Here is a 57,671-nt window from a genome sequence, read left to right as displayed (position 1 = left end):
TTTTCGATCGTATACCCATCATTATTCAGAACAAAAATGACCGGCTTACAGCCATAATACAGCATCGAGCTAATCTCCTGGGCTGTAAGCTGCAGAGAACCATCCCCTGTAAAAAGCAGCACCCTCCGCGCTGGAGCCGCAATACAGGCACCATATGCCGATGGTGTCGCATAGCCGATGGACTGCCAACCACCTTCGGCAATATATGTCACAGCATGTGGAAGTTTAACCTGTGCCATTCCGTAAAAAAAGGTACCCGTCTCCGCTACAACGACATCCCCTTCTTTCAGCATCCGCTGAAAACGCGGATAATAGGATACGGCTGAGAGTGGATCATCAGGATTACCTGCCATCATGTCGTATGGGTACTGCCCCTTCGCAACTGTATCTTGCTGCTTATATCCTGTATTCTGTAATGCCAGCAGTATATCTTCCGCAAGCACATTCGGGTACTCCGCCTCCCCAACCTTAACCTTGTCCGGCTGAATATTAACCATCTGAAGTGGATTCAGTTTCGCCGTAAAGTTAGTCGTATTGGTATCCGCCCATACTAATCCTACAGCAATAACACAATCCGCTTTTTCTACCGTTTCACGCACCTCAGGGCTGCCGAAAGCGCCGCCGTACATTCCTATAAATAACGGATGGCTTTCATCAAACGCCCCTTTTCCGAACATGGTGGATGCTACCGGCACATTCATCGATTCAGCAAGCTTGCGTACATATTCCTCCAGATGGAAACGCTGCGTTTTGACATCAGCCAATATCACCGTTTTTTGAGCCGAGTGTAACATCTGTTTAAAATGATCCAGAGCAGCCTGCTGCGTACCCGGATTTGTTTTTGGTTTTGGCATAGCGGCTTCATGATGAGCCATGACCTGCTTCGTGACCAGATCGTCCGCAACGACAAGATAGACTGGTTTCTTCTTCTGCTTTGCGATTTGGATGGCATTTGGAATTTCGATCGCTGCATTCTCTGGTGTAATGACCGCTGTATAGGCCGTGATCGGTTCGTAGACTTTGCGGAACGCATCATAATTTCCATCCATTAACGTATGATGCATTAGCTTACGCTCTTTCTGAGCCATATCCGGCGGAGAGCCCACAATGTGAATGATGGGCACATGTTCGCTATTGGCTCCAGCAATCGCATTACAAGCACTCATTTCTCCGACGCCAAACGTTGTAATCAATGCCGATATTCCTTTTATTCTAGCGTAGGCATCGGCAGCATATCCCGAATTCAGCTCATTCCGGCCATTGATAAAACGTATGCCTGCAGATCTCTCAAGCGCATCAAGCAACGTGAAATTATAATCGCCGGGCACGCCAAAAATCTCCGTGATTCCCACCTGCTTCAGACAATCGAAAAGGTAATCTCCTACCGTCTTCTGTATCGTTGACCCTGCTAGATTCTTATTTTTTGTATTTTCCATGTTGAAAGCCTCCCTTATCCGGTTCGCGAGTCATATTCTGTATAACATTACCCTTTCTTGGAAAGATTATTCGATTGGCCAACATACGTCTTGTGCTAGTGGTTCCGCGGGGGCACAAAAAAATGATAGTGCAGGCTTGAAGCAGCCGCTCTATCATCTTCTTTAAAATATTTGTGAATAATCTACTAAACCTGTAGTATTCTTATCCGACCAACCCCTGTTCATTCGCCGTTCTTTTCTCACGTCCACCAACCTTAAATACAATGATACCGCAAACAACGACCAATACCCCGATCAGCTGCTTGAAAGTAAAGTCGACTTTCTCCAGTCCGAGCCAGCCCATCGAATCAAATAATAAAGCAAAACCAAGCTGCGCACACATGCTGATCGAAACGGCAAACGTAGGCCCGAGACGATTGATCCCCTGCACCATACAGGTTACGACGCCAACACCGATCAATCCGCTGAAGCAAAACCAGAGCTTCAAATGATGCAAAGCAAACATTGCAGAACCTTCAAACACCAAGCCGAGCGTAAAGGAAGCTGCAAAGCCCAGACCCAGCACCAAAGTTGTTGTGGTCCAGGATCCCACATGAATATTCACTTTATTATTAAATATATTTTGCAAACTAACGAGTGAACCGGCCAACAAGGCTAGTAAAAGTCCCGAAATCATTATTTTATCTCCCCTACCCAATCATTTATTCGTAGATACTATGACCCGCGATTGTGATTAACCGCTCTCTGTCCTTAATATGAATGAAGCCTTTGCCACGTTCAAGAATCCCTTCATTGCAAAGCTGTAAAATGACCCGGTTGAGATGCCTGTAGCTCGTTCCGATCAGGTTCGCCGCATCCCGTAACTCGGATGTGCTTAGATGACCTCTGAACAAAACGTCAGTTGGATCAAAGGATACCGACAGGATGTAACTGGCGAGTCTTACTTCTACCGGATACATGAGATTAAAACTAAGCGCATTCGATTTCATATAGAACTTTCCCGTAATAATTTTCAGTAAAAATTGGAGCAGTGGCATATGATCCTTTCCATACATGTTCACCCACTGATGATGAATCCCAATCATATATACGGGAGATACGGCTTCAACCGTGTTGATAAAATCCGCTTCTTGAACGTATTCAACATCACCGATCACTTCGAGTGCTGTTTTAAAAGAGATGATCAGCGTTTTACCTTCCGTAGAAGTGTTGTATACTTTGATTTTTCCTTTAACGAGAACATATAAATAATGTGCAGGCTCGCCTTGAGAGCATATGAATTCCCCTTGTCCAAAGCTGTACAAGCACATATGCGGGATCAGCGGCTCATTAAAAATGTCCTGCAATTGATGAATGTGCATATACTCTGCCAATAGCGAGCGATCTTTTATTTCTTTCATGACGTTGTATCCCCCAGCCTTCTATGTTCATCTTCCGGGTTAATTATACGTTTAAAATTTCAGGATCACCACACCCGCAATCATCATGGCTATACCGAAAAATTGGGGGAGTCCCATTCTTTTCTTTTGCAGCCCGAACCATCCGTAATGATCCATCAGGAAGGTCAAAGCCAGCTGGGCAATGATAACTAACGCCACGGTTAGCGTTACGCCAATATGTTGAATGGCAGTCACATTACTGAAAATAATAACCGCTGCGTAGGCTCCTGCACTCAGGTATAAAGGTTTAACTTTTTTGAAGCCCTGCCTTTTAAAATCACGCAAGATGAGCATGACAATCAATGCTGCGACAAAGCCTGTGAACTGGGTTAACGCGGCTGCCTGCCACGTGCCGATGCCTTGACTGATTCTGGCATTGGCCACTCCTTGCAGTGTAATAAACGCGCCTCCTAAAAAGGCAAACAAAATTCCCCTCATCTGACTTAACTCCTCATCCATTCTTATTTGATAATAATTAAATAATAAATTGGGATTTAAAAGAAAGGACATATGTCCTCAAGCTTAGTGATGCTTAATAAAATAAATATGGAGAGCTGGTTTAAAGCTGTATAACTATGAGAAACACAAAATAAGGTGTGAATGGATTCCACACCTTATTTGTTTATCTCATTTACTTGCTATCTGTAGAAGCGATGGCTTCTTTAACCGTCTTAGCTAACGATTCAACATTCCCCAGTCCCTGAAAATGCAAATAAATGATCTGAGGCTGCTCGCCGATTAAATGGTTATGCACGGCAGATATTTCCACGTTTCCTTTGCGAAGCGCATCAATTACGGGATTCACTTCATCGCTGAGGAGTGCAAACTCACCAATAACTGCCGTATTATCACCTACTTTTTCAAAGTTGGCACCAAACCCAAGTTCAATCGTTTCAGGGGAAAGCTTTACACCCAAGTTCGACACAGGAATGTTCTTGCGCATGATCTCCAGCTTGCATACGCCGTTCTCCTGTCTCACTGTTGTGTTAAACATCTGATCGAGCACTTTACAATCTTTGTTCTCCGCTCCCATAATTCTGCCTGTAGGGATAATCAGAGATAGAACCACGATCATAGACATAATGATCCTCTTCATTAAGTTCCCTCCTCATGTTGTATTGAATTGTTATATTGTTTCACAGTTTTCAGGTGGTATTCAGCTTTATTCATGAACGAAATGATCATCAAAAAAACCCACTGCCATGTGAAATGAATCCACTTAAGCAATGGGTTTATTTAAGTCATCTTATTGTTTAGATGCAATTTCCTTAATTATTTGTTCCTTAATACTCTGGATCGTCATTGAGCCAAGATCCCCTTCCCCGCGTTTCCTTGCAGAGACGCTGCCAGAGTTCTTCTCATTTTCACCCAGCACCAGCATATAAGGCATCTTTTCCAGCTGAGCTTCACGGATTTTATATCCAAGCTTTTCGTTACGAATATCGATTTCGACCCGAATTCCTGCGTCTTCTAATGATTGCTTCACTTGAAAAGCATAGTCGACATAGTTCTCAGAAACGGGCAGCAGCTTCGCATGAACAGGTGCAAGCCACAATGGAAAAGCCCCAGCGTAATGCTCAGTCAGCATCCCCATGAACCGGTCAATGGAACCGTAAACTGCACGGTGGATAACGACCGGCCGGTATTTTTGACCATCTTCGCCGACATAAGTGAGATCGAATTTCTCTGGCATTTGAAAGTCCAGCTGGATCGTGCCGCATTGCCAGCTTCTTTTGAGTGCATCCATAATATGAAAGTCGATCTTCGGTCCGTAAAATGCCCCATCGCCTTCATTCACACGATAATCAATACCGCGGTTATCCAAAACATTTTGCAGCGATGTCTCCGCTTCAGCCCATAGCTCATCAGATCCCATCGAATCCTCTGGCCGTGTAGACAGCTCAATCTTATATTCAAACCCGAACACTTGATACATATGATCGATCAGCTCAATGATCCGTCCGATTTCTGCTTCAATTTGCTCAGGCAGGACGAAGAGATGTGCATCATCCTGGCAAAACGTCCGTACCCGCATCATCCCGTTCAGCGCCCCCGAATACTCATGCCGATGCACTTGGCCAAACTCTGATATGCGGATCGGCAGCTCCCGATAGGAGCGGAGCTTATTTTTGAAAATAAGCATATGTCCCGGACAGTTCATCGGTTTAAGCGCAAACTTCGTTTCGTCCACATTCGTGAAGTACATATTGTCTTTATAATGATCCCAATGTCCGGATTGTTCCCAGACGCGGTTGTTCATCATGAGTGGGGTCCGAACTTCATCGTAGTCTCTTTGTCTCTGCTGCTCGCGAGCGAAATTCTCAAGTTCTGTACGGATCGTCATTCCTTTTGGCAGAAAGAAAGGCATGCCTGGTGCTTCTTCCGAAAACATAAACAACTCAAGTTGCTTGCCAAGCTTGCGGTGATCGCGTTTCTTGGCCTCCTTAAGCAAATGAAGATGCTCATCGAGCTGCGCTTTTTTAGGAAATGCAGTTCCGTAAATACGCTGCAGCATTTTGTTGCTTGAATCTCCCCGCCAATAAGCACCCGATACGTTCAGCAGTTTGAACGCCTTGATACGGCCTGTTGAAGGAAGATGCGGCCCACGGCATAAATCGAAAAACTCACCTTGATCGTAAATGGATATTTCAGCATCATTCGGCAAATCGCGGATGAGCTCTAGTTTCAGCGGATCTTCCGCTTTTTCAAAGACCCGAATAGCTTCTTCCCTACTGACGACCCGGCGGATAATGGGCAGGTTCTCTTGCGTAATCTTGGCCATTTCCCGCTCTATCGCTTCGAGATCCTCCGAAGACAGCGGCTTCTCGATATCGATATCATAATAAAATCCGTCTTCAATAACTGGTCCAATGCCAAGTTTAACGCTTGTTTCTCCGTAGATCCGTTTAATAGCCTGAGCCATCAGATGTGCAGTACTATGTCTGTATATTTCCAGACCATCCTGGCTGTCCAGCGTTACAATCTCGATATGGCTATCCGCATCAATCGGTTGACTCAGATCAACAATCTTGCCGTTCAATTTGCCTGCAACTGCATTTTTCTTCAGACCGATACTGATGGACTCCGCAACTTCTTCGATAGTGGTGCCTTGCGGATACCTCCTAATTGTTCCATCTGGCAGCGTAATATTGATCTCCATGACTTTTACCTCCATTTCTTGGTATTTGTTTGATTTATGAACGCAAAAAAACGCCTCTCTCCACAAAGGGACGAGTGCGTTCAGCTCGTGGTTCCACCCTAATTCAACCTGCAAACATTTCAGCCTTGGCCCATGGGACAAAGAAGGATATGCAGGTTCTTATTGGTATCCGGTAACGGGGACAAGTCGGTGACACTTACTGCCGCTATCCATGGATGAGCGGGTTCAACGCCACAGCTACAAAGGGGTAATTTCTAACCGGTTACTGGAGAAGATTTCAGCTGGTACTTCTCTCTCTGGGCAGCTCGTATAAGAAATCATGTCTTTGATCAAAGCTAAGTTTTGAATTAACGTTATTATAATCCATAGTTATATGACAAAGTCAAGAAAATTATTTTTTTCAAAAAAAGAAAAACACCGCAATTCGAGTTGCGATGCCAGGTGTATGTCATATATATGTAATGTTCTTATTACTTTGCAGAAGATGTTAAAGTGCTGCGGATGCAAGGCTTACCCATCCCACCAGTTGTTCAGAATCAAACGTCTGTCCTTGACGCAGCTTCATCGTTTTTCTCTCCGGTGGACCATCAAACAATCCTTCGGGAAGCTCGATTTCACTCGTATTAAAGACCGTAAAACTAACCGCATCTTTCGAAGTGGAGATGACGGCTGCATATTTCCCGTTTTTCAAAAAATGGGGTTTCTTATACTGAATGCGCTCCTGCACTTCGGGAATAGCTTGATAGACAACCTCCCGAAGGCTGCTTGCAAGTTCTCCCTGCCAAGGTTCTTTAATCGCATCAATGAAATCTGTTACTTCCGGGTTCATATCATATTCTCCTTTTTCATCAAATAGAATCTTAAATTCTTAAATCTTTAATGTTTGACGATTTGCCATGTAACTCCGAACTGATCCACGACTTCTCCATAATAGGACCCCCATGGCTGAAGTTCGAAAGGATACTGAAGTACGCCACCTTCACCGAGATTGTCATATGCCGTGCGCGCCTCAAACTCACTGTCATAGGATAAGGACAGGCTAATATTCCGGCTGCCGGACACTTGTTGGAAAGAATCGGACATGAATAACGTGTTTGTGCCGGCAATAGTCAAAACCAGATGCATCACTCTGTCCTTGGCCTCTTCCGGTGTACCCGGCACTTCACCCAATGTCTTGACGGAGAGAATCTCACCTCCAAGGGCTTGCTTGTAAAACTCTGCTTGTTTTCTTGCATCCTCCGACATCACGTATGGATTTAATTGTGCTCCCATATTCAACAACCTTTCTCAATAAATTTTAGTTCGAGACTAATATATAACTTATTAACCCGTTCTCTATAAATACGACGAATGAAACGGAAGGAAATCGACAACCTTCTAAAACTTTTTTTTATTTTTTTTTGCATACCGCACACTCTGCAGCCCGTTTCAGCAAAAGTTCACGTTCACGTTCGTTCCGCGTCAACGATGCAGCATGTTCGAACTCTTCCTGAGCCTCATTGAACCGGTTTAATTTGTATAAAAGATCACCCCGGACACTTGGAAGGAGATGGTACCCTCTCAGCGACGGCTCCGCATTTAGTTCATCAACAATCTGAAGTCCAAAAGCCGGTCCAAAAGCCATTGAAATGGCTACTGCACGGTTTAGCTCCACGATGGGAGAAGGCGTCACGCGTGACAGCGCTTCGTACAAAGCGGCGATGCGCGGCCAGTCGGTCTCAGAAGCTTCATGCGCCTTAGCGTGACAGGCTGAGATAGCTGCTTGCAGAGCGTATGGGCCGTACGGTTGACCGAGTTTCTGACTTCGTTCGAGTGCAGCCAAGCCACGGTGGATTAGCAACTGATCCCATAATGCACGATTTTGATCCAGCAGGAGTACAGGCTCTCCTGTACGGGTGACACGAGTCCTAAAACGTGAAGATTGGATCTCCATCAAGGCAACCAGACCATGAACTTCAGGCTCTGCTGGTGCGATCTCTGCAAGCACACGCCCAATTCTTAATGCCTCCTGGCAAAGGAGTGGACGAATCCAATCTTCACCGGCAGTTGCTGAGTATCCTTCATTGAACATCAAATAGATAACTTCGAGCACCGCCGACATCCGGTCGTTCAGTTCTTCACCAGCGGGAACCTCAAAAGGGACTTTCGCGGAGTTAAGTGTCCGCTTTGCACGAACAATCCGCTGAGCTATGGTCGATTCAGCAGCAAGAAAGGCGTGGGCAATTTCATCTGTTGTGAGTCCGCATAACAAACGCAGAGTTAGTGCAACTCTCGCTTCCTGAGATAGAATCGGATGGCATGTCATGAAGATCAATCGCAGGAGATCGTCGCCGATCTCTCCGTCAAGCCTGCTGTCCAGATCTTCCTCCGTGTATAAATCCTTATGGTAGGCAAGCTCTTCATACTTCTGATCACGCAGTTTATTTCGGCGCAGGAGATCAATTGCTCGTCGTTTGGCTGTAGTCATCAGCCAGGCTCCCGGATTGTCAGGGATACCGGATTCCGGCCAACGTTCGAGAGCGATCACCAGGGCATCTTGAGCAAGATCTTCAGCGAGTCCAATGTCACGGACCATCCGGGTTAACCCTGCAATTAACTTTGCCGATTCGATCCGCCAAATCGCGTCAATGGTACGCTCTGCTTTTGACATATTCACAGCTTAAACTGCAGCCTGATCTGTTTTTGTATTCCCGCATGAGGGGATAATTCCTCCGGCTCAAACACCTGTCTAAGCTCGATCTCACCCTGCCCATTGCCATGCGGATCCGGCATGCGCATGGCCCACTCCACTGCTTCTTCCCTGGATTTGACCTCAATCAGCGTATAGCCAGCAATTATTTCTTTTGTTTCAGTGAACGGACCGTCGATGACTTTCGGTTTCCCGCCTGGTTCAGGGTATGAAATTCGGATTCCGCTCGAACTGGACTGTAGGCCATCTGCAGCCAACAATATTCCAGCCTTGGCCAGCTCCTCGTTGTATCTCAGCATGGCTTCCAGTAATTCTGGACTGGGCATTACACCCGCTTCAGAATCTGACGTTGCTTTGACAATCATCATAAACCGCATAGATTTGTTTCCTCCTGGTTTCTTTATGAGATCCTGCAAGTACTTATTTATTTCGTCTATTTCCGATTCATCTCCTTCATTTCCTTCATTTCCTGAACAATAAAGGAAGCCGACAACCAAAAAAACCTCTGAGAATAATGCTATCAGAGGTTTAGCCATGCATTACGATCAACAGATTCTATACATACCAATATCCCTTATTGCCTTTTTCAATCCGCACCAGTGCTTCCAGATAGAAGTAATCTCCCCAGATCATATAATCATCCGGAGCCCGGTCCCCCCTCACATGATAGGAGCCATGCTTCAGCAATCCTTCGGCATCTGCCTGACCTGTCGAAGCATAATGCTCCACCAGTGATTTCATGCTGCGATTGAGCGCGTCTTCGAACACAGTCCGGTCCGGATCGCAGTCTTCCATGAGTTCCAGCAGCTCAAGCAGGCCGCAGGCTGCAATTGCAGATGCCGAGCTGTCGCGCGGAGTGACGTCTTCAACCATAACATCAAAATCCCAATATACGACAGCGTCCTCGGGCAAATGCTGGATAAAATATTTGGCCAATCGTTTCGAAGTATCCAAAAAGGCTTCGTGCTTTGTATATCTGTAGGCTAGAGCGAAGCCGTAAATTCCCCATGCCTGACCTCTTGTCCAGGTCGACCCATCCTGATAACCTTGGTGGGTACCGCCCCGGAGCGCATTTCCATTCTCCGTGTGAAAATAAAAAGTATGATAGGAAGAGCCATCTCCGCGTACCAGAAACTTCTGGCTTTGCAGGGCATGCTGCATGGCGATATCATAATACTTGGCCTCACCCGTCTGCTCATGCGCCCAAAACAGAAGCGGGAGATTAAGCAAGCAATCGATAATCATCCTTCCTCCGTTGTCCGGATCGTCTTCTTTCCCCCACGCCTGAATAATTCCGATCCGTGGCCGCCACCGCATCAACAGCTTGTCCGCAGCCTGGAGAGCAGCATCACGGGCAGCAGAATTCCCGGTAACGCGCCATTCCGCTACCGCAGACAATGAATACAAGAAACCAATATCATGATGGTCTAAGGCCACATGCCGATCCAGCCTATCTTTAAAATTGGCGAGATAGGCTTCAGCCGCTTCTTTATAGAACGGATCTTGTCCGTACTCATAAGCGAGCCACATCATACCGACATAAAATCCTTCGATCCAGTCATTATTGTCTCCCCACTCGTACTTCTCTCCTTCGGTAATATGAGGCAATTGACCCGGATGTTTCAGGATATTTTGTTTTATTTTCAGGAGTGCATCCTCTATAGCATTGTTCCACATGTTCTTCATCTCCTCATCTAAATTAATAGAATCATAAAAGGCTCAACATCTATTTAGTGCTTGCCAAGATGCAAAATTAGCGAAGGGAACGGAATCGTTCTGAAGAAGCGCAGCGTTCGCCTTTGTCTCCGAATTTCTCCCCTTATGAAAAGATATAATCAAGAAATTTGGAGACAACAGCGATCGTAAGAATGATCCGTAACCGCAGCGGCCTGACTTCACAATGTTAAGAACTAATTCTAGTGTTGAGCCGATAATGACAGGCTTCATTCCTCTAAATCTCCATACTGAAATATACTGTCTTGCTCTCGGCATCCGATACGATAATCCGTCCCTCCGGCGTCTTTTCCACGACCGGTGGGAGGCTGTAATGCCTTTGATTCTCTTCGCTATTCGATGCTCCAAATATAGAGGATATCAGCAGATGTTCACCCGGTTCCATCTGAACCGTCAACGTAGGAATCATCGTTCTTGGCTTAAGCAGATTGGTATTGGCTTCGGGATATATCATGACTGCATTCGTATACCCCTGTACATTCACCACGCCACTAATGCCACCAGGCATCATGGCGGCGATTCGACCCGGTGCGGCTGCGACCGCATCTGCTTCCCGCAAGGAATAATCCGTCATTCTTCCTACCGCAAATCCGCCTTCAGCCGCAGCCAGGCAGCGGCTGGTGAGAATACGATGAATCCGCACATGCCACATTCCCGCCGGAATAAGCCAAGTCCGTACTTCTACATCACGCCAGGGGAGCCATCTCGAATAGACATATTGCTCATCAATAAGGAATTCCTCGCAATACCGCCTCACACGATAGTGCTCATCATTCTCGCACAAGGCAAGCGTTGAGTCGTATGCCCCTTGTGCCAGTCCATAATAACCTTTGGGAACACTGAACCCAAATCGTGTGGAATAGGCAAATTTCGAATATTTGGCTGCGTTATGCGCCAGCTCAAAATTAGCCATTTGGCCGGATGCCAGAGCAACAACATGCCCTTCATCCTCTGTTCGACAGAGAATCATCCTTGCATGAGGCTGCGCAGAAAGAGGTCTTAAAGTAGGCAGCGGTTCTTCTTCCGCAGACCAGAATGGATGATCATCCGGCAAATCCAAAATGATAAATGCTTTATATCCCCAATAAGGCGATCCAGGAGCATTGTAGCTCTCCCCCATGATCAAATTGGGATACGCATAACCGATGCTTAACAATCCATCGGACGTGAAGATAGGCTGAGCAAACCACCAGCGCAAATGCCGCATAATGATTCCTTTCATGACCCCAAGTGAAAACGGCTCAACACCGGCAAATACGAGCGCACACCAGAAGGAGACTTGAGCGAAGCGGTACGTCTGACTCCGACCGAAGGGTAGACTGCTTCCATCTTCGGCGAACCAATAGATGAACTGCTCGGCAAATGTCTTGGCACGCTCACGATACACCTTGGCACGTTCCGGGTCGTCATGCTCCATCAGCTTAGCGTAAATCAAAGTATAGTAATGCATCCCGAACGGAACATAGTAATCACGTTGATCCGTCTTCCCGTCCGAATACCATCCGTCACCTAAATAATAAGTGTCGATTGCCTCTAGGTATTCATCCATGATCGCCTGATTATAAGGCATTCCCACCTTTTTAAAGCCGACATTCACAAGCACGGTGAACATCAACCAATTGTTGGGATTGGAATGATCCACCAGGTTGATCTGATTAAGCCACCGGAATAGCTGCTGCTTCTCAAGTTCGCTGAGGGGGTCCCACAGCTTATGCGGAGCGAGTGCTAGTCCGAGTCCGAATACGGCCTGCTCAACCATCCGTTGGTCCTGAGTTACGAATTCTCCCCAGTACTCCTCATGCTCAGGATTGGTCCCATTGATTATTCCTTTAAGGTATGTTGGCCATAAATCGGATTCGCCGCCCCCGCCGGCATGGGGAACAAGCCCCCATAAGGGCCTTGAAAAAGCCTCCATAAGCGCTAGTACCTCATTGTGCATCGCGGCTGTGGATCCAAGCTGTAGGCCCGAGTTTCCGGAGGTGAAGTGATTTTTCAAAGGCTCCAATGTAGCAAGCACAGCCTGCTGCATATCAGCCTTCGTCCGAAACTGAAAGTGATGGGAAGACTTAACTTTCTGCTCCATGGTCCCTCTTCCTTTCTTCTGTTCAGAATGAAGTCCTAAAACATATATTCACCGGTCACATACTGATTTCCCGCTAAAAACTTTAAATTAATATTCGTTTTTTTGTCGTGAAACAAAGAAGCCTGACGAGTAAAAATACTCCGCAGGCTTCTTAACGCATGATCTATCCCGGTACCGCCCCAAATTGAATCCATTGATGCATACATCGCCTTCGTTTCTTCAAATTGTAGAACTGATCGTATCGTCAAACAATTACAAATCATTTACATAAGCTTTTAATATTTTCACTTCTTTAAATTTCATCATCTGATCGGCTGAATCAGCCAAATGACTACCTAAAAAAAGAAGTCATAGAGGCAGCATCTACCGGCGCCTATATGACTTCTAGTATTATTCGTTATTAAGTCTACTTATGTGAGTTCAGAACCTCGGACAACTGTTTCGACCAGTATATCAATTCTTCATCTCTCCCATAGCTCCCAATACACTGAAATCCTAAAGGCATATCATGAACTGTCGCTGAAGGTATGCTCATCGTTGGAAGTCCCGCATATGTCCAAATGGCAGTCATGCCGGCCCATCCTGTACGTCCTCCCGACAGTGGTGCAGTTCCTCCTTGTGCCGGAGATACCCAAAGATCGATTCCCTCCTTCTGTTGAATTTCCAGGAGATCATTCCTTAATGATATTTGACCCTTACGATAGCCATCCAGCTCTATCTCCTCCATCATCTGGCCTGCCAAGATCGCATCACGCACAGCCGGTCCATAACAGCCTTTGTGCTGCTCAAATAATATTTCATGCTCGCGGGCCATCTCCCCCTGAACGAACCTCAATAAATCATCGCCATATATAAACTCATCACTCCATGGCATATCAACCGTTCTTATTGTGAAGCCTTCCTCCTCCAGCTTCCTGATCTGGTCCTGAAAGGCGTTTCGAATTTCGTCGAACATTAAAGTCATATATACACCATTTGGGATACCCAGTACAGGTTTACGATCAGATCGAAATGGCTTCCACTCCGGAATGAGATGTGCTGAGATATATTCCATACTCGCCATATCCTGTGTGAATAAACCCAGCGTATCAAAAGATGGCGATAGCAATATGATGCCATCCATCGGGATGCGGGCATAACTGGGTTTAAAACCAACAATACCGCAAAAGGAGGCAGGCGCGGTAACGGAACGCAGTGTTTGCGTTCCTATCGCAACAGGACAAATACCGGCAGCTACAGCTGCAGCGGACCCCGCACTGGAGCCTCCTGCGGTGTGGTTCCAGTTGTGAGGGTTTCGGGTTGGAATAGGACCGGCGTAAGCGAACTCTTCTGTTACTGTCTTCCCTGTGACCCATACACCCATTTCACGCAATCGTTTTACGAAACTCCCTTCCTGTCCGGTAAGAGCGGCTGCAGGGAGATTTGATCCTGCATATGTAGGTAAGCCGTTGATGTGAATTAAATCTTTAATTGCTACCGGTATTCCAAATAGAGGAGGTTGATCATGACCTGAATATTTCATGGATAGATCATCAATCTCGCTCATAATTCTTTCTTCCTTGTTATTCTCATGAATAAAGGCTTGGATATGAGGTTCTACCTTAGCAAAACGATCTAAACTCTGAGCCAGATTAGATTGCAGTAACGAATCAGCAGTCCCCAAGTTTTGACGGAATAACTCTAAAGTACATTTCTTTGTATACAAATAATCCCCACCTTCATGATGATGAGAAACAAAATTCCTTTCGAGTCCAAATTTTAATTAAATACAAAATTAGCGTCTAAAAATAAACCTCAATATCCCAATAATACCTAAAATCACAACAACTCCTAACAACAAAACAATAAATATACTCATCCAATTAATAGACATCTATACTTTTAAGCCCCCCGATCGAACATCTCATATTTGACTTCTTCATATATGATAACAATTCAACAGCCTGTAAGGTTGCTTAATTCCTTTCAAAAACAAGCTTTTAATAACCTCCATATCCCCACTCGCACCTTCTATCACCGCATATGATAGATTATCGAAATTCAACTTCATAGGTGGTGGAATATATGAATAAGACTCACAGAGTATGCTTGTTGGAAAAGCCCGGCAAACCACAGCTTAACAGCTTGGGTTGGATATCTTCCAATTGGAGCGGCTATGCCATCTCTGGACGTACTAAATCGTTCCGGCGTATTTCCGCAAAGTGGACCGTCCCCTTTGTGCGGCCAAGTACCACACCATCCTACTCTTCAGCATGGATTGGAATCGATGGCTTTGGGAATACCAGCCTGATTCAAACGGGAACCGGACATGATTTTGTAAATGGAAAAGCGCATTACTACGCATGGTGGGAGATCCTCCCTAATGTGATGACTCTCATTCCCAAACCGGTTCAACCCGGTGATCGAATCCATGCGGTTATCTCAAAACTAAAGGGCTCTACCTGGCTTATTTATATGCGCAATACAACCCAAAACTGGACATTTAGGACAACAAAACGCTATACCGGTCCTCAAACCTCGGCAGAATGGATCGTGGAGGCACCTCAAGTAGGCGCTTTTATATCCAAAATGGCCCAAATCTCAGCAGTTTCTTTTACATGCTGCCGATTAAACGGCAGGAGCCCACATCTGACCTCAGCACAGCGCGGTATCATGATCCAAGGTAACACGGTGACCTCCATTCCTGGGGATCCCAACCGTTCGGGAGATGCCTTCGTTGTAAATAGTGCAAAGGGGCAATCGGCAAGCAAAGCACGTTCAGCAAAAAAATAGATATCTAATATTAACTTGCAATAATTGCATCTTATCTGCCGCTATTAGCGGAATTATAAAAGCCGGCTTACTTTTCCGTAAGCTGGCTTTACATATTCAAACCGATTGCTGCCTAAATTGCTGTGGCGAAGCATGATATACCTTTTTGAACATTTTGGAGAAATGCGAAAAGTTATGATAACCAAAGCTTTTCGCCACATCCGAAATGGGGATGGACGAGGTGATGATGAGGTCCTTTGCCAGCGACATCCGGACATGCAGTATGTAATCTGTAATTGACTCTCCCACCTCGCGTTTGAATAAACGGGACAAATAAGCAGGATTGAGATGCACGTAGCTCGCAAGCTGCTCTCTCGTGATCGGTTCGTTTAAGTGCTCTGTGATATAGTATTGGATACGCTGAATGACGGAGTGATTCTGATGCAGCTGATCATAAATGATCTGAATCAATCGAAGAGCCGTGGCTTCCAATTGCTCCAGATTACGGGGCTGGGCACTCAGCAGGATGCCTTCCTGATCCTGAAACAGCTCGAAGGCAGAAAGTCCGTTTTTATGAAGAATATAATGCATCATTTGCATAAATTCATGGCGGAACCCGTCGAGTTCACTGAGTGAAAGCCTCGGAATCTTCCACAGTTCTGCAATACGGCTATGAATCTCCTTCTGCAGTTCTTCCAGCTTTCCCTGCTCCAGCAAAATCGTCCAGGTCGATATCCGCGGAATCATGGTTTTGATCGAAGTCGTACCTAGTGATGCCAGTGTATAGACCTGATTGGACTTATTCAGATTATTATACTCAATCTCCAGCAGCTGCTTGTACGTATCCGCGATGTTATATAATGTGGAGCTCTCGCCAATATAGCAGGAAAGGTTGCAGCCAAAATATTTATGACAGCCCTGGATGTATTTTTCACAGCTTGTGTGCAGCTCGAGAATGGAATCCCCATCTCCTTCCGCACCAGCGATGATAACGACATTCACCCCCTGCTTGGTCTGAATAACCTCGCCTTTTCCGGAGGGCAGCAGCATCTCAGAAGCAGCTTTACGTATGGCATACTCCATCATCTCTTCATCCTTTGTGCTATACTCACGCAGCCATGATTCTACGCTTACCAGCACAGGCAGGAATACGGCATCCTGAAGTCCAGCAAGCTCATGCTCCTCGAGAATCCCTCCAATGCTATCCGGAGAGCAAACTATTCTTCCCGAAAACAGATCATTCCAGAATTTATCGGTGATAAGGGATTTTTTCTTGCGCCATGTTTCGTAATAAGGTTTATACTGCTCCCGCAGATGATGTAATTCACGTTCCTGTTTAATAGACTTTAATGCTTTGGCAATCGTCTCCTGAAGGACATCGAATTCAATAGGTTTTAACAAATAATCGAATCCATCCAGCTGGATGGCTCTTTTCATGAAATCAAAAGCAGAGTGGGCGGTTAGAAAAATGGTCTCTGTGCCGGGAGATATCTCGTTAACCCTCTCCAGCAGCTCAATTCCCGTCCCTTTCGGCATTTCAATATCACACACCATAATATCAATCGGCGTACGTTCAAAAATCTGCAATGCGTCACGCATATTATAAGCCTCATACACCTCGGACACCTGCAAATCCTGCCAATTCACGCCGCTTTTGATGCCCATCACCGCATAAATTTCATCATCTACAATCAGTGCCTTATACATGTGTGAATTCCCCCATCAGATCATCAATATGAAGTAAACTGCTCAACCGTTCGGAAAGGAAGTACAATTCTGACCCTTGCCCCTGCGCCGGGGGCATTATCAAACTCAAGGCATGTCGTCTGCCCAAAAATATGCTTCAGCCGGTACTGCACGTTAGAAATGCCTAAATGCTCTCCGTTTTGATTATCCAGGAAGCATCCCGATTGCAATGGCTGCAGCACGTCATCCGGGAAGCCGTTTCCATTATCTACAATCACAATCTCCAGTTGTTCTGTCCCAAGAAGACGGATATGAATGGAAATATGGAAAGGATGATCCATAAAATCAAAGCCGTATTTAATCGCATTTTCGATAAAAGGCTGGATTAACAACGGCGGTATGGCCGCCTTAGCTGCTTCATCAGCAAGTTGAATATGATAGGTGACCCGCTCAGGAAAGCGGACCTGCTGAATTTTGATATAGCTCTCCATATGCTCCATTTCTTCCGCGACCGTCACGGCAACTTGGTTGGTTTTGGTCGTAAAGCGGAAGTACTTCACTAGATTCATGCACATCAGCTGAATTACGCTGTAATTTTTAATCTCCGCCAGATTGTAAACGATGTTGATGGAGTTCAGCAGAAAATGAGGGTTTATCTGAAGCTGGAGATGCTTGAGTTCAGCCTTATGTGCTCTGATCTGCTCTTCATACACACTGATTTTCAGTTCATGAATCTCGGAGGCCATACTGTTAAACGTTTCATTGATAATACTGAACTCCTTTGCTTTGGAGGAATAGAGTCGGGTATCCCAGTCCCCATGCTTTATCCTTCTCATTCCCCGAACAAGATTGTTCATAGGTTTAAGAATAATATCGTTAAGATAGACCAAATAAATGATCAAAATGATCAGTGCCACAATCGAAATAATAATAATGCCCCTTCGGAAGTGATATAGATTCTTCAGCATCTGAGATTCCGGGACAAAAGCGCTCAGAATCACATCCGTTCCCTGGATCTGATTCATAACCACAATATATTTACGGTCATTTTTTTTCACAACCTGGTATACTTCATTGGATTCGGAGGCGTACGAGGTATTCAGGCGCTGCGAACCGATCGCTGTCGTGTTCGTAATCAGCAGCCCCTGATCACTTACGAAACTGGCGAAGCCATCTTCCAAATGGATTAAGTCCAGCGGGATCATCAGATTTTCCATCTCCACGAAGGCTCCCAGATAAAAGTCATCCCCTGTATCGACCAACCTTATTAAAGCATATTTGTGATCGCTGTATTCAATAGCCTTCCATTCGCGAAAAAAATCACTATCCGGCCGAACTTCCTTGACCAGCTTTTCGATGGTGGATTTGATCGATAGTAATTCTTCATAGGATTGCGTTTTAATTGGCGTGTTGAACAGATCCTGTTTTTGGACGGAGTAGATGAGTTGAAGATCAACACTGTTATCGAACCGGTGATACCGTGTCAAGGTGTTTAAGATTCCGGCCTTGGCCAAATAGTATTCATCAGGATCATTTTGCAGCTGCGAAAGAGCAGCAATGTTCGGGTCTTCTACCGCGATATTGTACAAAAAGTTCGTTTCTTTGTTTAGTGCCGCCTCAATCTGGTGCGAATAGAGAATCATCGAGTTTTTATTCGAATCGGCGACCTGCTCTCTGATCGTGTTCGAAGCATAGTAGTTATTGTAGAGCAGCAGAACGACCAGAGGCACGGCAATGGTAAAAAAACCAATGATCAGCTTAAAACGAAGCGAGTCTTTAATATTCAACATATTCATCAGCTACCCCGGCTCTATAAAAAGAATCTGTACAATGAACGTAAAGCATTTCATAGGTTCATCTACTCTCTGAGTATAGTTACATACAAGAAAAAAGGGAATCCCTTACATAGGACTCACAACGATAGTCCCGGTTCAGAATCCCCTCATATTTTACTAGGTCCCTATTTCGTTTGAGCCCATTCGGCCAGCTGCTTATCTACTTCAGCTTTGACTTTATCAAATCCGGCTGCCTTGCGCTTCTCTATCCACTTAGCGAGAATCTTCTCCGGATCTACGGCACCTGATCTTAAGCTGGCACCAAATTCTTTTTCCACATTCGCGATGGATGCCATTTCTGATTTTACAGGCTCCTGATTGAAGGCAAATCCCAGAGCAATGGAACGCTCAGCTCTGTCATTGAATTTCTGAAACTCTTCCCATTTATTAGGATCTTCATTTGCCCATAGATAGGAATTAAACTGGTTACCAAACATCCAGCCTCCCGGATTCGGGTAAGTTTGGGTATCTGCATTCACGCCTTCCGGAAAATCGATCATGTTATCGGATTTTTTCACATAGTGCTTGCCTTCGATTCCCCAATCCAGCATATTTAGCAGTTTGGGATCACTATACAGCATGTTAAGGAACATCATCGCTCTCGCAGGATCCTTGGATGTCCGGGAAATACCAAGCATAGCGCCCTGTGCGTCGCCCGTTGTCGTGAACGGTTCAGCCGTCTCTACCTGAATCACATCGACGCCCGAACTTAAACTCATTTCCTTGTCTTTTCCAGGCTTCAAGGATTGGGCTACGGCAAAGGCTTTGCCTGCTTTAATCATATTCATGCCTTGGTCTGCGTCTGAGGTCAGAACATCCTTGTCAAACCAGCCGTTCTGATTCCACTGATGCATGAGTTTGTAGAATTCGATGAATTTTGGATCTTCGAGCGTATCCACGGCTTTTAACTCTTTGCTATCCCGCGGAATTGCCAGATTGGCCACGATGCCATCATAGTTTGACGCTTCCCAAATGTTCGTAAATTTGCTTGAAACGATTGGAGTGATACCCGGCTCGTTTTCTTTAATCGTTTTGAACATAGCTTCCATATCTTCTAACGACTTCACGCCACTCGTATCAAACTTGTATTTATCAACTAATTTCTTATCCAGGAGAAATCCAAAGCCCTGGCCGAATTCCTTTTTGGTTGGAAGAGCGTAGAGCTTGCCGCCGATTCTCGATCCCTTAATAAAATCGTCACCGAGAACGCCGGGGATATCCTTGCCATATTGGGCCATTAAATCATCCAGCTCGAGATATTGACCTTTGGCGGCATCCTTCGGATAGGAGAACCAGCTCGCCGTGAACATCAGATCAAAGGGTTCGTTGGAAATTTTCATCAGGTTGGTTTTATCATCCCATGAAGCCCACTCAATAGGTTTGAGCTCAATGGTGGCATTGATCTTTTCCGTCAAATATTTGCTCATTTCATCCTGTACAAGCTGCAGGTCTTTAGGAGCGGTTGCCGGGTATACAAGCGTAATTTTGTAAGGACTGAGCGAGGAATCCGAATCCTTCCCCTTTTCCCCTGTCGCAGCGTTTTTTCCAGGCGTTGTTCCGGAGTCTGCCGCTTTGCCTGAATCCCCTTTACCGCATCCTGTTAATGCCAGCATCCCGCAAAGCATGATTAGTAATACCAATTGATGGGCTTTTTTCATATTCCGTTGATCCCCTCTCCATTTTCACCTTTTTTAAAAGCATGCTATCCATCACTCTGGCTGCCCCACCTCCTCCAAGTTAAACGGGTGGTTATATTCAACCTTTTACTGCCCCGCTTGTAATCCCGCTGATGTAGTATTTCTGAAAGAACGGATAAGCGAACAATAAAGGAGCAATCCCGACGATCGCAAGTGCCATCCGCACGGTTTCCCGCGGCATTTTGGCCAGCAAATCCCCGACCTGAGCTGAACTGTTGGACTTCATCAGCAAATACTGGATGTTCGTGAGCGTCTTCGTCATCAGATATTGAATGTTATACAGCTCAGGCTTGTCGATAAACAGCATACAATTATACCAATCATTCCAATAGGCTAAAGTGTTAAAAAGTCCGATCGTTGCCATAATGGGCAGAGAAAGCGGAAGGACGATTTTAAAGAAAATCCTCAGTTCCCCTGCTCCGTCAATCGTTGCCGATTCAACGACGGATTCCGGAATCGTCGAGGCGAAAAAGCTTCGCATGAGCAGCACGTTAAACGCACTTAACAGCAGATTGGGAATGATCATGGCGAAAATCGTGTTTTTTAAGTCAAACATGTTGACATAGGTGATGTACCAGGGCACCATGCCTCCGCCAAAGAGCATCGTAAAAAAAATATAAAAGGATAGCGTACTGCGGAAAGGCAGCTCGGGCCTGGATAACGGATAAGCAAAAAGTGCTGTGATAAGTAGGCTTACAATCGTCCCGATTATCGTTGATAAAATGGTCACACCGTACGCTTTTGCAATTTCGGAGAAGTCATTGAATAAAAATTGATAAGCTGCAAAGCTGATATGGCTCGGAAACAGCGAATATCCGTTTTGCAGGATGGAATCCTCACTGGATATCGACACCATAAACACCAGAATGAAAGGAATTAGAGATGCGATCGTAAACGCCCAGAAAAACAAGTGTATCAAGGATGGCCCAATCCATTTCTTCAAGTTCAATTCTCTCACGATTCACTCTCCTCCCTGTTTAGAATAATGCGTCCCGTTTGTTGATTTTTCTAACAGCCGTATTGGCTACCAATATGAGAACGAAGCAGACCACGGATTGATAGAATCCTGCAGCAGTCGACATTCCTATATCACCCGATTGGATCATGGCACGGTAGACAAAGGTATCAATCGTGTTCGTCGTGGGTATGAGTGCGCCTGTATTCATTGGCACCTGATAGAACAATCCGAAATCCGAGCGGAGTATGCCACTGACGGCAAGCAGCGTCATGGTGGTGATGACAGGCAGAATTAATGGAATCGTAATTCGTGTCATCTGTTTCCATTTACTCGCACCGTCGATCGTGGCTGCTTCATAATACTCCTTGTCAATTCCGATAATCGAAGCAAAATAGATGATAGATAAATAGCCTACGTTTTTCCATGCGTTCACAATGACCAGTATATATGGCCAATACTTGGATTCCGCATACCATGAAACCGCTTCTGAACCAAACCATTTGATTAATAGCCTGTTCACAAGCCCGCTGTCGACATTCAGAAAGCTGTATACCAGATAAGCAACGACAACCATGGAAATGATATGCGGAAGTAAGAAGGTACTCTGATAAAATCGACTGATCACTTTATCCTTGATTTCATTGATCAGCAGCGCGACAAGAACGGACAGAACCAAATTCAGCACAATAAAGACCACATTGTACAGGAAGGTGTTCCGGGTAAAGATATACGCATCCTGTGAGTTGAACAGGAATTTGAAGTTATCAAGTCCGGCCCAGGCGCTCCCCCATATACCATCGACATAATTATAGTTTTTAAATGCAAGAATCACGCCGTACATCGGGATATAGTTGTTGATGAACAAATATACGATTCCTGGTAGTGTCATTAGCAGCAGCCATTTATACTTCTTCAGACTTTTCTTCAAATGCGACTTCTCCCTCATGTTCCAGCCCCTTCATATCAAGTCGTGTAAACCTTTACATTCCAATTCTATAATGCAGCGAATCCTGTCGACCACTATCATCATGACTTTCTGATACCACGATGATGACTTCTTCCTAATCCATTACCAAAGGTTATTGACAGCATCAACCAGACTCTTTATGCTAGGGGGCATAATAAACGCTTTCATAGTTTCTTTGAAGGAAGAAGAGGGAAATCATTCCATTACGATTGTACTTAAAGGAGGTTTTTTAGATGATTAGCATGTCTAAGCCAATCCAACGGGTCTTCATCCTTGGGATGGATGGCGCAGGGAATTTCATTCAAAACACGGAGACACCGAATATCGATGCATTTTTGCAAAAGGGGGCTGTTACCTACAACGCACAGGCACAATCGCCTACCATCAGTGCCGAGTGCTGGGGTTCTATCCTTCATGGCGTCCTTCCGGAAAAACATCAATTAAATAATGATATCGCAGCGACGCAAGTCTATCCTTCTGATTCTCCGTATCCGTCCGTATTCCGGTTGGCGCGGGAAGCTTGGCCTGAAGCGAAGCTCGCTGCCTTCTCAAGCTGGACACCGATTAACAGCGGTATTATTGAAGAGAATCTTGGCATACATAAGGAATCTTTGCCTGATGCTGAACTGGTGGGCGCTATTCAGACCTATCTTGAGGAAAATAACGACGTAAAGCTGCTGTATATGCAGCTCGATGAGCCGGATGGTTCTGGACATCAATACGGATATGGTCCGGATTCACCGGAGTATCTGAAAGCGATATCTAAAAATGACGAATTGTTCGGACTCGTGCTGGGATCTATCGAAAAACTGGGATTGCTTGAGGATAGTCTTGTGATTCTGCTTACCGATCATGGTGGCGGCGGGGATAACAAGTACAGCCACGGAAGTGATCATCCAATGGACAAAAACGTGTTCTGGGGTTGTGTTGGACCTGGAATTGAAGCCGGGGCGGCTCTGCCTGACCTGTTCATCGTGGATACCGCTGCAGTTGCAGCCTATGCGCTGGGTCTCAAGCAGCCGGATAGCTGGGACGCCAAAGTGCCCGCTTCATTGTTTAGCAAATTAGGAGTGTAACTAATGCTATGAGGAAATCGCTGCATTTTAGGGATAATGATAAGTTCAAAATTGTCCAGTTTACGGACACTGAATTTTGCGAGCCAGATGAAGAAGAGATTCATATGAAGGCTCTAATGAGGAGAATCCTGGAGACGGAAAAACCGGATCTGGTCGTCTACACTGGAGACGTTATTGCGAGTAATAAGAGTCCGAATCCTATCGAGGCTTTTAAAAACGCGGTCTCGGTGCCGGAGGAGATGCAAATTCCTTGGACAGCCGTATTCGGGAATCATGATTCCGAGGCTGCGGATATGACGCGTGAGCAGCTGCATAATCTCCAGTTATCCCACAAGTACTGCTATGCGCAGCCCGATCCGCCGCATGTGCATGGTGCCGGTAATTACGTGCTTGAAATATTGGATAAACAGCATCAGCCTGCAGCTGCGCTCTATTTTCTGGATTCAGGCAGTTATTCACCGCTCGAGTATCTACGTGTCGGCTTTTATGACTGGATTCGCCGGAGTCAAATCCATTGGTATACAGAAACCTCCTATCGCTTAACCGCAAGGAATGGCGGATCACCGCTGCCTTCCCTTGGTTTTTTTCATATTCCGCTTCCGGAATACAATGATATTTGGGATTTCTCAGTTTGCTACGGGCAGAAGCTGGACAAATGCTGCGCGCCATGGATTAACACCGGATTCTTCGCGGCCATGCTCGAAATGGGCGATATCATGGGAACCTTCGTAGGACATGACCACGGGAATGACTTCTGGGGTACTCTGCATGGAATTCGTCTTTGCTACGGACGTACGACCCGCAATGCCTATTTGAATCAACCGTTCCAAACCGGCGCGCGAGTCATTCAATTAACGGAAGGACAGCGCAGCTTTGACACATGGCTTCATCTTGAGGATGGTTCGATTATTCAAGATCAGCCGGAGCACAAACCGGAGGGACGGCATGTACAAATCTGATGGAGTCCTCCCATTCTACTCATGTAAAGAGTCTAAATGGAGTTCCATCACCAGGCCCTGGACGGCGCCTTCATTATCCATTTGTCCGTTCAACTTGAATCCCATCGACTCATATAATGTTTGGGCGTGCTTGTTTTCGGGATGGATACTTAAGTAAATTTTCTTACAGTCATATTGCTGTTCGATATAGCGGATGACCAGCAGCAGAAACCGTTTGGCATACCCTTTTCCTTGAAAATGGTGGTCAATCATGAAACGGTCAAGCCAAGCGCTTTGATCCTGAACGTCCGGCCAGCCATACATGGCAAACCCAATGAGTGTATCATTATCGTACATTCCGACGGATACGGCATTCTTCTCGTAAAAGCATTCTGCCATTGAAAATGCATTGCTCTCTATAAAATGCTGCTGCTGTGCCGATACCGTTAATGCCGCGGCAGCACGCCAGTTTTCTTGTGTTATCTCACGGATGTGTAAGCTCATGTTCTCTCTCTTTTCTGTATTATGGTCTTAAGTTTGATTCAAATAGCCATGGAACCTTTGCCGCCGGCATTGTCCATGGCTATTATTCATTCACTCAACATTATTATGTTCTGATTCGTTGAAAATCTCTCCGACGCAAGCTTAATGCCGTTTCTCTTCCAAGTCCCGTTGCTGTACCCGTAATGACCGGATGAATCGGGCCATATTTATTATGTGGCAACATTCTCAGAAGAATCCACCGGTTTAACATCCGTGTTAAAGGTCCGGATCCATTTGAAACGGTTTACTTTCACGAGAGCGACGAAGCATTTGAGAATCTGGTCGCATTTCAAGCATATGAATGTGATTAATGGTGACAGGTCAAATACAAACGCGCAGATAAATGATGCGGGCAAAACCACGAGCCACATAAAAATAAAATCATTATAAAGCACGAACTTCGTATCTCCCCCACTGCGTACAATCCCGGTTAATGCAGGCATTTGATACGCGGTTCCGACCACCGTAATCGACAGAACCGTCATGAATTGAACCGCAAGTGCCTTTGCTTCGTCAGAGATCGTGTACAGCCCGGTCACATAATCCTTGGTGATAAAGAGCACTAGTCCTGTCAAAACTCCAATACAAAGATAGAGCATCTGCATCGTTTTGCTGTAGGTTATGATCTTCGAAACATGCCCTTCCCCAATGGTCTTCCCGATCACAACAGCCGTTGCACTGGCAGACGCATAGGTTATGACCGTAACCAGCTGAAAGATCGTTGTGGCTACACTATTCGCAGCAATCGCCGATTCACCCATATGTCCCAAAATAGCAGACTGCGCGCCCATGGCACATGCCCAAAGCGCGTTGGCCATCAGAATAGGCGAACCAATCCGCAGGTATTGCCTGAACAGCTCCTTGTCAATTTGAAAGAAATCCTTCAGTTTCAGCATAAGCCTGCGGTCATAACGTTTGATAAAGATGATGACTATAACGGTTTCGATGATTCTCGCTGTAAGTGTTGCAGTCGCCGAGCCGCTGACCCCCATCCGTGGCAACCCAAAATGTCCGTAGATCAGCACATAGTTCAAACAAATGTTAATGACCAGCGTGGATAAGGATACGAGAAAACCAATCCGCACAATCTCGACGCTCCGCAGCGAGGCGAGCAGTACATTCGTAATGGCGAAAAAAACATAAGAAAAACAAATAATTCTTAAATACTGTGCACCTTCCGCAATGACTCTCTGCTCATTCGTGAACAGTGACATACAGCCCTCCGGAAAGATAAACACGATAATCAACATCACAACGCTGACCAGAAGCGCGATTCTCATGCCAATGCTGGCAGCCTTCTTCACAGATTCCAAGTTTTTGGCTCCCCAGCTTCTGGAGGACAAGATGACTAAGCCTTCCGCAGCCCCCATCACGAGCATGTGCAAAATAAATTGAATCTGATTAGCCAGCGCAACGCCTGATAGTGCCGACTCACTGTAGCCGCCCAGCATCAGATTGTCCGACAAGTTGACGCCCAAGGTGATGATGTTTTGCAGGGCGATTAGCAGGGTCAGCCTGAAAAAATTCTTGTAAAATGAGGTCTCCCTAACCCATAAACTCATAGCATTCCTTCTTCTCTCTTTAGTTTGACTCATGCCGTTTGCTTGCTTACTACCTTATATGTATATTCGTTGTTAGCTTTTAAAAGCATACCATATTGCCCGCGTACCGGTGACTGTAAAATAGCGGTCAAGATCACAAAAAAATTCGGAAGAACATACATAGAAGGATACATCATAAAAACACAAAAAGAACCGGTTATGGTTAAATTCCACGACCGGTTCTTTTATATAGTAATGAATACTGCTCGTTCTCACGCTGTCGTGTCTATTGTTAAACACTCACTTCATGGTGTGGATAATTAAACCAATATGGGTGAAATAGTTTAAGGCACCAAACAACAGGAATGCAATTCCGCCAATCAGCCAGCAAATTTTCATAATCCTCGTAATGACTGCGCTGCCCATGTGCAGCGAAAATGGTAGAAGAATTGCCCCGATCCCTGTAAGTGCATATAAGCCGGAAATAAAGGTCGCTTCAAGCAGCGGATAATCCGCAAAACGTCCCGAAATAGGTTCCTCCGGCGGCGCGGCAAACAATTGAAAATACATGCCAGCGATCGCAATCGAGAAGAGGGCCAGCCCCATGGCACCGGCAAAATACGTGATAGGCTGGATCATTTTTTTCATATATTCGACTTCCTGCTTTGTGCCTGCGGCGGGCTCAACCTCTGCACCTCTTCCCGCTCTTCGAATGTCGCCATAGCAAAATTGATCCGGCCAGCAAGAGTACACCGAAGGCAAGCGAAGGTTCACCAAAAATAATGTCATCGAACGGGAAACCCACTTTAGAAAGAGGCCAGGTTAATGTCATCGCGCCACCAAGAAGCGTAAGGATAAAACCGGGCACCGCAAAACCCATCGACCATCCCTCATAGCTGACATGCTGTCCAAGACGCAGCAGAGAACCGAAACGCAGCAGCATAAGTAACGCTACTCCGGTTGCTACCGACATGAGTGTGTTGTACATTTGTGTTGAAGCCCAATCAATGTGCATATTCTCATCCTTTGCAGTCCTTATTTTTGCGGGAAAATAGCGAATGATAGCAGTTTGTTGAAATATACTTCTAGTTAACCATTATGGAATTTTTTAAAACCAGCCGTAACATCCGACGCAGAACAGCCATCCAAACTGGAGGTGCGAAATGAAAATTCATAATGCGATTCGTTGGAGAGATAACTTATATTTGTTTAATTATCGCAACGTGCTTACAGAGCCTGTAGAATATTTTCATGCTCATGAAGGATTGGAAATCTTATATATTCATGAAGGAACAGGAAGCTACATCATCAATAATCAAAAGTATCCGCTACAGCCACGCACCTTGATTCTTGTAAAACCATTTCAGATTCACCAGATTAAAGTGATTGTCCCGCCCAATTATATTCGCACCTTGTTGAAAATCAAAGCCTCCGTCATCGACTCTTTCCTGAGTGTATTACCGCAGCTGACCTCTACTCTTTCTCAATTTATGGAACATGAAATGTCCTATCAGCTTTTTACTTTGTCACCCAAGGATGCTGCATATCTTGAGGATCAATTTTTACATTTAAATGAGACACTGGCCCTCGTTTCCCCAAATCTTCGAAAGGAGATTGTAACCTTATTCACATTTCATTTTTTCACTTATTTTAATAGTCATGTATATTCGCAGGTTCAAAGTGAAGCATTCAACCATTCTGTAAATACAGGCTCGTCAGAGCTTATTGGCATGATCGTAAAATGGATAAACAAGCACTATCACCTGTCTTTTACGATTAACGACTTGGCGGAGGAGCTCCATTTCTCCCCCAATTACCTTTCGAAGCTGTTTAAGGAACAGATGGACTTGACAATCATCGAATATACGAATGGGAAACGTCTGGAGGAAGCCAAGACACTTCTTGCTTTACAATCTCTTTCCGTTGAGGAAATTAGCAAGGAAACCGGGTTTAATTACCCGTCCTATTTTATTGCCATGTTCAAAAAAAAGTACGGCATGACTCCCCACCGGTATCGAATGACGATGGAATATTGATATTTTCAAACCACAATCTGGTATTTGAAGTGAATTATAATTAAAGCGCTTTAATACGGACTTTCATCTTCCATTGAACGAGGTGATGCCCTTTTTACGTATATTACGAGGATTAACGCAACGGTAAAAGGCATGTTTGATTTCGGAGTATCAACATTACTGGGAGGTTGGATGATGATGAAACAATCGTTCAAACTAAGTATGATATCTCTATTTTGCTTCGTGCTTGTATTCGCTTTGTACCCGATCCATACCGTTAATGCAGCTACCAGAACAGTTCCGGCAGGTGATGTTACGGCGCTGCGCAGCTACTTATCCAGCGCGAGTCCCGGTGATATCATTGAGGTATCGGGGAACTATTCGGTAACGGACGGAACCATTGCCACCTCCATTAGCGGATCGGCAGGCAATTACATCACAATCCGTGGTACGGGAAGCGGTGCCACATTTCAATTTACAGGGGCTGCAGGCAATGCGGCATTTCATATCAAAAACAATTATTACAAGCTGGAAAATATAACGATCAATTCCAATTCACAATCCAACAAGGGACTTTTGATTGAAGCATCGCATGGTTATGTGAACAATGTTACGGTTAAAAATACAAAAGGCGAAGGTTTCAAGATCCGCAAAAATAGCCAATATTGGCTCGTCTCGAACAGTACGGCGCAGGGTACGGGAACTGGCGGTAAATACGGTGAAGGCTTCTATGTAGGTGATGCCGATCAAAACTGGACAACGAGCCCCAATCCCGACCAAAGCGGATACATCACGTTTTTAAACTGTAATGCCATCAAAACGGTAAATGACGGTTTTGACTTCAAGGAAGGCACGCATCATATTAAAGTCGTCGGCGCCAATATCGATTTTCAGAACACGATACCCGAATCGACCGTAGGCAACAATGGGATATTCATGCGTGCCAATAACGTTCAAATCATCAATACAATCGTCCAAAATAATGCATCTACAGGCCAAGCGTTTAGAACAAACAAAAGCACCGCTTCGGACGGGGTATCATACGGAAGCAACTTAGAGCTCAAGGGAGTAACAGCTTCCAACATTTCCGGTGCCATGATTCATACGAACTACGCCTCCAACAAACTGTATACCGATTATACGATGTCCGGGGTTGCCGGAGGTCTTTACGCTTCAGGCTCCAACACAGCCACATCGGCTGCACCCTCTACTTTCGTCGAAATGACCTGGAGCGGCGAAGGCGGAGATCCGGTTCTCTGAGATGATTGAATAATAAAATAGCCCAAGGCATTCTGCCTTGGGTCTTTGTGCTACAGAGGAAGCAGCGCCAGATTCATTTCATCTTTAAGTAAAAATAAGGTATCATTATAAATATATTCTATTTTCATTTCAGATAAACTGAAAGCTGGTAATACACTATTGCGTTATAAAAAGGAGCCGATACAAGTATGAAAGTAAAGCGCATCGTAACCAATATACATACGCATGAGATTGCAGAAGCAAAACGCTTTTATCAGGATATCCTTGGTCTGGAGCTGCTCATGGACCATGGCTGGATCGCCACATACGGATCAGAGCAGACCATGCAGATCCAGCTCAGCTTTGCCGCTGAAGGAGGTTCGGGTACGCCAACGCCGGATCTTTCGATTGAAGTCGATGACGTGGAAGAAGCATACGAACGCATGCAAAAGGCCGGATTCCATATTGAATATGGTCCGGTGGATGAGCCTTGGGGCGTCCGCAGATTCTATGTGCGGGATCCTTTTGGAAGATTGGTGAACATCTTGACTCATATGTAACATGCTATGATTAGGCTAAAGATGGAGTGCTCAAAGTGTATATCCTCCTCTATTCGATTTATAAAAAAGCACTCCCCTATCTTCACGGATAACGGGAGTGCTTATTACAACCCTCAGATGGCGGTTTCCTGTATGTTATGCGATGCCTTTCGATGTTCTGACGCTCGGTAAGAGAGAACCACTCTTCCGTTCTACAAAAACGCGATTTCCAATATTGTACATTGATATGTCATTAAATACAATTTCTTGGCCCTCATCCGCAGAAGTCTCGGAAACGGCAAACGGCGTTTCGGCATCCAGAGATTCATACAACGAGATGCTGTCCCCTTTGCGCACATGGTGAATCTTAAGCGTCCCAAAAGGGTCATATTCCATATCGGATGTCAGCACTTTTTCGGATAACTCGGGGTAAAGCTCATCGAACAGCTCAAATCCATAGATGCGCGTATGCCCGCTGCCATCTACGCTCGTTTGTGCCGGTTCAATGATTTGGAGCCGAATATAGCGAGCCGTAACTTCTTCGGAAAGGATACGGTTGATCACGTCCTCCCGATTATCGATGATTTCATCAATGATTGCGAACTGTTCACCATCTTGGCTAGCAAGAATTTGTGCATGCATCGTATTCCAGTATTTCGATTCCCTGGCCTCCGGATGACCGCAGTTTATGATTCTATACTGCTTGATAGTCTTCAGTTCCTTCAGGTCCACCGTCAGATACGGTCGATGCTCGGTAGCGCACCATTTGCCGCTGCTGATGCTGCCGTCGATCGTTTTAGCTGCATTTTCGTTATCATTCACACTGCTTGAAGCTTCTGCTGTCACGCCAAGCGAGGACAAGGCAATATTTTTCCGGTCATAGTTCAGCTGAGGCGCCTCAGCTTCCGTTCCGGCGTTCACAGCAATCTTGACGATCAACTCAGCGATCAACGGCTTGATGACATGCGTTCCGACATCCACGGTAAAATCAAACGGAATCTCTTCCTTCAAACGGTTTACTTTGCAATTTTCCATAGCCGCGAGCTGTTTCTGAGCTTCCTCGTTATATTTTTCCATATCCATCAGGTTTCCGGCCCATAATGCGCTCCACGCCTGGATAACGTTTTGTCCAGATTGACCCATCAGCTTGAAAGCAGCTAGGAACGGCTTCAGTTCTTCCACCAGATTGCGGTTCATACACTGCTCTTCAATCCGATTCGCTGCCAGCTCCATGCGTTCAAAATGAGCTCGCAAACCGGCCGCAGAAGCTGAAGCATCCTGACCCGCTTCGATCGCCGCATTCAATTCTTTTACATCCTCTTTCAAATACCACGATTCATCAAAAATGAAATCTCCACTGACACCGCCATCGTCTTTCAGGTAAGAGCTGTTGGATGCGAAAATCTCCAAATCTTCCGCAACCTCAGGCGCGATTGCTTTGAAGGATGCAGAAAGGCTGGTATTAGTATCAAAAGCGTCAGTGTTCCAGTTGTGATCGGCTATGCAGAAGAGCGCCTGTTTGGAAGCTTGAGCCTGGTTCATCGGGTTTGAGAAGAAACCATTGACATTATCCAGATCAGAGCTTAGATTCTCGATTTTGCCCATCAAAATTTTGGAATCGCAGTAGTCATTGACCGGGTAGTTCCACCATACAGAAAGATTGCGGTCAGAGCCGATTTGTCGTATTGGAGAATCGTACTGCTCCTTGGAAATGTTGGACATCGTCGCCGCGCCGGTCCACATAATTTCAACGTCCTCATGCAGCGTTTCAACAAATGGTTTGAAATAATCCGTCATGGATGGCCCCCATGCTTCGCAATACCTCGTACCTACGGTAATCAGAGGGCGGATATCCCCTTTCGCCTTCACGAATTCGCTATCGATACGGTTGATAAACGCTGCCTGCTGCCCGCCATTTGGGACGCCGACCAAATCATCGAACAATACGCCGAATTGTCGCACACCAAGTCCGTACAACTGCTCCAGCTTATTTAATACGGATACAAAATCTTCTTCAATGGACAGATCAATGGAATCTCCCGGATGGATCGTCCAGACGAAATTCAAATTATTGGCATGACCTGCAGCAGCCAGTTCGGCAATATCCTTTGCTTTGTCTTCCGGATACAGATCTCTCCAATGCTTGCGGTGATAAGGATCATCCTTTGGAGCGTAGATATATGTATTCAGCTTCTGCTCGCCGCCAAACGCCATAAGATCCATCCGGTCCGCATGACTCCATGGGTAGCCGTAAAAACCTTCGACATAGCCGCGGTACAAAATTTCCGGATAGTCCTCAATCTGACAAGACTTCAGGATCCCGTTTGGAGATTGCTTCAGCATCTGGGACAACGTGACTACTCCATAGTGGATACCGTCGCTGTCATAACCGATAATTACAACCTGAGCTCCCGAGGCAATTCCACGGACCAGCAAGTTGTATCCTTCTTTATAATTACCAAGTGAGACCACATCGGCATCTACATCGGAAAGGCTGTCCGCTTGCTCGCTCAAAGCTAGAACAATGTTGGATTGCCCCTCCTGGAATTCACTCGAAACGGTGCTGCTGAGCCCAAGATCATTCAGCTCTTTTTGCAGCTTAGGTAGTGTGGCTGCTTTCAGTTCGGACTTGACAACAATGTGGATGGTATCCGAAAGTTTTGACTCTCCGCTTAGTGAAGTTACCTTTTGAGGAACCGGATAAAGTTCATACAGGTTGTGTGGGTCTTGGTTCGTATTTTGCATTGTAATGTGCTCCCCTCTTGTCCATCATATTCGTAATATCTATTATATCAATTAAGTCTTTTTAATGGCTACCTATTGAATGTTACAATTTCACCCGGGCATTCTTCGTTTTGGGATTAGCAGCCCAATAAGAAAGAGTGTGCTTCCATAAGGAGAGCACACTCTTTCTTATCTTATTCTTTTATTCCTCTCAAAATAACACCGTTTGAGCCAACCGCTAAAAACTGCTTGCCATCCCAGGTGATAGACTTCAACTCTTTTAGAGTTGGAGAATAGACTGCCTTCCAATTCGCTCCACGATCAGCCATGTAGATAATTCCGTTTAATCCAACGGCTGTGACCGTTCCATCCCCGCTTACCGCAAGATCCTTGAATCCTGCATTTTTGAGAGGAAGTACCGTTTTCCAGCTTGTTCCGTTCGAGGACTCCAGGATGCTGTCGCGATTGATTCCTATAAATTTGGAACCTGTCCAAATGCTCTTATCGATGGAGCCATTCCATGTTTCGAGCTTCTTTCCGTCTAGATTGATTTCAGTTTGTTTCCAGTTGATTCCGTCCGTTGATTTATAGTAGGAGGATTTACCCTCTTGATACCCGATCCATATTTTCCCGTTCACAGCGACAGGAACCGGCTGCAGCCCCGGAGTGGATGACCAGTTTTTCCCGTCTGTGCTGGTCTTCATTTCTGTTTTTGTGATTATTCGGATCTGACCATTTATGATGGATATGTTGTCTTTATGTTCTTTGATGATCCCGGTAAGAGACTGCAGTTGTCCATTCATGTAAAGAAAGCTTTCCTGAGACGGGGTGCTGCTTATGCCATAAGGGACAAACTTCCCGTTTCCACTGGTTAATGAGTAAAAGGATGTTTCGGGAATGATTTCTGATTCCGCTTCAGACCAGCTGCTTCCGTCGGTTGATGTTACAATGTTCCCCACTCCTGCTATCAAATACGTATTTTGGGAATAGGCAATCCCGTACAAATCATTATATTTCCCGGCTGCCTCCAGGCTCCACTTCTCGTCAAGACCTTTGGCGGTGCGAATGGCTCCCCCGTCTCCTACACCTATATATTGACTGCCAAACTTTTTCAAACGATTGATGTTCCCCTCCAGCCCGATAGAATGTACAGAGAAAAATGCTTGCGTACTCCCCCTTTCCTGCGTTTTTTCTTTCCATGTAAGCCCGTCATTGGATTGCATAATATATCCACTACGACCGCCGACGATGAATTGCTCACCATCCCAAGATACACTGTTCAATGCTACATTACTGATCCGCTTACCTGCTTTATAGTTGATCCCATCCGTCGAGGTATATACAACACCTCCTATGGCCTGGCCCGACGCCGAGCTTCCATCCCAACCAACCGCAACGATTACCTTGCCGTTCGTTGCAAACTCATCGATGCTTCCGTAAAACTTCTGATTGCTGTGATATGTCCATGATTTTAAGTTTTGTGATACGAATACTCCTTTATCAACCTTTACAATCCATTTATTCTGAAACTTCACAAGCTTATATGGATCCCAGGTAGCAATATGTTCTTTGGTAATCAGTGGTACGAGCTCCCAAGATACTCCTTGCTTGGAGATAGCTACTGCAGGAAAAGTGGAGTTGTACGAATCAAATTTAAAGGTGACCTCTCCTGATGCGACGAACTGTTCGCCATCCCAAATCACATCATGCCAGTCTGTGTTTAATGCGTTTAATTTGGTTTTACCCTCAGGTTTGTTCTTATAATAATCATTAAATTGATACAATAGCCAATCACCTTGAATTTTACCTGATTCCCAGCTCACTCCGTCCTTGGTTCTTGCAAGTACACCATGATCTCCTGCAACAATCGCAGTTGTTCCATTATCTGCTGCTGCCTTCAAGTTTGCTTTTTGCGGGAAGGATTGGATTCTCCACTCGCCTTCGGAAACACGGCGCTGTATCGTCGAATCGTCACCAATGGCAAAAATCACCCCATTCGATAGCCCGACAACATCGTTCAGTGGCGTGCTTTCTTTCCCGGATTGTTCCGTCCATTTCCATCCGGCTGCAGCAGCCGCAGGCTCCGAATCATAAAGCAATCCGGTTAGTAAAATGGACAACATGACGATCATCGTTATGTTATGTAATTTATTCCCTGGCCAAACTTTCACTTCATACAGCTCCTTTTTCTAGTTATGAAGCAACTAACTCTATCCTCCATTCGTTGCGATAATGAATTTGTCATATATTGACACAATATTAGAATTATACAATTGATTAATTTCCTTAAACAGGGGCTTTTTATAAATATTAAAAAAAGACCAGCCTCGAGATGACTCCCGCAGACCGGTCTTTTACTTCCATAAGCTATTAGTTCATTCCTGTAATCTCCGCTACGATCTCATAAGAACGCAGCCGGGCGTTATGATCATAAATCGAGGAGTTAATAATCATTTCATCCGCTTGGGTTTCATCCAGGAAGGCTTGCAGTTGACTTTTAACCTCATCCGGATTACCGATAATCGACGTTTTTAGTTGCTTCATAATGATCATTTTTTCCTGTTCAGACCATAAACCTTCCATCGTCTTGACAGGTGCAGGCAGTTGTCCCGGCGTATTCCGGATCAAGCTTAAAAACTGCTGTTGATGGGAGGTAGCAAGATATTCTGCCTCTTCTGTCGTATCCGCGGCAAACACATTGACGCCAACCATGGCATTCGGCTTATCCAATACGCTAGACGGCTGGAAGTTATCGCGGTATTGTGTCAATGCAGGCACCGTATATTCAGGCGAAAAATGACTCGCAAAGGAGAACGGGAGTCCCAATTTCGCTGCGAGTGCAGAACTGAAGCCACTTGATCCTAGCAGCCAGATGGGAATCTCTTGCCCTTCACCCGGTATAGCGCGAACGCGGTTAAACTTCGAATCTGGATCCAGATAGGATCTCAGCTGTTCCAGTTGTTCGGGGAACTCTTGACCATTGGCCCGAACATCACGACGCATAGCCATGGCAGTCAATTGATCGCTTCCGGGTGCCCGGCCGAGACCGAGGTCGATCCGGCCTGGATACATCGCTTCAAGCGTACCGAACTGTTCAGCGATGACAAGTGGTGCATGGTTAGGCAGCATGATGCCGCCGGATCCAACCCGTATCTTGCTTGTTCCGCCTGCAACATATCCGATCACGACCGAAGTGGCAGAACTGCCGATCCCCGGCATATTATGATGTTCGGCAAGCCAGAAGCGGTGATAACCCCATTTCTCAACATGTTGTGCCAAATCAAGTGTATATTTAAAGGCTTGTCCTGGCGTGCTTCCCACCGTGATGGGAGCTAGATCCAGGACTGAGTACTTGATATCATTCAGCTGTTTATTCGTATTTCCATTTACCATATCTGACACCTCTCTTTTTAGTGAAGGAGCTTTCGAGCTTCTTCGTTCTGTTTGATACGGATTTTTTCAGGTGTCACGTCATTCCCCATCGGATCAACAACCTTGAGTCCGGAGAAGGAACTCAGCACCTGCCCGCGAATTTCACGCAAATAGTCCTCACGCAGGACCTGCTGTTCCACGCGTTCTGCATTGCTCAAACCTGTTTCACGCTCTTTTTTGGCCAATTCATTAATTCGTGCCAAGCTTGGAATCATCCAAATGACCTCATTTCTCGTGGGATGTATTTTCAAATCGAATGCTATCGTTTAAACGACCATTTTATCTTGTACCCATGCTTGCAATGTCTCTAATTTATGTGTAAAACGATCCGCCTTCATTTCCTCTGCCAAATATGCAACCGTTTCCCGTTTCAGGACGGATTTCCAAGCTTCTTCTGCCTCTTGCATCAATTCGGATAAAAAGCAGCAGCGGTCTTCCTCGCATAGCTCGAGCATGTCATTCAATATCCCGCTGGAAGAGTAAAGGGTCTGCTGTCCTTCAATGGCAAGATAAACATCATAGATCCGAATATCCTCTATCCGCTTTTTTAGTTTGAAACCGCCTTTGATACCAGGTACGGAAGTAATCAGATCAGCACTAACCAGTTTTCTTAATAATTTTTGAAAATAGGTGGCTGACACGCCTAATTGCTGGCTAATCGCTTCACCTGGCAGCACGGCCTTTTCGGGTAGCATGTTCAGTAATAGAATGGCATATGCGGATTGTTCGACGCCCGTTTTCATGTGCATAAATTTTTCACCTTGCCTCATAGGATATAACCCGGATATTTATTGTCCGCTTTATACATTATAGTTGATTGTGTTATAAATGCAAGCCATGTATTCACCACATCCATAAAAAAAACCGGCACGGGTATTATTTTCTCCCGCTGACCGGTTTTTTCTATTTATTGAATATATCTATGGCTGACAAGATCTCCCGAAATGACATCGGTCGGGATGACAAATTCCACTGATCCCATATAACCGGGAGCCACATCATACTTGTTGAATACAATGACAAGCTTGCCTTCATTGTTGATATAGAAGCTCTGATTTTTCGTAATGGATTTGAATTCATCCGTCGGCAGCACATCAACTGCACCAGATACCCAGTAGATTTTATCGGGGTCTGCTTTCATTTGCTCTCTCATTTGTTGTTGGATATGCTCGCTGATCACTTTGATATAATGGTTATCCTTAAAGAGCATGGGAAGCGTAATAAGTATTTGATTCTTTTTATCAATGGTATCGAACTGAAGCTCCTCGGATGATGAGCCCGCGCTTTCTACGACGTAACGTTCCATAGAAAAAATGCTGTCATTATCCGTTTTCACTTCATACCCTGCATCCACTCCTAAATGACCATCGCCATTCTTCTTCAACTCCTTGATCTCGGCCTGGAACTTGTCAAACAATGCTTTGTTTTCCTTCATGTACTTCTCATTCAGACCTGACTCCAACTCCTTATTATCCAAGTGGGCAATGGAAGGCACCTTAATATTTGCATTATAGTTGGATTCATCCACTACATATTCTTTTAGCGTAAGGACTTTGATAATCTTGTCTACACCTGGGATGCTGGACAAAGCATTGGCGACTGTTGTACTTGCATTAATCGTAATGAGGAATATGAGAGCCGCCGCACCTACACCGGCAAACCATTTATATTTTGGGTCCTTATTTCTTCTTGCCTTAAGGGATTGGTTTATGGACCTGGAAACGATCATATCCAGCTCTTCCGGAATGGGCACTTCGTCATACTCTTTTCGAAGCTGTTCCAATTTATTATTCATCTTACTTGATCTCCTTTGAGGGCTCATCGTTCATTTTCACTCGCAATAGCTGAAGCGCCTGATACAGCCTCGTTTTTATCGTATTCACGTTCTCTCCCAGTACAGCTGCCACCTCATCGATTTTCAGATCTTCAAAATACCTGAGAATAATCACACCCCGGTATTTCTCCGGCAGATCATCAAGTGTCCTTTTCAAATCAATGTCCGTGTACACATCCTCTGCGCCCGGTGTATAGGTTTCAATCATTTCATGGTCCATCGCGTGAACCTTCTTGTTCCTGCGGAGGAAATCCAGTGCCGTATTCACGACGATCCGGAAAAACCAGCTCTTGACGGCATCGGGATTCTTCAACAATTCAATATTCATCATGGCTTTATAAATCGATTCCTGCACGATATCCAGTGCATCCTCTTTATTTTTCACGTAGCTGAATGCGAGCCGGTAGACATTTTCTTTATGCTCGGTGATACAGCGTGTTAGCAGTTTTTCGGTATTCCTATTCAACATGATCGTATTACCCTTCTCTGTATGATAACTGGTGTTGTAACAGGAGTAAGACGTATGAAGGGGCGCAAAAAGTTTTTGGGATTTTAAAATTTTTCACTGCTGTTTACTCTTCACAGCCTTCGCGAGAATCGAGGCGTAATACTCGGCACCTTCACGTTTCAAATGTACGCCATCGCGATAGAAATAGCCGTCCTTCCCTTCACTAGCTGAATACCAGTCTACTACCGTCGTATTACCGAAATCATTAGAAACTTCTGTAATATCCTTGTTAACGGTATCCTGCCATTTCCTTGGAACACGTGTGTTGACCAAAATAATCTGATTGACATCGTGAAGTGATTGCAGCAGATTCCGTAATTGCTTGGTATTGAAAGCTCCATTGGTTCCCAGCTCAATCATAATCCGATCACCCAGTCTGCCTTGAGCTTTAAGACGATCGATTACTTCCTGCGCCTGCAGCATCTGACGGCCGACCTTGCCATCAACAACAATACCCGGGAGCATCTTTTCCAGAAAAGGTGCTGCATCCAAAATGACGGAATCTCCAATAGCCGTAATACCTTTTCCTGATTGGATCTCCGTGGACAAGGGTTTATTATGTTCAGAATAGGGTAACTCGTCATCTAAAGTTGGTATAGGTGGGACTGCTTCATCGCCGGGCTTTGTCTCTTTTTGATCATTCTGTACATGCTGTAAGCCAGCCGCTTTGGCCACATGCGCAGCAGGTTCAGGCTTTGCAAAGTAGATGCAGCAAGCGATCATAATCAGGATTGCGGGCAAAATGGCTGTCAAGACAACGGGCCGGATGCCGCGGTGTGAAGAATTCCGATGACTCCGTTTCACCCTGTATCCCCCTCGTCGCAGTGGCTCCTCTACAAATCTATAGGACAAAGCGGCGAGAATAAGGCTTAGCGCCAGCTGAAAAATGATCCGGAGCACATCCGGCCCATCGGTATTCACATCCGAATTTGTAAGAATAATGACAGGGTAATGCCAGATGTATAAGCTGTATGACCGAACTCCCAGCCAGCGTAAAGGCCTCCAGCCCATAAGTCTTCCCAACAGACTGGCCGGATGTGCAAGTACGGCAATCAATACCGCAGTCATGAATGAAGTTAACAGTAATCCGCCTCGATAAAGCGAATCATCGAATTCGTTGGTCCGATAAATCAATACCATGAGAACGATCATTCCAAGGGCACCGATGATGTCCAGTACACTGCGAGCTCCACTGGAGATGCTCCCGCTCAGCTTTTGACTCGGCCATACTACAGCTAAAGCTGCACCGGCCAAGAGTGCAAAAGCACGTGTATCGGTGCCGTAATATACTCTGCTCGGATCCGTTCCCGGTACGTAAATCATAGCCATGGCTAAAGCCGAGGCAGCAGCACATACAAGAATCAGAATAAAGAGCTTACCGCGCCGATGTGTGATTTTAATCCCAAATACCAGAATCAGCGGCCATATGACGTAAAATTGCTCCTCGATGGATAGCGACCAGAGATGACCGATCGGGGAAGCGGGTCCAAAGCTCTCAAAGTACGATACCTTATGGAAAATCAGCCACCAGTTATTCACATAGAACAGGGATGACAGAAATGCCCCCTTCATCGCGGGCAATCTTGACGGATCTACTAGGAGGAGCCATACCGCCACAAACAGCAGCATGCATCCCATCGCCGGCAGCAGCCTGCGGGCTCTTCGGATCCAAAAATTCAAAAGGCTCAGCCTCTGATACGTCTTCCATTCATGAATGATTTGATCTGTAATGAGATAGCCGGAGATAACAAAAAAGATCCCAACACCCAGCAGCCCTCCCTGTGCCCATTTCAAATTGAGATGATAAGCCATAACGGCGAGTACCGATATAGCTCTTAAGCCATCAAGACCTGGCATGTAACGTTTGCCACTTATCATTTGTACAGGTGACCGGCGCAGCATCGTTGGATTTCCTAGCAGCTTCATGTTGTCTTTCATTGTGATTCAGTCCCTACCCTTGATTTGTTGTTCATAGTCAGGACGCAGGAAGTTAAGTAAAAAGTTCTTACAAAATACTGGTAAAGTATTTAAACACAAAAAAAACAGCATCCCATGGAATAACATGGCGGGATGCCGTTAATCGAGAACTTATGGATCTTTAAGAATAGGGAAAAAATCCCCTCTATTACTGTACTTGAGCCTTCAGAATTTCAGAAACAAATATCACAGGCACATAAAGCTTGTTATCTTGAAGGACTGGAGCAGCACCCAAAGCTTTCGGAGTCATTTTCGCAAAGAAATACGAATCCTTCCCGATGGACACAGTCGTCCACTGCGTCTCTTTCTTGACCTCCGCTGATTTGGCGGATGGGTTCCACTTCAATTCATAACCTAATTGATGAGCCACGTCGCGTAAAGATACCATTGTAACTCCATGCGAGTTCTTGTAATTGGCTACTTTCTTCAGATCAAGCTTTACACCTGCTTCAGGCTTCGTTTCTGCGGGTGTGGTTACATCTGCCGAGTGATCCTTCAGGCTAAAGCGGAATTCCGGCGAACCTACGTAACCCGGAGCGATGCTGTATTTAGGAAAAACAATGACCAACTCGCCTTTTTCGAGGTAGAAGGTCTGCTCCATAGAGGTTCCTTTGTAATCTTCAAGGAAGTATTTATCGGGATCTTTCTTGATCTGCGCGAGAATGTCCGCATCGAGCTTTTCCTTATAATTCTCTCCCAGCAACCCAGACAGTGTTACTCGCTCAGCAGTCGTTTTATTTTCCACATTATAAGTATCAATCCTTGGCATACTGGTCCCACCTGTTGAACCCTCAGTGATAACCTCTAAGGAAATAACGCCAGCTGGATGGCCTATTCCGTCTGCCTTCAGGTTGTAGGTAATGTAGAGATCGTATGGATGGAATTCCAGATTCCCGGTCTTGGCTTTAGACGCGGTCTCCGCAGCCTCTTTCTCCCACGCAGCGAGGTCCTTCTCAGCATGAGAGAGGATGATGTCATTCAGCTCCGCCTGATAATGCGTATCCAGCATACCGGTCAGTTGGGGCACCTGGATGTGTGTGGTCAAATATGTGCTCGTTGTAGATAGTACCTTTTCGTTAACTCTAACAGCTGCAGCCGTTGGAGTCGATGCTTGCACACTCGCTGCTACAACCGCCGATGCTTGTACTGTAGCCATAGCATTCACTGGCAAGCTGGCAGCGCTCATGCACATCAGTGCTGCACATCCCACCGCACTCATTTTGATCAGATTTACCGTTTTCGTTTTCATATCTGTTATTCCTCCGTCTCTCTATATAAGTGTCTTTCCGTTACACTCATTGGCTAGACGCAAGGGAACCTTCAGAAAGTTTGGATTTCCGAAAAAAAATTATAAATAAGGCTCAACCAAAGCTTTCACCCGGTTAATGCCTTCCCACATATCACCTGGACCATCATAAACTAATGTAACAGGACCTTCATAACCGCTGTCTCTGACCCGTTCCATACAGCTCCGGAATTCTTCTGCATCCAAAGAACCCTGTTCATCCGTCATCGCCTTGGCATGGATGGACTCGCTGCGGGGGATCGTCGCCTCCAACTCAGAAAGCTTCTCAGGGCCGGAAAAATTACCAAAGTCTGTCGTTAAACCGAGCTTCGTGCCGCATGCATCCAACAATGAAATGCAGTTCGCAGACGTGGAAGTCAGATCATGAAAGTTTTCGGTAATGATTCTTACCTTCTTATCCGATGCATAATCGATCAGCCGCTGTAATTGTGCTGCTGCCAAACGAACAGCTTCCTCATCTGATGCTTCAGCGTCTCCAGCGATAATCCGGATGCGTTCCGCTCCAGCTGCCGATGCAATGTCGATCCATTTTTTCAACCAATTCATATCCGCTTCTCTGCGTTGTTCATCCGGGTTCGTAATATCGCCGTAATCAACCAACAATGTATAAAATCGCATTCCCGAACGTTCAATGTTACTTTTCAGTTTTGCTAAATACGCATCGCTGGTATCCGGAAAATGAAAATGGCATATCTCCATGGCTTGAAATCCGTTGTCATGCAGTAAGCTGGGCAACTCGAGCAAAGATATCGTCTCCGGTTGATCATCAATATGCGTGCCATGTACCCGCTTCTCTTCATCCCAAAAGGTCCAGCGAAGCGGACCCAAATTCCGGTGCAAGCTCCAGGTTGTTAAAGATAATAATGGCATATCATATTCCTCCTTTATATGTAATCCATATTTTCAAGATCATTAGGCAACGGGAATCCCAAAATATGTATGCAGCGCCTGCTGATATTCCTCAGGGTTCTTCCGAACAAAGATGTCTACTCCAGTGGAAGTGAAGATTCTGAATTCGTCTCCCGCCAAGGTATTTCTTCCTTCAGGCGTGCGGATGAACATCATGGCTGACTTCTTAAATATCGATTCCGGCGCATACTCGCACCAATAAGAAGCCATCTCATAATCCTGGAGCAGCTGCGGTTCTTCGGTAAAAGAATAGATCCGGCTCCATGCACCATGTTTGTGCTCATTAAGCATCCACCCAAAGTTCGGGTCAATCTCCAGGCGATAGCACTCTTCGCCAAGCTTCTGATCTATTCCCGCTGCAAGCTTAAGGGGTTGGACAGGAACAATCCCTCCTACTCCAACATCACAGAGATAAGAACTTCCTTCCGCCTCTACCCGTAAAATATGATGCCTCCGCATCGGCGGCGGGTTCGGCTCATCGCGCCAAAATCTCGCGAAATAGTGGGTAATCTCAAAACCGAGCTCTTGAAGCAGCCAGCCGAATAGTGCATTCAACTCGAAGCAGTAGCCGCCGCGCTGTCGCACGACGATTTTGTCATACAAATCACCCAACTTAAGCGATAAAGGAACTCCGTTTAAAATATCCAGATTTTCATAGGGTACATGGTGAATATGATGCTCCTGAAGGCTTGCAAGTACAGACGCTGTCGGTTCAACCTTTCCATCGTACCCGATCCGTTGAAGGTAAGCGGCCGCCCGTGTCGAGATTTCGGATATCTGATTGTTCATATCGTAATGAACCTCCACCCTTTTAAAAATTACAAGACACGTTATCTTTCCATATGAATACGTCCATCTCCTCCCGGAACGACAAAAAAACAGCCGCTCTAGTTAAGCCGCGGCTGTTTCTGTATCGTGAAAAAACGAGATTCTCAAGTAGATTTATACCGCAGTATATCCGCCATCCACCAGCAGGCTGGTACCTGTAACGAATGAAGCGTCATCGCTCGCCAGGAACATGACGGCTTTGGCTACTTCTTCAGGTTTACCCAGACGTCCCATCGGATGAAGTCCAACCAAGTGCTGCGTAATGGCTTCGGTTCTGCCCTTAATCAGCGGCGTGTCGATATATCCAGGGCATACCGCATTAACGCGGATACCCTTAGCCGCGTAATCTGTTCCTAGCGTTTGGGTGAGCAGCTTCACGCCGCCTTTGGCAGATGCATATGCAGTCACGCCTGCTTTGCCGACATGGCTGTGAATGGAACCGCAATTGACGATCGCGCCGCCATTCCCCTGTGCAAGCATTTGCTTAATCGCATATTTATCGCAAAGGAACACACCCGTTAGATTAATGTCAATGGTCCGCTGCCAGCTGTCGAATGCCAACTGGTCGGCCGGTCCGTCCTGGGCGATGCCCGCGTTGGCAAACAAAATATCCAGCTTGCCGTATTTCGCTACGGTTTGCTCAACCATGCTGATAACATCCTGTTCCTTCGTCACGTCTGTTTTTACAAACAGAGTGTCAAAGCCTTCTTGATTCAATTCGTCGGATACCGCTTGTCCACGATCCGAAAAATCGGCAATGACTACTTTTGCGCCTTCAGCTGCAAAAAGTCTGACGGAGGATTCCCCAATTCCACTGGCTCCGCCGGTAACAATCGCTACTTTATTTTCAAATTTCATTGATGTTCTCTCCTTTCAAGATATGCTTAGGATTGTTCTAAAAAACCTATATTCACTTAATCAAATCGCTGTGGCGCCGCCATCGATAATAAATTCGGAACCTGTTGAGTATGAAGATTCATCTGAAGCCAGGAATACGACCAGATTGGAAACTTCCTCGACCGTACCGAATCGTCCCATTGGAGCCATGCGTTTACCAAGCTCTGCTGCAGACATCTTATTCACCTGTGTCGCATAGTCTCCCATCGCCGTGTTGATGTAAGCCGGGTGAATGGAGTTTACACGTACATTGGCAGAAGCATACTCAATTGCTGCATCCTTGGTCATAATTCGTACTGCACCTTTGGTAGCACCGTATGCTACGTGGCCAGACGCACCTGTCAATCCGGCAATCGAGGAAGCGTTGATCACCGAACCTCCGTTTTGTTTGGCCATAACCGGCAGCACATGCTTCATGCCCAGGAATACACCGGTCACATTAATGGAAAGCATACGATTCCATTCATCAAGCCCGATGTCGGCAATCGGCTTAATAAAATAAATGCCTGCATTGTTGAACAAAATATCTATAGCACCAAATTGTTGTACAGACTCTTCAACGATGCTCTTCCAATTGTCTTCATTGCTGACATCATGTTTGAATGCCGCACCCGAACCTCCGGCTTGCCGAATCTCTGCAAGTGTACTGTTCACGCTGTCCAGATTTATATCTGTCACAATGACCTTTGCACCTTCTTGCGCAAAACGCAAAGCTGTCGTTTTTCCGATACCTGCACCTGCTCCAGTGATTAACGCAACCTTACCTTCCAATCTCATATGATGACTCCCTTTCTGCTAGGTTTGATGTTCTATAGCTTTTCCTTAAATGGATATGGAGATCATTACACCTGAAATGTTACTGCAGCTGCAAATCAAGAGTACCTCAGGCTTTACTTCTATGTTATCATCGTTATTGATTAAACAAAATTTAAACATTTTTAATTTAATTTAAGTATTACTTAAAGAAAAGGACCGGGCTAAGATATGCAAATTGAAAAACTCGAGTATCTTGTGGAAGTTGCGAAGACAGGTTCAATCTCGAAAGCTGCACTAAATCTGCATGTGACCATATCTGCGGTCAGCCAATCCATCTCTAGTCTGGAAGAAGAATGGGGTATCACGATTCTGAAACGCTCCAGGACAGGCGCTGTTCCCACTGCCGAAGGAGCTGTGATTATTAAGAAGGCCATTGAGCTGCTGCAAAAATACGGAGAGTTAAAGGAAGCCGCCCAAGGTTATTCCAATACAGTGCAAGGCCGTCTGAGATTGGCCACGATTCCTGGACCCATGTTTTTACTTGAACAAGCTGTACTTGATTTTAAGAAACAATATCCTCAAGTCAAAATCGAGATCGTCGAACAAGGTTCTCAGGATATCATTGATAATATTTTGAACGACAAGAGTGATTTGGGGTTTATTATTCTTTTCAAGAACCGACTCGTGGAGCATATGGGTCTCGACTTTGAAAGATTGCTTAAGGTGAAAATGGTCGCGGCAACGAGCATTCACTCCCCTTTGGCATTTCAAAAAGTCATTACGCCAGAGGAGCTTAAACAGCAATCGGTTGTCCTGTATAATGATGATTACGTGAAATGGTTTATGGACGACTTCCAGAAGAAATTCGGAGATGTGGATGTCGCTTATACAACCAATAACCGGGCGTTAATCAGCAGAGCTTGCATGAATCATCTGGCAGTCACGGTGGGTCTGAATTATTCGTTTATTACCGAACCCCTATTTACCGAAGATGACACGGTGATTCTGAATTTCGATCTTCCCCAGCAAAGCCCTGTGTATCTGGGAGTCATTCAACAGAAGGATCATACTCCTTCCGCGATCTCCCGTCATTTTCTGGACCGTTTAAAGCATGATATATCCGAATTGCAACAAATGATGTAAGCTTGAGCTAGAATGCATGAAGCTGTAGGAGGATTTCGTAGCAATGAATTTTTCTTCGATCATACTAGGATTAATTATTTTTCTGAATTTTATATTTGCCCTGGTCGTCGTATTTAAAGAACGACGTGATGCCGGAGCTACTTGGGCCTGGCTCCTCGTGCTGTCTTTTATTCCGATTGCCGGCTTTATGCTGTATCTGCTGTTCGCTCAGAACTTCAGGCATGTACGTCTTTTTCATTGGGGAGACTTGAAGAAAATAGGCGTTGAAGAGATCATATTGGAGCAGCTGGACCAAATTCAAACAGGCAAATATCAGTTTCGCAATCAATCGGCCAGCAAGAATCGCGATCTTATCTATATGCATCTGAATAACAACCACTCGATCTTCACGGAGGAAAATGCGGTTGACATCATTACGGACGGGCAGGAGAAATTCGACAAGCTCTTCAAGGATATTGACGCGGCAAAAGATTATATCCACATCCAGTATTACATTATCCAGAATGACAACCTCGGCAAAAAATTAATGAACATCCTCACCCAAAAAGCTAGAGAAGGCGTCAAAGTAAGGGTATTATACGATCAGCTTGGTTCTAAAAAACTAACAAGACGGTTTTTTCATGATTTCCGAGCAGCCGGAGGTCTTGCAGAAGCTTTTTTCCCTTCCAAACTCAGGCTTATCAATTTACGGCTGAATTACCGCAATCATCGCAAGCTGGTCATCATTGACGGTGAGATTGGATTTGTCGGCGGGTTTAATGTCGGCGATGAGTACCTGGGCCTCAACTCAAAATTTGGCTACTGGCGGGACACTCATCTTCGGATTACCGGATCAGCCGTGTACGCCATGCAGATTCGATTCATCCTGGACTGGAATCAGGCAACGCATCATCACTCGATTACATACTCGCCGAATTTATTCCCGCGCGTGGATTTGGCAGGAAAGATTGGCATGCAGATTGTTACCAGCGGACCGGATAGTGAGTTCGAACATATCAAGAATGGTTATATCAAAATGATATCTTCCGCAAAAAAATCGATTTATATCCAGACCCCTTATTTTATTCCGGATACGAGCTTGCTTGATGCTCTACGGATTGCTGCCCTGTCTGGCGTTGAAGTGAAAATCATGATTCCCGATAAACCGGATCATATCTTCGTTTATTGGGCTACGTATTCATATATTGGCGAATTGTTAAGGACCGGAGCGACGGTTTACTTGTACAACAATGGATTTATTCATGCGAAAACGATCGTCATTGATGAGGAGATTTCATCCGTAGGTACGGCAAACATTGATTACCGCAGCTTTAGACTTAATTTTGAAGTCAATGCATTCTTATATGACGACCACATTTCGAAAAAATTAACTGAAGTATTTGATGAAGATCTGCGGGTATCCAGGCAGCTTACCATGGAAGAATATTTGCAGCGACCGAGATGGATTCGCATCAAGGAGTCCGTTTCAAGATTGCTGTCTCCCATTCTCTAAAATACAAAAGGCTGTCCCACATGGGACAGCCTTTTGTTTTGTCATCCTATTTCATCTCGATAGACTGGTTAATCTGAGCCCAAGCGGGCTGACCGATTAAGCCCAAACGCCAGAAGGCGACACCTTTAAGATCATATCGCTTTGCCAGACCGATTTTGGAGTTAACGGATGCAGCGTTCTCGCTGCCAAGTGATATACCCAGGATCAGCTTATCTTTATTCGTTTCTTTGAGTGCAAGGCGGATCGCCTCATCCACTTTATTCAGCGGTTCAGGACCTTTCTCTTGCTCAAACGCATACGCCATAATGACCAAATCATCCGCAAGACTTGATAAGGTCTTGTAATCATAGCCAGAATATGAACTGTTGAGCGGGTGTAGGACCAAAGTCAGCTTCAAACCTGCCTGACGAGCTTTGGCGGATAGATTTTTAATGAATGCATTATACTCGGTTTTCACTTTATTCTTGTCTCCGGTGAGTCCCAGTCCCTCCAGATCAAGTGCAATGCCTTTGAAGCCCTTCTCGGATGCTGTGGCGACGATTTGTGACGTCGTACTTTCCTGCAGCGCCGTGTCTTCCAAATTCTTGGTCAATTCGAGACTGGAATCTACGGAATAAACCATCAAATAAGGAGATGTTCCCTGCTGCGCTGCATCCTGGATAATCGATTCCGGTGTAACGTCACCTGCTGCCTGCGGCCATTTATACTCTTTGCCTTGAACTGTGAACTGACCATTCGTATCGATCCGGCTCCAGCCAAAAGATAATGAATCAAAAGACGGAATATATGCGCGTTCATCGAATGATGATAGAGCATAGAAGCCCATGGTGTACATATCCTTCTGCGGAGAAGTAATGGATACCGTCTGTGTTGTCTGATCCCATGCGACTGCTGCCCCGAACTGTTGGCTGAAGAAGCTCAGTGGAATCATTGTACTGTTTTGTATGGTTTGCGGTGCGATGGAAAGCGGCGCTGCCTGCCCGTCTACTAAAGCGTTTTTGCTTCCGATCGTAAGAACCACCTGCTTGGCAGCTCCATCACTTTGCTTGGTTGCGATAATTTTTTGCTCTTTCTGATTCCAAGAAACCTGAATGCCCAGAGCTTCAGATATGGCACGGAACGGTACCATTGTTGTCCCCTTCATCACGGTTGGCTGCACAGGAAAAGGCAGCGCATATCCATCCAGCAAGATGCTTACCTTTCCGGCGGCTGCTTGCGTTGGAGGCAGCGGTACTGCTGATAAAGATCCGGCGAGAATTGCAGAACTTAAAAATAACTTGCCTAGTACCTTCATAATCATGGTTCTCCTGTTATCTAGTGATAGATTCGTATTTCATAGAATACTAGATTCACTATATCACTATTATGGATACCATTTCTACCTTTTATAGGTAACTAAGATCGTCATCATTGATTGTTTATCAGAGTAAGGACATTAGTGGAGACTTTATATAAGATAATTTATCAAGCCAAACAACCTCTATACACTTCTTGTCAACCCGTAGTAATCGGGATAAACAAGTTTAAATCCATGCTTTTGATATAATTTGATACCCGCCACATCCGATACGACCATAAGTTGTGCATCCTTTGAGGCATGTGTCTCCAGATAATCCAGCAGTTGATACAAAATAGCTTCTTGCAAGCTTTGTTCGTCCTGAACTGGGCTTACAATCAAATCAACAATTTGATAATAAACACCTCCGTCTCCTATAATTCTCCCCATCCCCAAGAGCTCATCCTGATCTCCCCGTGCCGATACTGTACATAAGGAATGCATTAGCCCGTTTTTCAATGCTTCTTCATCAGCCGCTTCCATACCAGCGGCAAGTCTTAAATCAACATATTCCTTGAGATCAGGAACCTCGTTTACAATCTTCATCTCTCTTCCTCCCATGTTCAAACCCGTTATATCTTCACTTTACAACATTCATGCAAGTGATAAAGTTTTGGTCATTCATATGTTGAATATCTCTTTATTTTCGACTAACTACCTTCTCGAGCAGCTTTAAGCTTTTTTGATAAGATTTGCCTGGCTGCCCGGCATTTGATATAGTGGTCATCGAATCATTTCCAGGGAGCGGGTAAATATGGAGCGATATTTCAAGCCAAGTGAGATTGCAAGAGAACTGAACATCAGTACCAGCGCACTCCGCCACTATGAATCTTGGGGTGTCATTCCCGTTCCCGATCGTGCTCCAAACGGCTATCGTCTGTATACGCATGTTCATTTGGCATATTTCCGCTGTCTGCGCGCGATGTTCCCAGGTTTTGGCGTCGGGGTGACCTGTGACGTTCTGAGAAGCATTCAGCTAGCTGATATTGATACCGCGTTCTGGCTGGTGAATCGACTTCAAGCTGAGCTTCATCAGGAAAAAAAGGCTGCGGACCAAACGCTGGAGCTACTGCATAATCTGGAGCTACCTTCTATTCCCCACCAAAAGCTCAAAAGCCGCATGACCATTGGCGAAGCAGCTGCCTTTGCAGGCGTAACTGCCTCCGCTATTCGTCATTGGGAAAAAGAAGATTTATTGCATACTGAACGGGACCCTGAAAATGGTTATCGATTATACAGTCCATCCGATCTCCGCAAGATTTTACTCATTCGTACTTTGCGAAGTACCATCTATTTTCTGAAAAGCATGAAGGGAATTGTACAGGCTTTGGATCATCAAAATATTGAGCAAGCCAAAAAGCTCACGGAAGATGCGATCAGCACCATCCATGAGCGTATCCGCCAGCAATTTCTTGGCGTTCATCAATTGATTGAGCTATGCAATGAACTTGAACTGATGTGAGACGGAGTTATTCCCGCCTGCCGTTCCAGACCCGCTTGCTGACGTAAATGGTGTCGGAAATGCATTTCAACGAGTTCCAACCATTCCTTCGCATTCAGCCACCCGAAACCATCATGTTTTACTTTGGAACAAGGATCAGCTGCTTCAACTTTACCCTGCCACTCCATCACTAATCCTCTGATTTGATTCAGGCCATCAACCAAATCTTCCTTTCTCAACATCGCGGGTGAATCAAATTCATCAGGCAGTTTTATTTTAACAGGAGGAAATCCTCCTAAACTGAACAAGATTTCGCCTGCTTTCGTCTTCCCCTGCGGCTGCATCGTTCCATTTTTCATACAAGCTTTCGCATTCACAAGGTATTCCTTGGATACTTCAATGACGTGATCGTACATTTGGCCAAGTGACCAAGCTATATTACCGGAATGATAGCTTAACTGCTCGGGTGAACAACGATTTAATCGCTCACGATAGAAATCAATTAATTTTAGAACATTCATGGGTGTAGAAGTATCCAAAAAGGTTTTGACGGTTTCGATAAACCGCTCCGGTTCCTCAATATTCGGCGCATGGCCTGATTGGTCAAACGCAACAAATACAGCACTCGGAATGATTGAGGCAATGAGTTTACCTTCTTCAGGCGGATTCAATCCATCATAACTCCCCCCAATAACCAGTGTCCTGGCTGTGATCCGGTTTAATTCAGACTGGAAGTCAAATTCTTCTAGTGCTTTATTGGCTGCTGCCTGCTGCTCTTCCGTCAGTAATGGAGCCGTTTGATGAAAATCATTCATCCATACTCCAACCCTATCCAGTTGATGGAACATGTATTTGGAAAGAAACTGAACTTTTTCCTGTAAATCAAGACCCGCTGTTTCCTCTGTATGCTCTGCCAAAAGCCTTGCCGTGGATGAGGTCTTCCCATTTGACTTGGCTGCGACCAGTATCAATTTCTCAATCCGCTCAGGTACAGCAATCGCAACCCCCTGCGCAATATAGCTTCCCATGGAACAACCAAGCAGATTTGCTTTTTTAATCTGCAGGTAATCCATTAATGCGATTACATCATCAATATGGTCCTGAAGGGTGTAATTCAATGGTTTATCCGATCTTCCATGTCCACGCAAGTCCATGGCAATCACATGGAACGCTGCAGCCAATCCTTCAATCTCATGCTGATGAGCAAGCATATTCATCCCTAGACCATGAAGAAAGATAAGCGGTTCACCGCTTCCTTTTTCCTCATAATAGATATGTACTCCATTGATTATTAGACTCGGCATGACCATCCCCCTTAGCAATATATGTTTATTATATATCACAACAATGGTAAGTTTTTAATAAATGCCAACTCATCTAAAAATTGTAGCACGGGAGTAATCTGACCTCAGGTAATAATTACTTTGTGCAATACCTTACTCATATAAGCAAAAAGCTGCTCTGAGAGCAGCTTTTGTATACCTATTATCCAGTTTAGTTCTTCGTATAGAGTGGTTTTAACAGCTTTTCAATCTCTTCCCGGTGGGATTCCAGAAATGGAGGTAAAGCCAGCGACTCACCCAGCGTTCTAACATCTTCATCCGCGTCAAAACCGGGACCATCTGTAGCCAGCTCATATAAAATTCCATTCGGCTCTCTAAAGTACAGCGAACGGAAATAAAAGCGGTCAACATATCCAGAGTTTTGGAACCCCGCTTCGTTGATTCGGTCGATCCATTCTCGTAGCTCTTCTTCGGTTTCCACACGGAAAGCGACATGATGCACACTGCCACGGCCCGGGCGCTCAACGGGAAGATCTGCTCTCTCTTCCACATGAATCTCCGCTCCGGTCCCGCCTTCGGCTGTCTCGAACACCAGAATATCCGGCTGGTCTGGAGTTGGGGATGGATAATTGCCTTTGGGACGGAATCCCATCACATTTACTAATACTTCTACTGATGGAGCGGCCTCTCTTACGGTGATCTTCACGGGACCCAATGCATAAATGCCATGTTCTGCAGGTACTGGACTCTGATCCCAAGGTACCCCTCCCGCAACCCCCGAGTTATCCTCATCGGATACCAGAACCAATCGCTGCTGTTCGAAATCCCTGAAGGCCAAGGTTGCTCTGCCGGCACGTTGGGTAATTGGTTCATGCTCAATATCCAGTTCCTCGAAGCGCTGCTTCCAATAGGCTAAGGCTTCGTCATTCGGAACCCGGAGCGAAACGGCGGAAATGCTATTCGTGCCCTCATAGTTACGGGCCAGCATGGGAATTTCAAAAAAGGTCAGGTCCGTACCGGGATTCCCTTTCTCATCCGCATAAAACAGGTGATACATAGAGGGTTCATCTTGATTTACTGTCTTTTTGACCAGGCGCAAGCCCAGTACCTTCGTATAAAAGTCAAAATTCTTGGGCGCATCCGTCGTTAATGCCGAAACATGGTGTATTCCTTTGATCTCCAAGATCAGAACCCTCCTTCATATATAAGGCCATTTAATGTCAGAATCCTTCAATATCCGTATATTAAGCCGATATACTTTGGCCTCTCTCGAATATCCGCTCATTTTAACATTTCTATTGAAGAAACAAAACTGATTTCCATAAGCAAAAACAGACCGTAACCTTTGACATCCCGCTTTTAACCGTTCACTACATCATTCAGTTTGTCTTCAATCCAGACTTGGACACACGTCTTCTAACAAGCCATGCCAGCCCTGCAAGCAATAGAAAGATCGCGCAGCCCATCAATCCCCATATCATTGAACCTTTCCTAAAGCCGACATAGAGAATGCTCATGGCAATCGTATGCGGCAAAATGCCAAGACCTGTTGTCCACACAAAACTTCGTAATTTGGCCTTCAGCATTCCAGCTGCGTAATTCACGAAATGATAAGGGATGAGCGGCACAAAACGCACCAGCAGCAATCCTTTGATTTCATGTTGCTGAAGCCACCCTTCCATCTTGTTTAAATACGGTTCCAGGCGATTATTTAATATGGGCTTGGCGATCCACCATGTGAGATAATAACCGGCAATTGCCCCCAGTAGACCACTAATCCATAAATATACGCCACCCATGATAGGGCCATAGATTTCCATGATTATAACAGCAGTAAATTCGCCTGGAATAGGCAGCATATTCAAGAGGGTTTGGAACAATAAAGCTGCAATGATACCAGCTGCACCTAGATGATGGATAAATCCCATCATTCGCTGCGCATCTCCGGTACGAAGAAGATAGATGCAATATATAATAATCCCGGCTATACCCAGCAAAGCCAGGATGCTTATTGTACGTCTCATCTTTTTCATCACTTGTGTGCGGCGAAATGTGTTGTTTTGTTAAGACTGCGTTGCTCCTGGAGCGTTGTTAAAATGTCTTTTACAATAAGCTCGGCCGCCTCTCCTTTACAAAGTGATGCCATTCTGTTCCGAATCTGTTCTGAAGCAGCAGGTTCTTTTAGAAATTTGCAAATCTGCTCCCCTAACTCTCTGGCTTCATATGCTATTTCTGCTAACCCGTTGTTTGTAAAGTATAAGGCATTTTCCCGCTCCTGCCCTCCGAATGGTTTATATATAAATACCGGAAGCCCCGACACCACAGCTTCGGTCAATGTAATCCCGCCTGCTTTTGTCACAATACAGCTCGATCCCGCCATCAGCTCAGGCATGTGCTCGACATATCCAAAGATTTGAACATCAGGGCGACCCTTGAATAACGAACTCAGTTTAAGGATCATTTTTTCATGACGTCCGCACACGAGAGCGATCTCACAGTTTCCCTTCTCCAGCAAAATCTGAACCAGCTCTACAATGTGATGAAAAATTGCGAATGAACCCGCCATAATCAGAACACTGTTTTTTATCGGTCTGCCCTCCTTCTGAATGGGAAATGATGCGGTTGAACCTTCATAAAAAGTGGACCGAACAGGAATTCCGGTGACAGAGACGCTCTCCCGTGCTGCGCCCTGATATCTGATCAGCTGATCCTTAAGCTCCTCGGTGGCAACGTAATATTTATCTGTATCCGGATGGATCCAACGCGAATGAAGAGTGTAATCCGTGATGACCGTGGAAGTAGGTATCGAAAAATCTCTTCCCATCTCTGTGACCGATCCAAAAGGAAAAGTATTGATAATCGCGTCTGGCCTGAAGTCCTCAATCATCTCCTGGATTTTTCGTTTTCCAAGTGCGTTCAAATACCGATTCACCGACCCTACCGGATTGTTATCACGGGTCGCATAATAACTCCATCCGTAATAGTCAAACCCGAATTGGGATGAGAAAGTACTCATTTGATATAGTTTAGAGGATACTGAATTGATAATCGGATGAGCTTCCTTCATCAAATCAAAGATTTCAACATCCTTAACATCATTCGCTCGAAAGCTATGTTCCAAGGCTCGGGATACCTGCAAATGCCCTTCTCCATAACCGGCTGTCAAAATCAGAACTCGGGGATGACGGATGTACACAATGATCCCTCCTAAAATCTAAACTGTGAAAATAACGCTCTTTCGCATGAACCCAGTATAGAATGGATAGATGAGAATTCTATTAGAAAAGACAATTCTAATCGTTTTCTAATGTTACTCGTTTCCGTTCGCGTTATGATTGAAATAGAGAAATGGAATTACATGTGAAAGAGGGAACGTTATGCTGCATCAAATTATGGAGTTCATCTCATCTGTAGCCCTGTCACTGATTGATAAGCTGGGGATCACGGGCATATTTATTGGAATGGTATTAGAAAGTGCCTGCATTCCCCTTCCCAGCGAGGTCATCATGTTGACAGGCGGATATCTGGTGCATCAAGGTAAATTTCCTTTTTGGGAAGTTGTGGCTGCCGGAACCATCGGCAATATCATTGGATCCATGATCATCTTCTGGGTAGGCGCTAGCGGTGCGCGGATACTCCTGGAGAAATACGGAAAATATTTGCTGATTAACCATAAGCACTTGGAACACTCGGAAAACTGGTTTCGGAGATATGGAGAACGGACAGCATTAATATCCAGAGTTATACCTTTTGTCCGTACATTCATATCATTACCCGCAGGTATCTCCGGTATGAATTTCTCCAAGTTCATCATCTACACAGCGATCGGATGCCTTCCTTGGAACTTAGGTCTAACCTTTGCAGGATACCAACTGGGTGCAAATTGGAAAAAGGTAGAGAATTTCATTCATCCTATTACATATGCAATTATCGCCATCATACTCGTGCTGGTCATAGTTTATGTATGGAAAGCATTCAAGAAAAAATCCGCAGTTAATAACAAAAACTCGAACAAAAGTTAAAATAACAGCTTTTATTTAGCGACTGCAGCCTATTTTCAAAAAGGGAGCGGTCGTTTTTCTTTTTTTCACAGAAAAAAAACCCGCCATGATAGCGGGTCTATTAGGACGGAATCTATTTTAGAAAAGCAGGTCTTTGGAGTAATTCTCTCCCTCAAGCATGTCATACTCCACTAATCTATAATCATCCAGCAAAGCTTTTTGCTCTGGAGTTATTTGAGATATCACTCCGGAAGAGCCAATACGCACACTTTTACTTAACCCTGGAATCTCAGATTTCACTTTTTCCAGCAGTCTGTAATAAGGAGGCATCTTTTGACCGCTCAACTGGAATACCGTAGGTCCAATAAAAGCTGGGCTATGCGTTCCTACGGATTTTTTGCCAATATCAAAGTTCGCCATATACATAAGCTTGGTTTCATGTTTCAGTCGTGGATTGGTGTCCCAGCCGGCCTGCGTATAAATTCCTGCTGACAAAGCTGGCAGATGATCTCCCCAGAAAACAACGATGGTCGGACGTTTGATCGTCTTCAATTGTTCTTTTAAATAGGCAAGTGCATCATCCGTCAGCTTCGTGTCATGCACGTAAGTTTCGAGCTCATCCTTATATTCCGGCTTCACTCCATCGACAGTTATGCTATTTGGACCATTCAAACCTTTGGTGAACGGAAAATGGTTCTGCATGGTCACTAAATGAAGGAATGTAGGCTTGTCTGAACTCTTAAGCTCACGGACAGCCTCCTGTACGGCGAACATATCTGATATATAGCCATTAGGTGTAATCCGCTGTGCATTAGAGAGATCTTTTTCGCTCGTAAACTGATCGAAGCCAAGGATCGGATAGACCCGGTTGCGATTATAGAACGTATCGTCGAAGGGATGAAGAGCCTCCGTTTTATATCCTCTCTCTTTAAGAATGCTGACAATAGATGGCAAAGATGACATCTTAACAATTCTTTGCTGGTAAGGGATGGAACCATCCTGTAAAAAATACATCGATAAACCGGTTAAAGCTTCAAACTCTATGTTCGCTGTATTCCCGCCAAATTCAGGAGACAGAAGAAATCCGCTTGGAGTTGAATTCTGCTCCTGATGAATAAATTTCAACGGATCTTCACTGAAAGTATATGTCGGCAGGCGTGTCGGATCAAAGAAGGCCTCGTCCATCATATACATAATATTAGGCTGTTCAGCAGACCCGCTTACAGACGTATGATCCGGCAGCGCGCTGTACTTTTTAGCTATTGCAGCAATGGCCTCTTGGCTGTAGCCTTCCGGCTTCTCCATCAGCTTCTGTTTCAGGTTGCCCGCAAACGCATAGACAAAGCCATTTTGCGCATAATTCACCTTCTGATTCCAAGGAATATTCTGATATTTCATCGATGTGGCCAATGCCGTTTGACTTCCAATCATTTGGAGAAACCCTGTAATTGCGGCAACGGAAATCACCACGATTACGA

The 57,671-nt window shown here is 45.2% G+C and carries 52 protein-coding genes (2 of these 52 only partly in view); 10 read left to right on the top strand and 42 right to left on the bottom strand.

Annotated features, from left to right (window positions below):
* The 13 genes from E6W40_RS09095 to E6W40_RS09035 all read right to left on the bottom strand — a co-directional run.
* On the bottom strand, positions 1-1,436 hold the 5' portion of the coding sequence (locus tag E6W40_RS09095; RefSeq protein WP_136605189.1) for an alpha-keto acid decarboxylase family protein. Its footprint begins 268 nt before the window's first position; 1,436 of the gene's 1,704 nt are visible here — the first part of the coding sequence; the start codon lies at positions 1,434-1,436; its stop codon lies off the left edge, out of view.
* Positions 1,437-1,638: 202 nt separating this feature from the next.
* The gene (locus E6W40_RS09090; protein WP_136605188.1) at positions 1,639-2,112 is read right to left on the bottom strand and encodes a DMT family transporter; all 474 of its coding nucleotides are present in this window, start codon (positions 2,110-2,112) and stop codon (positions 1,639-1,641) included.
* A gap of 25 nt (positions 2,113-2,137) precedes the next feature.
* A complete protein-coding gene (locus E6W40_RS09085) occupies positions 2,138-2,836 on the bottom strand; it encodes a Crp/Fnr family transcriptional regulator (protein WP_136605187.1) in 699 nt (232 codons plus the stop codon).
* Positions 2,837-2,887: 51 nt separating this feature from the next.
* Positions 2,888-3,313 carry a DMT family transporter gene (locus E6W40_RS09080; RefSeq protein ID WP_136605186.1) on the bottom strand — a complete coding sequence of 142 codons (426 nt, stop codon included), beginning with the start codon at positions 3,311-3,313 and terminating at the stop codon, positions 2,888-2,890.
* Between the two features lie 193 nt (positions 3,314-3,506).
* Entirely contained in the window at positions 3,507-3,971 is a 465-nt protein-coding gene (locus E6W40_RS09075) for a DUF1259 domain-containing protein (protein WP_136605185.1), read from the bottom strand.
* A 150-nt stretch (positions 3,972-4,121) separates the two neighbouring features.
* A complete protein-coding gene (thrS, locus tag E6W40_RS09070; protein ID WP_136605184.1) occupies positions 4,122-6,035 on the bottom strand; it encodes a threonine--tRNA ligase in 1,914 nt (637 codons plus the stop codon).
* A 487-nt stretch (positions 6,036-6,522) separates the two neighbouring features.
* The gene (locus E6W40_RS09065; RefSeq protein ID WP_136605183.1) at positions 6,523-6,864 is read right to left on the bottom strand and encodes a DUF1801 domain-containing protein; all 342 of its coding nucleotides are present in this window, start codon (positions 6,862-6,864) and stop codon (positions 6,523-6,525) included.
* A 47-nt stretch (positions 6,865-6,911) separates the two neighbouring features.
* Positions 6,912-7,307 (bottom strand): VOC family protein, encoded by a 396-nt coding sequence (locus E6W40_RS09060; protein WP_136605182.1) that lies wholly within the window; start codon positions 7,305-7,307, stop codon positions 6,912-6,914.
* 118 nt (positions 7,308-7,425) lie between these two features.
* Positions 7,426-8,685: an RNA polymerase sigma factor gene (locus tag E6W40_RS09055; RefSeq protein ID WP_136606913.1), complete on the bottom strand. Its 1,260-nt coding sequence runs from the start codon at positions 8,683-8,685 to the stop codon at positions 7,426-7,428.
* A gap of 2 nt (positions 8,686-8,687) precedes the next feature.
* Positions 8,688-9,101 carry a YciI family protein gene (locus E6W40_RS09050; RefSeq protein WP_136605181.1) on the bottom strand — a complete coding sequence of 138 codons (414 nt, stop codon included), beginning with the start codon at positions 9,099-9,101 and terminating at the stop codon, positions 8,688-8,690.
* A 178-nt stretch (positions 9,102-9,279) separates the two neighbouring features.
* The gene (locus tag E6W40_RS09045) at positions 9,280-10,401 is read right to left on the bottom strand and encodes a glycoside hydrolase family 88 protein (protein WP_136605180.1); all 1,122 of its coding nucleotides are present in this window, start codon (positions 10,399-10,401) and stop codon (positions 9,280-9,282) included.
* A 274-nt stretch (positions 10,402-10,675) separates the two neighbouring features.
* Positions 10,676-12,541, bottom strand: a complete 1,866-nt coding sequence (locus E6W40_RS09040) for a DUF2264 domain-containing protein (RefSeq protein ID WP_246072930.1) — start codon at positions 12,539-12,541, stop codon at positions 10,676-10,678.
* Between the two features lie 406 nt (positions 12,542-12,947).
* On the bottom strand, positions 12,948-14,204 hold the full coding sequence (locus E6W40_RS09035; RefSeq protein WP_246073064.1) for an amidase: 1,257 nt from the start codon (positions 14,202-14,204) through the stop codon (positions 12,948-12,950).
* A 401-nt stretch (positions 14,205-14,605) separates the two neighbouring features.
* Here E6W40_RS09035 and E6W40_RS09030 point away from each other — a divergent pair, with 401 nt between their 5' ends.
* On the top strand, positions 14,606-15,313 hold the full coding sequence (locus E6W40_RS09030; protein WP_136605178.1) for a G1 family glutamic endopeptidase: 708 nt from the start codon (positions 14,606-14,608) through the stop codon (positions 15,311-15,313).
* A 96-nt stretch (positions 15,314-15,409) separates the two neighbouring features.
* Here E6W40_RS09030 and E6W40_RS09025 read toward each other — a convergent pair whose 3' ends face one another.
* The 5 genes from E6W40_RS09025 to E6W40_RS09005 all read right to left on the bottom strand — a co-directional run bounded on the left by E6W40_RS09025 (position 15,410) and on the right by E6W40_RS09005 (position 22,414).
* Complete coding sequence (locus E6W40_RS09025; RefSeq protein WP_136605177.1) at positions 15,410-16,999, bottom strand: response regulator transcription factor; 1,590 nt, start codon at positions 16,997-16,999, stop codon at positions 15,410-15,412.
* A 23-nt stretch (positions 17,000-17,022) separates the two neighbouring features.
* Positions 17,023-18,774 (bottom strand): sensor histidine kinase, encoded by a 1,752-nt coding sequence (locus E6W40_RS09020; RefSeq protein ID WP_246072929.1) that lies wholly within the window; start codon positions 18,772-18,774, stop codon positions 17,023-17,025.
* A gap of 164 nt (positions 18,775-18,938) precedes the next feature.
* Entirely contained in the window at positions 18,939-20,471 is a 1,533-nt protein-coding gene (locus E6W40_RS09015) for an ABC transporter substrate-binding protein (protein WP_136605175.1), read from the bottom strand.
* 97 nt (positions 20,472-20,568) lie between these two features.
* Complete coding sequence (locus E6W40_RS09010; protein WP_136605174.1) at positions 20,569-21,468, bottom strand: carbohydrate ABC transporter permease; 900 nt, start codon at positions 21,466-21,468, stop codon at positions 20,569-20,571.
* Between the two features lie 19 nt (positions 21,469-21,487).
* Positions 21,488-22,414 (bottom strand): ABC transporter permease, encoded by a 927-nt coding sequence (locus tag E6W40_RS09005; protein ID WP_136605173.1) that lies wholly within the window; start codon positions 22,412-22,414, stop codon positions 21,488-21,490.
* Positions 22,415-22,668: 254 nt separating this feature from the next.
* On the opposite strand from E6W40_RS09005, the gene E6W40_RS09000 reads away from it, so the two are divergent.
* Both E6W40_RS09000 and E6W40_RS08995 read left to right on the top strand, forming a co-directional pair.
* Positions 22,669-23,511 carry an alkaline phosphatase family protein gene (locus E6W40_RS09000; RefSeq protein ID WP_246072928.1) on the top strand — a complete coding sequence of 281 codons (843 nt, stop codon included), beginning with the start codon at positions 22,669-22,671 and terminating at the stop codon, positions 23,509-23,511.
* An 8-nt stretch (positions 23,512-23,519) separates the two neighbouring features.
* On the top strand, positions 23,520-24,470 hold the full coding sequence (locus E6W40_RS08995; protein WP_136605172.1) for a metallophosphoesterase family protein: 951 nt from the start codon (positions 23,520-23,522) through the stop codon (positions 24,468-24,470).
* Between the two features lie 15 nt (positions 24,471-24,485).
* On the opposite strand, the gene E6W40_RS08990 is transcribed toward E6W40_RS08995, so the two are convergent.
* The 4 genes from E6W40_RS08990 to E6W40_RS30260 all read right to left on the bottom strand — a co-directional run bounded on the left by E6W40_RS08990 (position 24,486) and on the right by E6W40_RS30260 (position 27,548).
* Positions 24,486-24,953, bottom strand: coding sequence for a GNAT family N-acetyltransferase (locus E6W40_RS08990; protein WP_136605171.1), 468 nt, complete (start codon positions 24,951-24,953; stop codon positions 24,486-24,488).
* A 209-nt stretch (positions 24,954-25,162) separates the two neighbouring features.
* A complete protein-coding gene (locus E6W40_RS08985; protein ID WP_136605170.1) occupies positions 25,163-26,554 on the bottom strand; it encodes an MATE family efflux transporter in 1,392 nt (463 codons plus the stop codon).
* Between the two features lie 279 nt (positions 26,555-26,833).
* Positions 26,834-27,181 (bottom strand): DUF981 family protein, encoded by a 348-nt coding sequence (locus tag E6W40_RS30265; protein ID WP_281281447.1) that lies wholly within the window; start codon positions 27,179-27,181, stop codon positions 26,834-26,836.
* A gap of 34 nt (positions 27,182-27,215) precedes the next feature.
* Positions 27,216-27,548, bottom strand: coding sequence for a DUF981 family protein (locus tag E6W40_RS30260; protein WP_281281446.1), 333 nt, complete (start codon positions 27,546-27,548; stop codon positions 27,216-27,218).
* Positions 27,549-27,696: 148 nt separating this feature from the next.
* Between E6W40_RS30260 and E6W40_RS08975 the strand changes: the two genes are divergently transcribed.
* The 3 genes from E6W40_RS08975 to E6W40_RS08965 all read left to right on the top strand — a co-directional run bounded on the left by E6W40_RS08975 (position 27,697) and on the right by E6W40_RS08965 (position 30,347).
* Positions 27,697-28,569: a helix-turn-helix domain-containing protein gene (locus tag E6W40_RS08975; protein ID WP_136605169.1), complete on the top strand. Its 873-nt coding sequence runs from the start codon at positions 27,697-27,699 to the stop codon at positions 28,567-28,569.
* Positions 28,570-28,740: 171 nt separating this feature from the next.
* Positions 28,741-29,808, top strand: a complete 1,068-nt coding sequence (locus E6W40_RS08970) for a hypothetical protein (RefSeq protein WP_246072927.1) — start codon at positions 28,741-28,743, stop codon at positions 29,806-29,808.
* A gap of 188 nt (positions 29,809-29,996) precedes the next feature.
* On the top strand, positions 29,997-30,347 hold the full coding sequence (locus E6W40_RS08965; protein ID WP_136605167.1) for a VOC family protein: 351 nt from the start codon (positions 29,997-29,999) through the stop codon (positions 30,345-30,347).
* Positions 30,348-30,482: 135 nt separating this feature from the next.
* Here the strand turns inward: E6W40_RS08965 and E6W40_RS08960 are convergent, their stop codons facing one another.
* The 13 genes from E6W40_RS08960 to E6W40_RS08900 form a co-directional block, all read right to left on the bottom strand.
* The gene (locus E6W40_RS08960) at positions 30,483-33,071 is read right to left on the bottom strand and encodes a glycoside hydrolase family 84 protein (RefSeq protein WP_136605166.1); all 2,589 of its coding nucleotides are present in this window, start codon (positions 33,069-33,071) and stop codon (positions 30,483-30,485) included.
* A 173-nt stretch (positions 33,072-33,244) separates the two neighbouring features.
* A complete protein-coding gene (locus E6W40_RS08955) occupies positions 33,245-35,221 on the bottom strand; it encodes a sialidase family protein (RefSeq protein WP_136605165.1) in 1,977 nt (658 codons plus the stop codon).
* Between the two features lie 199 nt (positions 35,222-35,420).
* Positions 35,421-36,443 carry an LLM class flavin-dependent oxidoreductase gene (locus E6W40_RS08950; RefSeq protein ID WP_136605164.1) on the bottom strand — a complete coding sequence of 341 codons (1,023 nt, stop codon included), beginning with the start codon at positions 36,441-36,443 and terminating at the stop codon, positions 35,421-35,423.
* A 17-nt stretch (positions 36,444-36,460) separates the two neighbouring features.
* On the bottom strand, positions 36,461-36,697 hold the full coding sequence (locus tag E6W40_RS08945) for a DUF896 domain-containing protein (RefSeq protein ID WP_136605163.1): 237 nt from the start codon (positions 36,695-36,697) through the stop codon (positions 36,461-36,463).
* 51 nt (positions 36,698-36,748) lie between these two features.
* Entirely contained in the window at positions 36,749-37,231 is a 483-nt protein-coding gene (locus tag E6W40_RS08940; RefSeq protein ID WP_136605162.1) for an RrF2 family transcriptional regulator, read from the bottom strand.
* A gap of 158 nt (positions 37,232-37,389) precedes the next feature.
* Positions 37,390-38,277 (bottom strand): anti-sigma-V factor RsiV, encoded by an 888-nt coding sequence (gene rsiV / locus E6W40_RS08935; protein ID WP_136605161.1) that lies wholly within the window; start codon positions 38,275-38,277, stop codon positions 37,390-37,392.
* Position 38,278: 1 nt separating this feature from the next.
* Positions 38,279-38,785, bottom strand: a complete 507-nt coding sequence (locus tag E6W40_RS08930) for an RNA polymerase sigma factor SigV (RefSeq protein ID WP_136605160.1) — start codon at positions 38,783-38,785, stop codon at positions 38,279-38,281.
* Between the two features lie 93 nt (positions 38,786-38,878).
* Positions 38,879-40,762, bottom strand: coding sequence for an acyltransferase family protein (locus tag E6W40_RS08925; protein WP_342774688.1), 1,884 nt, complete (start codon positions 40,760-40,762; stop codon positions 38,879-38,881).
* Between the two features lie 187 nt (positions 40,763-40,949).
* A complete protein-coding gene (locus E6W40_RS08920) occupies positions 40,950-42,050 on the bottom strand; it encodes a stalk domain-containing protein (RefSeq protein ID WP_136605159.1) in 1,101 nt (366 codons plus the stop codon).
* A gap of 99 nt (positions 42,051-42,149) precedes the next feature.
* Positions 42,150-42,977 (bottom strand): sugar phosphate isomerase/epimerase family protein, encoded by an 828-nt coding sequence (locus E6W40_RS08915; RefSeq protein ID WP_136605158.1) that lies wholly within the window; start codon positions 42,975-42,977, stop codon positions 42,150-42,152.
* A 42-nt stretch (positions 42,978-43,019) separates the two neighbouring features.
* The gene (locus E6W40_RS08910) at positions 43,020-43,805 is read right to left on the bottom strand and encodes an arylamine N-acetyltransferase family protein (RefSeq protein WP_136605157.1); all 786 of its coding nucleotides are present in this window, start codon (positions 43,803-43,805) and stop codon (positions 43,020-43,022) included.
* 153 nt (positions 43,806-43,958) lie between these two features.
* Complete coding sequence (locus tag E6W40_RS08905) at positions 43,959-44,702, bottom strand: SDR family NAD(P)-dependent oxidoreductase (RefSeq protein ID WP_136605156.1); 744 nt, start codon at positions 44,700-44,702, stop codon at positions 43,959-43,961.
* A 60-nt stretch (positions 44,703-44,762) separates the two neighbouring features.
* Positions 44,763-45,518 (bottom strand): SDR family NAD(P)-dependent oxidoreductase, encoded by a 756-nt coding sequence (locus E6W40_RS08900; protein WP_136605155.1) that lies wholly within the window; start codon positions 45,516-45,518, stop codon positions 44,763-44,765.
* Positions 45,519-45,725: 207 nt separating this feature from the next.
* Between E6W40_RS08900 and E6W40_RS08895 the strand changes: the two genes are divergently transcribed.
* Positions 45,726-46,640 (top strand): LysR family transcriptional regulator, encoded by a 915-nt coding sequence (locus E6W40_RS08895; protein WP_136605154.1) that lies wholly within the window; start codon positions 45,726-45,728, stop codon positions 46,638-46,640.
* Positions 46,641-46,683: 43 nt separating this feature from the next.
* On the top strand, positions 46,684-48,132 hold the full coding sequence (gene cls / locus E6W40_RS08890; protein WP_136605153.1) for a cardiolipin synthase: 1,449 nt from the start codon (positions 46,684-46,686) through the stop codon (positions 48,130-48,132).
* 46 nt (positions 48,133-48,178) lie between these two features.
* Here cls and E6W40_RS08885 read toward each other — a convergent pair whose 3' ends face one another.
* Positions 48,179-49,426, bottom strand: coding sequence for a stalk domain-containing protein (locus E6W40_RS08885; protein WP_136605152.1), 1,248 nt, complete (start codon positions 49,424-49,426; stop codon positions 48,179-48,181).
* 186 nt (positions 49,427-49,612) lie between these two features.
* On the bottom strand, positions 49,613-50,014 hold the full coding sequence (locus E6W40_RS08880) for a GNAT family N-acetyltransferase (RefSeq protein ID WP_168928863.1): 402 nt from the start codon (positions 50,012-50,014) through the stop codon (positions 49,613-49,615).
* A 208-nt stretch (positions 50,015-50,222) separates the two neighbouring features.
* Here E6W40_RS08880 and E6W40_RS08875 point away from each other — a divergent pair, with 208 nt between their 5' ends.
* Entirely contained in the window at positions 50,223-50,930 is a 708-nt protein-coding gene (locus E6W40_RS08875) for a MerR family transcriptional regulator (RefSeq protein ID WP_136605150.1), read from the top strand.
* Here E6W40_RS08875 and E6W40_RS29965 read toward each other — a convergent pair.
* The 4 genes from E6W40_RS29965 to E6W40_RS08850 form a co-directional block, all read right to left on the bottom strand.
* On the bottom strand, positions 50,891-52,213 hold the full coding sequence (locus tag E6W40_RS29965; protein ID WP_246072926.1) for an alpha/beta fold hydrolase: 1,323 nt from the start codon (positions 52,211-52,213) through the stop codon (positions 50,891-50,893). The genes E6W40_RS08875 and E6W40_RS29965 overlap by 40 nt on opposite strands.
* Before the next feature lie 190 nt (positions 52,214-52,403).
* Positions 52,404-53,375 (bottom strand): ring-cleaving dioxygenase, encoded by a 972-nt coding sequence (locus E6W40_RS08860; protein WP_136605149.1) that lies wholly within the window; start codon positions 53,373-53,375, stop codon positions 52,404-52,406.
* Between the two features lie 196 nt (positions 53,376-53,571).
* Positions 53,572-54,216: a TVP38/TMEM64 family protein gene (locus tag E6W40_RS08855; RefSeq protein WP_168928862.1), complete on the bottom strand. Its 645-nt coding sequence runs from the start codon at positions 54,214-54,216 to the stop codon at positions 53,572-53,574.
* A gap of 8 nt (positions 54,217-54,224) precedes the next feature.
* Positions 54,225-55,388, bottom strand: a complete 1,164-nt coding sequence (locus E6W40_RS08850; protein ID WP_136605147.1) for an MGDG synthase family glycosyltransferase — start codon at positions 55,386-55,388, stop codon at positions 54,225-54,227.
* 181 nt (positions 55,389-55,569) lie between these two features.
* Between E6W40_RS08850 and E6W40_RS08845 the strand changes: the two genes are divergently transcribed.
* Entirely contained in the window at positions 55,570-56,214 is a 645-nt protein-coding gene (locus E6W40_RS08845; protein WP_136605146.1) for a DedA family protein, read from the top strand.
* Positions 56,215-56,331: 117 nt separating this feature from the next.
* Here the strand turns inward: E6W40_RS08845 and E6W40_RS08840 are convergent, their stop codons facing one another.
* Positions 56,332-57,671: the 3' portion of an LTA synthase family protein gene (locus E6W40_RS08840; protein WP_136605145.1), read on the bottom strand. It continues 469 nt past the right edge of the window; 1,340 of the gene's 1,809 nt are visible here — the last part of the coding sequence; its start codon lies off the right edge, out of view — the gene reads right to left on this strand; its stop codon occupies positions 56,332-56,334.

The organism is Paenibacillus dokdonensis (genome assembly GCF_004916975.1).
GTDB classification, from domain to species: domain Bacteria; phylum Bacillota; class Bacilli; order Paenibacillales; family Paenibacillaceae; genus Paenibacillus_AQ; species Paenibacillus_AQ dokdonensis.
This window is presented reverse-complemented; position numbering and strand designations above follow the sequence as displayed.

Bases quoted from the DNA above. Each gene is read 5' to 3' on its own strand.
- E6W40_RS09090 (WP_136605188.1), bottom strand. From the start codon at position 2,112: ATGATTTCGGGACTTTTACTAGCCTTGTTGGCCGGTTCACTCGTTAGT.
- E6W40_RS09085 (WP_136605187.1), bottom strand. From the start codon at position 2,836: ATGAAAGAAATAAAAGATCGCTCGCTATTGGCAGAGTATATGCACATT.
- E6W40_RS09080 (WP_136605186.1), bottom strand. From the start codon at position 3,313: ATGAGGGGAATTTTGTTTGCCTTTTTAGGAGGCGCGTTTATTACACTG.
- E6W40_RS09075 (WP_136605185.1), bottom strand. From the start codon at position 3,971: ATGAAGAGGATCATTATGTCTATGATCGTGGTTCTATCTCTGATTATC.
- thrS (WP_136605184.1), bottom strand. From the start codon at position 6,035: ATGGAGATCAATATTACGCTGCCAGATGGAACAATTAGGAGGTATCCG.
- E6W40_RS09065 (WP_136605183.1), bottom strand. From the start codon at position 6,864: ATGAACCCGGAAGTAACAGATTTCATTGATGCGATTAAAGAACCTTGG.
- E6W40_RS09060 (WP_136605182.1), bottom strand. From the start codon at position 7,307: ATGGGAGCACAATTAAATCCATACGTGATGTCGGAGGATGCAAGAAAA.
- E6W40_RS09055 (WP_136606913.1), bottom strand. From the start codon at position 8,685: ATGTCAAAAGCAGAGCGTACCATTGACGCGATTTGGCGGATCGAATCG.
- E6W40_RS09050 (WP_136605181.1), bottom strand. From the start codon at position 9,101: ATGCGGTTTATGATGATTGTCAAAGCAACGTCAGATTCTGAAGCGGGT.
- E6W40_RS09045 (WP_136605180.1), bottom strand. From the start codon at position 10,401: ATGTGGAACAATGCTATAGAGGATGCACTCCTGAAAATAAAACAAAAT.
- E6W40_RS09040 (WP_246072930.1), bottom strand. From the start codon at position 12,541: ATGGAGCAGAAAGTTAAGTCTTCCCATCACTTTCAGTTTCGGACGAAG.
- E6W40_RS09030 (WP_136605178.1), top strand. From the start codon at position 14,606: ATGAATAAGACTCACAGAGTATGCTTGTTGGAAAAGCCCGGCAAACCA.
- E6W40_RS09025 (WP_136605177.1), bottom strand. From the start codon at position 16,999: ATGTATAAGGCACTGATTGTAGATGATGAAATTTATGCGGTGATGGGC.
- E6W40_RS09020 (WP_246072929.1), bottom strand. From the start codon at position 18,774: ATGAATATGTTGAATATTAAAGACTCGCTTCGTTTTAAGCTGATCATT.
- E6W40_RS09015 (WP_136605175.1), bottom strand. From the start codon at position 20,471: ATGAAAAAAGCCCATCAATTGGTATTACTAATCATGCTTTGCGGGATG.
- E6W40_RS09005 (WP_136605173.1), bottom strand. From the start codon at position 22,414: ATGAGGGAGAAGTCGCATTTGAAGAAAAGTCTGAAGAAGTATAAATGG.
- E6W40_RS09000 (WP_246072928.1), top strand. From the start codon at position 22,669: ATGATTAGCATGTCTAAGCCAATCCAACGGGTCTTCATCCTTGGGATG.
- E6W40_RS08995 (WP_136605172.1), top strand. From the start codon at position 23,520: ATGAGGAAATCGCTGCATTTTAGGGATAATGATAAGTTCAAAATTGTC.
- E6W40_RS08990 (WP_136605171.1), bottom strand. From the start codon at position 24,953: ATGAGCTTACACATCCGTGAGATAACACAAGAAAACTGGCGTGCTGCC.
- E6W40_RS08985 (WP_136605170.1), bottom strand. From the start codon at position 26,554: ATGAGTTTATGGGTTAGGGAGACCTCATTTTACAAGAATTTTTTCAGG.
- E6W40_RS30265 (WP_281281447.1), bottom strand. From the start codon at position 27,181: ATGAAAAAAATGATCCAGCCTATCACGTATTTTGCCGGTGCCATGGGG.
- E6W40_RS30260 (WP_281281446.1), bottom strand. From the start codon at position 27,548: ATGCACATTGATTGGGCTTCAACACAAATGTACAACACACTCATGTCG.
- E6W40_RS08975 (WP_136605169.1), top strand. From the start codon at position 27,697: ATGAAAATTCATAATGCGATTCGTTGGAGAGATAACTTATATTTGTTT.
- E6W40_RS08970 (WP_246072927.1), top strand. From the start codon at position 28,741: ATGATGATGAAACAATCGTTCAAACTAAGTATGATATCTCTATTTTGC.
- E6W40_RS08965 (WP_136605167.1), top strand. From the start codon at position 29,997: ATGAAAGTAAAGCGCATCGTAACCAATATACATACGCATGAGATTGCA.
- E6W40_RS08960 (WP_136605166.1), bottom strand. From the start codon at position 33,071: ATGCAAAATACGAACCAAGACCCACACAACCTGTATGAACTTTATCCG.
- E6W40_RS08950 (WP_136605164.1), bottom strand. From the start codon at position 36,443: ATGGTAAATGGAAATACGAATAAACAGCTGAATGATATCAAGTACTCA.
- E6W40_RS08945 (WP_136605163.1), bottom strand. From the start codon at position 36,697: ATGATTCCAAGCTTGGCACGAATTAATGAATTGGCCAAAAAAGAGCGT.
- E6W40_RS08940 (WP_136605162.1), bottom strand. From the start codon at position 37,231: ATGCACATGAAAACGGGCGTCGAACAATCCGCATATGCCATTCTATTA.
- rsiV (WP_136605161.1), bottom strand. From the start codon at position 38,277: ATGAATAATAAATTGGAACAGCTTCGAAAAGAGTATGACGAAGTGCCC.
- E6W40_RS08930 (WP_136605160.1), bottom strand. From the start codon at position 38,785: ATGTTGAATAGGAATACCGAAAAACTGCTAACACGCTGTATCACCGAG.
- E6W40_RS08925 (WP_342774688.1), bottom strand. From the start codon at position 40,762: ATGAAAGACAACATGAAGCTGCTAGGAAATCCAACGATGCTGCGCCGG.
- E6W40_RS08920 (WP_136605159.1), bottom strand. From the start codon at position 42,050: ATGAAAACGAAAACGGTAAATCTGATCAAAATGAGTGCGGTGGGATGT.
- E6W40_RS08915 (WP_136605158.1), bottom strand. From the start codon at position 42,977: ATGCCATTATTATCTTTAACAACCTGGAGCTTGCACCGGAATTTGGGT.
- E6W40_RS08910 (WP_136605157.1), bottom strand. From the start codon at position 43,805: ATGAACAATCAGATATCCGAAATCTCGACACGGGCGGCCGCTTACCTT.
- E6W40_RS08905 (WP_136605156.1), bottom strand. From the start codon at position 44,702: ATGAAATTTGAAAATAAAGTAGCGATTGTTACCGGCGGAGCCAGTGGA.
- E6W40_RS08900 (WP_136605155.1), bottom strand. From the start codon at position 45,518: ATGAGATTGGAAGGTAAGGTTGCGTTAATCACTGGAGCAGGTGCAGGT.
- E6W40_RS08895 (WP_136605154.1), top strand. From the start codon at position 45,726: ATGCAAATTGAAAAACTCGAGTATCTTGTGGAAGTTGCGAAGACAGGT.
- cls (WP_136605153.1), top strand. From the start codon at position 46,684: ATGAATTTTTCTTCGATCATACTAGGATTAATTATTTTTCTGAATTTT.
- E6W40_RS08885 (WP_136605152.1), bottom strand. From the start codon at position 49,426: ATGAAGGTACTAGGCAAGTTATTTTTAAGTTCTGCAATTCTCGCCGGA.
- E6W40_RS08880 (WP_168928863.1), bottom strand. From the start codon at position 50,014: ATGAAGATTGTAAACGAGGTTCCTGATCTCAAGGAATATGTTGATTTA.
- E6W40_RS08875 (WP_136605150.1), top strand. From the start codon at position 50,223: ATGGAGCGATATTTCAAGCCAAGTGAGATTGCAAGAGAACTGAACATC.
- E6W40_RS29965 (WP_246072926.1), bottom strand. From the start codon at position 52,213: ATGCCGAGTCTAATAATCAATGGAGTACATATCTATTATGAGGAAAAA.
- E6W40_RS08855 (WP_168928862.1), bottom strand. From the start codon at position 54,216: ATGAGACGTACAATAAGCATCCTGGCTTTGCTGGGTATAGCCGGGATT.
- E6W40_RS08845 (WP_136605146.1), top strand. From the start codon at position 55,570: ATGCTGCATCAAATTATGGAGTTCATCTCATCTGTAGCCCTGTCACTG.